Origin of the sequence: Reyranella sp. (assembly GCF_030651995.1) — a bacterium.
Lineage (GTDB): Bacteria > Pseudomonadota > Alphaproteobacteria > Reyranellales > Reyranellaceae > Reyranella.
Genome location: NZ_JAUSBN010000066.1, coordinates 56,141 through 110,509, shown reverse-complemented (window position 1 = coordinate 110,509; position 54,369 = coordinate 56,141). Strand labels below are relative to the sequence as shown.

Genomic DNA, 54,369 nt, shown 5'->3' with positions numbered 1-54,369 from the left:
CCAGCACGGTGCGGATGGCGATGTCGCGGTTCTTGGCCCAGTGCTTCTCCGGGCGGTCGCTGTCGGCGGGGCGATAGAGCGAGAACTCGACAGTGCAGCTTCCGGGGTCGTTGCGATCGGGGAAGGCGCGCCAGATTTCGATATGGTCGACCTGCCAGATGACGATGGTGTTGGGAAAGAGCTGGTAGATCGCGATGATGTGCGGGCGCAGGTTGCGTTCGTCGTCGGGCTGCTCGCGCAGCGCCTCGATCGAGGTGCGCGGCACGCACATGCGGCCGTGGCGGCCCGCGCCGTCGAAGGTGCCGCAGTTGCCGATGAAGTAAGGCGCGATGGTTTTCCGGTGCAGGTGCGGGATGTGATAGCCCTCGAGGAACGTGTCGATGGCGAACTTCCAGTTGATGCGTGGCGTGATGCGGTCGACCGAGTAGAGCGGGTAGGTCTCGGGCCGCAGCGCCGCGAAGTCCGGCACGAACGAGCCCAGCACCGCATCCACGTCGATCCCGGCGCTCTCCCCTTCCTGCACCGGAGTCGCGCGCACAAAGATCATGCCGTGCTTCTCGCCGGCCGGCAGCCGAACGAGCCCGTGCGACCCCAGATCGAGACCGGCGAAGCCGGCCTTGTCGGTGACCCCCAACAGCTTGCCGTGGGTGTCGTAGGTCCAGGCGTGATAGGGGCAGACGAAGGCGCGGGCATTGCCGCAGCCCTCGGCGACGGGTGCGCCGCGATGGCGGCAGATGTTGGCGAAGGCACGGACCTCACTGTCGGGCCCGCGCACCAGGAGCACGGGCATACCGGCCACGTCCTCGGTGATGTAGTCGCCGGGTTTGGAGAGACGCGACGACAGGCCCATGAACAGCGGCTGGCTGCGGAACAGCGCGTCGCGCTCGCGGGCGGCGCGTTCGCGGCAGGAATAGGCGTCGACGCGGTTGCGGAACAGCGCGTCGGCGAGATCGGTGGTGCGGCCGTCGATATGGCCGAGCAGCCGCCTCCCGACGGCCAGTTGTTCTTTCCGGTCCATGGCCGAAGTGTCAGCCCTTCACGGGGGTCGCGCAACTCCAACCGTCGATCATTTCGAAAACGTCGGCCGGAGTCCTCCCGCTCTCGCGCAAGGCCCGGATGGTGAGGTCGCGGTCGCGCTTGGCGAAGCGGCGGCCGGTGGCGTCGGTCAGCAGCGGGTGATGGGCATATTGCGGCGCAACATAGCCCAGCAGCTTCTGCAGCAGGGCATGGACATGCGTCGACGGCAACAGATCGATCCCGCGTGTCACCAGGGTCACGCCCTGCAGGTGGTCGTCGACCGTGACCGAGAGATGATAGCTGGTCGGCGTGTCCTTGCGCGCGATCACGAAATCGCCCATCAGCCGCGGCTGGCCCTCGATCCGGCCCAGCGTCTCGTCGAAGAAGGAATAGGGCCCCGCCTGCTCCGCCGCGCGGCTGCAATCGAAGCGCATGCAGTGCTCCACGCCCGCGGCGATGCGGCGGCGGCGCTCCTCGTTGGAGAGGTGACGGCAGGTGCCAGGATAGAGCGGCCCGTCGGGGCCCATCGTCGTCGGGTGCGGCGCACTGGTGGAAGCCGCGATATCGGCGCGGGTGCAGAAGCAGGGATAGACCAGGCCGCGCGCGTCGAGCCGGTCCATCACCCGGCCGTAATCTGCGAAATGGTCGGACTGGCGGCGCACCTCGCCGTCCCACGCGAGGCCGAGCCACCGCAGGTCGGCCAGCATCGCGGTCTCGTACTCGCGGCGGCAGCGGCGGATATCGATATCCTCGATGCGCACCAGGAAGGTCCCGCCTGCGTCCCGCGCACGCCGCCAGGCGATGCGGGCCGAATAGGCGCTGCCGAGGTGAAGTTCGCCCGTCGGACTGGGGGCAAAACGCGTGACGACGGTCATGATCCGACGTTACAGCGCCCCCTCGCCGCGTGCTATGGCGGGAGCAGCATGGCCAAAGCGACATCTCCGGTCGTTCTCGACAAGAAGACCCTCAAGAAGGCGCTGCGTGAGCTGGCGGCCGCCGATCCCGACATCGCGCGTGCGCTGGCAGAGGCCGGCACGCCCGAACTGCGCGAGATGCCGACAGGCTATGGCGGGCTGATGCGCTCGATCGTGGGCCAGCAGGTCTCGGTTCATGCCGCCCGCAGCATCTGGCTGCGGCTCGAAGCGGCCGTGCCGTCGATGGAGCCGGCGGATTTCCTGGCGATGAGTGACGAGCAGCTGCGCGCCGTCGGCCTCTCGGGCGCCAAGATGAAGTACGGCCGCAGCCTCGCCACCGACATCGTCGAGGGCCGCATAACCTTCGACGCGCTTGACGAACTCGACGACGCGGCGGCCATCGCCATGCTCACCCAGGCCAAGGGCATCGGCCCGTGGACGGCGGAGATCTACCTGATGTTCGCGCACGGCCGGCCCGACATCATGCCGGGGCTCGACCTCGGCCTCGTCGTGGCTGCCCAGCATCTCAAGAAGCTGCACACCCGCCCCGACGCAAAGCGGCTTCTCAAAATTGCCGAGGCCTGGCGGCCCTGGCGCAGCGCCGCGGCCCTGGTGCTCTGGCATTATCGCCGCAACATGCCGGACTGGGGCGCAAAGGAGAAAAAGGCGACATGACCAGAAAGATCGACGGACCCAGCCACGGCCCCCATGCCGGCGGCAAGCCCGGCCATCTCGTGATCCTGCTGCACGGCTACGGCGCCGACGGCAACGACCTGATCGGCCTCGCGCCCGTGCTGGCGCCGCTGATGCCCGACGCGGTGTTCCACGCGCCCAACGCGCCTTACCCGTGCGAGGGCAATCCGATGGGCTTCCAGTGGTTCGGCATCTCGCGCCTCGATCCCGAGGTCGCGGCGGCGGGCGTGCGCTCGGCCGCGCCCTTCGCCGAGCAGTTCCTCGACGACACGATGGCGAAGTATGGGCTCGACGAATCGAAGACCGTCGTGATCGGCTTCAGCCAGGGCACCATGATGGCGCTGCATGTCGGGTTGCGCCGCGCTACGCCGCTGGCCGGCATCGTCGGCTTCTCCGGCATGCTGGCCGCGCCCGAGGCGCTGGCGACGGAGATCAGGTCGAAGCCGCCGGTGCTGCTGGTCCATGGCGACAGCGACGAGATGCTGCCGGCCGTCCTGACCCAGCGCGCCGCGCACACGCTGCAGGAGAACGGCGTCGAGGTCGGCGTGCACATCGCCAAGGGCGTCAGCCACGGGATCGACCAGACCGGCCTGTCGCACTGCGCGCGCTTCGTGCTCGACGCCTTCAAGCTGCCGGTGCCGAAGCAATGAGCGCGCCCATGACCCAGGGCACCTGCCGGCCGGGTTTCGAGAGGGTTGCCGAAGCCTTCGAGAAGAACCTCAAGGAGAAGGGCGAGATCGGCGCCTCGGTCTGCCTGACGGTGGGCGGCGAGACGGTCGTCGACCTGTGGGGCGGCGTCGCCGATGCCAAGACCCAGGCGCCGTGGGCACGCGACACGGTGAGCATCGTCTTCTCCTGCACCAAGGGTGCCACCGCGCTCTGCGCGCATGTGCTGGCGAGCCGCGGCACGCTCGACCTCGACGCGCCGGTCGCCGAACTGTGGCCGGAGTTCGCTCAAGCCGGCAAGGAGCGCGTGACGACGCGGATGATGCTCGATCATTCCTCGGCCGTGCCGGCGGTGCGTGCCAGGGTGAAGGACGACGGGCCCTATGACTGGGCCTACATGACCGAGCGGCTGGCGGCCGAGGTCCCGTTCTGGGAGCCCGGCACGCGTAACGGCTATCACGGCTTCACCTTCGGCTGGACGGTCGGCGAGATGGTGCGGCGCGCCAGCGGCAAGTCGCTCGGCACCTTCTTCCGCGAGGAGATCGCGGGGCCGCTGGGCCTCGATTTCTGGATCGGCCTGCCGGAAGAGATCGAGCCCCGGGTCGCGCCTATCGTGGCCCATGTCTACAAGGCCGCCGACGCAGTGACGCCCTTCATGCGCGACCTCGCCACCAACAAGGAATCGGTCGCCGCCCTCTTCTATTTCAACAACGGCGCCTGGCGCTCGGGCGGCGCCAACACGCGCGCCGGCCATGCCGCCGAGATCGGCGCGGCCAACGGCATCACCAACGCGCGCGGCTTGGCCGGCATGTACGGCCCGCTGGCGAACGGCGGCGGCGACCTGGTCGATGCCACGACGCTGGCCCGCATGGGCGAGGTCTCGATGGCGACGCACGACGACGCCACCCTGCGCATCCCGACGCGCTTTGCGCTGGGATTCATGAAATCCATGGACAACCGCAAGCGCAGCCTCGCCGCGAAACTGTGGGGCGAGGATTGCGACAGCGTGATCCTGGGCAGCGCGGCCTTCGGCCATGTCGGCGCCGGCGGCTCGCTGGGATTCGCCGACCCGGTCGCCGGCCTGTCGTTCGGCTACACGATGAACCGCATGGGCCCGGGCCTGCTGATGAACGAACGCGGCCAGGCCCTGGTCGACGCGGCGTATCTCAGCCTCGGGTACAAGAACAAGGACGGCGGCGTTTGGGTGAAGTGACGTCCACGACTCAGGCCAATCGCCTCACCCTGAGGAGCGGCCGCAGGCCGCGTCTCGAAGGGTGGGAACCCGCACCGCGTCCGTTGCCCATCCTTCGAGACGGCGCTTCGCGCCTCCTCAGGATGAGGATCGTTTGGAATTATCGCCCGGCATGATCCCCGTCTTCCGTCCGCTCAAGGATCCGGCCGTCGCCACGATCTGGTCCGGCCTCGCCGCCTCGACCATCGGCGAGGACCTGTTTCGCGTGGCCGTCGTGTGGATCGCGGCCGAGCAGATCGGCAATGCCGCGGGCTACGTGAACGCCACGCAGTACGCCGCCATGCTGGTGGTCGGCCTGCTGGGCGCCTCCGCGTTCGACCGCTGGCGGGCCGACCGCGCCATGATCGGCGCCAAGTATGCCAGCGCCGTGCTGGCCATCCTGCCGGTGATCGGCTTCTACATCTGGGGTGTCTCCATCCCGCTGCTGATCGTATCGGTCATGGGCCTCGCGGCCATGCGCATGGTTTTCACGCCCGCGCTGCAGTCGGCGGTGCCGGTGCTGGTGACCGACCGCGACGCGATGCAGGCGATCAACGGCCTGTTCGACGCGACGTGGCGGCTCGCCCGGCTGATCGGGCCGATGATGGCGGCGGTCCTGAACACACTGCTGCCGGTGATCCACTTCCTGTCGATCACGGCGGTGGGCTTCGTGCTGTCGGGGCTGGCGGTGTGGGCGGTGCGCGACCGGCTGGTGGATCCGACCACCAAGCCGCGGCCCGGCCGAGGCGGCTGGCGCGGCGCCTGGGACGCCCTGCTCGACGGCGCGCGGCTGATGCTGCGCCAGCGGACGATGGGCGCGCTGCTGATGGTCAACGCCTTCGCCAACGGGCCGTGGAGCGTGGCGCTGCAGCTCTGCATCGCGCTGATGGTGGTCGAGCACGACCCGCACCTGTTCGGCCTGCACGGACTGGCCTCGCTCGGCATGATCGTCGGCGCGTGCGGCGTCGGCGACGTGGCCGGCAACCTGGTGGCCGGCAGCGTCCGCTTCCGCCGCCCGCTGTCCACCATGTTCCTGGGCTACGTCGCGATGGGCAGCGGCTTTGCTCTGATCGCACTGGCCGCCTGGGGCATCGACAATCCCTATAAGCTGCCGGCGATGATGCTGGCGGCGCTGATCGCGGGCGTCGGCGGACCCTTCTTCTTCATCCCGATGATCACCCGCATGCAGACCGTCTTCCACGGCGCCGAAATCGCCCGCGTCTTCCGCCTGCGCCTCGCGGTCATGGCGGGCTCCATGCTGCTGTTCAATGTGGCGGCCACGCCGCTATTCGACCTGATCGGCCCGACCCACACCGAGTTCTGGTTCGGCCTGCTCCTGCTGGCCCTCGGCATCGCCGGCTGGATCCACTACCGCCGCGTCGAGGACCGCGAGGCCGCGGGTGCCGCGACGTCAGTCGAGCAACGGCACGTGCCGTGAGCAGTTGCGCGGCAGGGCGCCAGTGAGACGCGGATCGGGAAACACCTCGACCTGGAAGGCAAAGGGCACGAAGCCCGACCGCCGGTAGAAGTCGAGCGCCGCCGGATGGTCGAGCGTACAGGTGTGCACCCAGAACCGCTTGATGGGACGCGACCAGGCCCGCGCGATCGCCTCATTCATCAGCGCGCGCCCGACGCCCGTCCCCACCAGGCCCGGCGCCACCCCAAAGAACGCCAGCTCGCATTCCCCCGGCTGGCTGAAATCCAGTTCGAGGATCCCGGCATCGCGCCCGTCCCGGCGCAGCGCGAAGAACTCCACCTGCGGATTGTCGAGGATCGCCTGCAGCTTCTCGTCCGCCATGACCAGCCGCGAGAACCACAGCCAATCCGTCCCCACCGCGCGATAGAGGGTGCGATAGGCCTCGATCGACCGCTCCAGCGGCTCGAGTGTGACACCGGCCGGAAACGGCTGCGCCGGTCGTTCAGGTGGCCGCCCGAACATCTGGAGGCTCGTCACGACGGCGGCGAGGTGCCCCCGCGGAACAGGAGAGTAGCCAGACGGCAGGACAGGATTGATGGAGCTCATGGAGTTTGATTAGCCGATCCCGACCATTGCTGCGAGGGATGACATGCTTGCCCTGATAAACTTAGCAAAGCGAACTCTGCAGTGAGAATTGCTCCCGTGGAGCAAGCAAAAGCCTACAGTCGTACTCTTGAAAAAGGAATTGCGATGCCGGTTTCAATACAGCAGGAGCATGTTGCCTTTTACCACGAGCTCGGTCTCGCCATTACGCAATGGGCACATGTCGAGCGTACGTTGTGCGACATAGCTACTTTCTGCTTTGCGCGAGATCCGGCGAACTTCACTCTGGATCAGTACTCAGATCACTATGACACATTCTTTGCCATCGAGAATTTCCGAAGCAAAGTCTCCTACACGGATACTGTTTTCCAACGCCGGTTCTCCGCAACAGGACATGCCGCAGATTGGAAGGCGATACTGACTTCGATGGCTAAGCGGTCCAGAATACGAAATGCGCTCGCTCATAATCCAGCTCTGGGAATCTATGGAGCACCCGAAGGTCGGCGCTATTGCATCGTGCCGCGCAGCATCGAGCCTAGCAGGTCTCGATATCCAGAAGGTGCGCTCTTTCTCCAGGACATAGTCAGACATCGGCTCAAATTCTTCGCGCTGAACATTCGGTTGGAGCGCTTCTATCAGCGTCTTCGCGGAATGGAGTCGCTACATGATGCGGCATCTGAACAACCGCGAGATCCTCCACCTATTCAGGAAATCGTCGATGGAATATTTAATGTAAGTTAGCTGGTTCTTGAGATGTAGTGCAGCGGATATAGCTCGCGCGAATACTCGCCAAAGACCTTTGCCGCGGAGATCAGCGTTGCTTCGCTGATGTGAAACTCTCTGGCAAAGATCTTCTGCAAGCTGGGAGAGACTTCACCGAAAAATGCCGACATGTGGCCTGGCGCCGCCTGCGCGGCCTCGGGATGAGTCAGGCAATGAGCAAGCGCCTGGCCGTCCAGCTTTACCCTGTACGGTGCATTTATAGTCGTCAGGATGCTCGCAATAGGTGACATGCTTTTGCTCAATGATCTCACGATAGGGTACGTGAGGGCGCTGGACAACGCACGCAATGAGCCTCCCGATTCAGCCCTTGCGGGAAACGCCGTGTATCGATAACCTCTCATAGATACACGGCGTTACCCAGAAGGAGACCTCCCGTGGCCAAGCCTTTCCCGACCGACAATCCGTTCCTTCGCGGCTACTTCGCGCCCGTCAACACCGAGGCCGATGCCGGGCATCTCCAGATCACCGGCGAGATGCCCAGGGAACTCTGCGGCACGCTCTACCGCAACGGGCCGAACCCGCAGTTCGCGCCGCGCGGGCCGTATCACTGGTTCGGCGGCGACGGCATGATCCACGCCTTCCACATCGAGAACGGCAACGTCTCGTACAAGAACCGCTGGGTGCGGACGCCCAAGTGGAAGATCGAGAACGAGGAGGGCGAAGGCCTCTCCGGCACGTTCGGCAATCCGCGCTACACCGACCCGCGCGTCTTCGCGCTGAACTCGACCATCGCCAACACCAACATCGTCTGGCACGGCGGCAAGCTGCTGGCGCTGGAGGAGGCGCACGCCCCCTTCTCGCTCGACCCGAAGAGCCTGATGCCGGTCGGCCCGAAGGACGGCGGCTACGAGACGTTCGGCGACAAGCTCATCGGGCCCTTCACCGCGCATCCGAAATTCGATCCCGAGACCGGGGAGATGATCTTCTTCGGCTATTCGGCGACGGGTCGCTTCACCAAGGAAATCAGCATCCAGACCGTGACCGAGGACGGCACCGTCACGCGCGCCGAGATGCTCGACGGGCCCTTCCCCTCGATGATCCACGACTTCGCCGTGACGAAGAACTGGATCGTCGTGCCGGTCTTCCCGCTCACCTCGTCGATGGAACGCGCCATGGGCGGGCTGCCGCCCTTCGCCTGGGAGCCGGACAAGGGCACGCACATCGCCTTCATCCCGCGCAAGGGCACGGTGGCCGACGTCAAGTGGGTGACGGCGCCCCCTTCCTACGTGTTCCACCCGATGAACCATTTCGAGACGGCGGACGGCAAGGTCGTGATCGACGTCATGAAGTACGACGTGGCGCCGCTCTTCCCGCTGCCCGACGGCTCGCCCTCGACCAAGGAGCCGCCGGCGGCGCGCCTGTTCCGCTGGACTTTCGACCTCTCCGACCACTCCAATACCTTCCGCGAGGAGCAGCTCGACGACCGCAGCGGCGAATTTCCCCGCTTCGACGAACGCTTCTGCATGAGCGACTACCGCCACGGCTGGATCGTGTCGGGCAACATCGCCCAGACCGGACTCCGCCGCGGCGAGGGCATCACCCACTACGACCTGAAGACGGGCAGCAACGCGACCTGGAAGTCGGGCGAGGACGACCGGTTCGGCGAGCCGGTGTTCGTGCCGCGCCACGACAAGGCCGCCGAGGGCGACGGCTGGGTGCTGGCGACCATCTTCCGTTCGGCCGAGGGCCGCAGCGACCTCGCAGTCTTCGAGGCGACCGACATCGCCAAAGGCCCGGTGGCGCTCGCCCATCTCAGCAGCCGGGTGCCTGCGGGCTTCCACGGCAACTGGCGCCCCGGTACGCTGTGAGGATGATCACCGTCCATCACCTGAACAATTCCCGCTCGCAGCGCATCCTCTGGATGCTCGAGGAGCTCGGCGTGCCCTACGAGGTGAAGCGCTACCAGCGCAAACCTTCGATGCAGGCGCCCGACGAGCTGCGCAAAGTGCATCCGCTGGGTAAGGCGCCGGTGATCACCGACGGGACTGCGGTGCTGGCCGAGTCGGGCGCCATCCTGGAGTACCTGTCCGAGACCTATGGCGGGGGCCGCTTCACCCCGGCCCCCGGCACGCCGGAGCGGCTCAACTACACCTATTTCATGCACTACGCGGAGGGCTCGCTGATGCCGCCCCTGTTGATGAAGCTGGTGTTCGGTCTCCTGCCCGCGCGCGTGCCCTTCTTCATGCGGCCGGTGGCGCGCGCCATTGCGGGCGGCGCCGACAGGACGCTGCTGATGCCGCAGATCGCCAACCATTTCATGTTCCTGGAAGGCGAGCTCATGCGCCGCGAGTGGTTCGCCGGCGCGGAGTTCACGGCGGCCGACATCCAGATGAGCTTCCCGCTGGAAGCCGCCACGGCACGCTCGCCGCTGATCAACAAGATGCCGAAGCTCAAGGGCTTCCTCGACCGGATCCATGCCCGTCCCGCCTACAAGCGGGCGCTGGAAAAGGGTGGGCCCTACGAGCTGGCGAAGTAGCGAAAAAGACCGGGGTCGTGCTAGGCCCCTAACCGAACGACGAACAGACGAATCCAAGGAGCGAAACGATGGCCCTTCCCGCCCTGCTGCGCGACAACCTCTCGATCCCGGTGGTCGGCGCGCCGCTGTTCATCGTGTCCAACCCCGACCTCGTCATCGAGCAGTGCAAGGCCGGCGTCGTCGGCTCTTTCCCGGCACTGAACGCGCGGCCGAAGGAGCTGCTCGAGGAATGGCTGAAGCGCATCACCGGCGAGCTGGGCGAGTACAAGGCCAAGCATCCGGACAAGAAGGTGGCGCCCTTCGCGGTCAACCAGATCGTGCACTCGTCGAACGACCGCCTGCAGCACGACATCGACATGTGCGAGAAGTACAAGGTGCCGATCCAGATCACCTCGCTGCGCGCGCCCGACGACGTCGTCGTCTCGGCGCATCGCTACGGCTGCCTGGTGTTCCATGACGTGACCAACGTGACCCATGCCAAGCGCGCGCTGAAGGCCGGCGTCGACGGCCTCATCCTGGTCTGCGCCGGCGCCGGCGGTCATGCCGGCCGGCTCTCGCCCTTCGCGCTGGTGCCGGAAGTGCGCCAGTTCTACGACGGCACGATCCTGCTCTCGGGCTCGATCTCCAACGGCGCCTCGGTGCTGGCCGCGCAGGCGCTGGGCGCCGACCTCGCCTATCTCGGCACGCGCTTCACCGCGAGCAAGGAAGGCAACGCCACCGACGCCAACAAGCAGTGCATCATCGAGTCGACCGGCGAGGAGATCGTCTACACCAACCTCTTCACCGGCGTGCACGGCAACTACATGAAGCGCAGCATCGCGGCCGCCGGCCTCGATCCCGACGCGCTGCCGGAAGCCGACAAGAGCAAGATGAACTTCGGTTCGGGCGGCAACATGAAGGTCAAGGCCTGGCGCGACATCTGGGGCGCCGGACAGGGCGTCGGCCAGATCCATGACGCGCCGCCCGCCGCCGAGATCGTGGCGCGTCTCAAGGCCGAGTACGACGCCGCGCGCGCAGCGCTCTTCGCCGGCGAGACCGTGCCGACGCGGCTCCAGCAGGCCGCCGAGTAAACCGGCCGGCGGCTTCGCGGATGAGCGCGTCCCTGCTCCGCCTCGCCCTGCTGTCCCTGCTCGTCGCCCCCGGCGCCGCCGCAGCGCAGTCCGGCATCGACGCGCGCTTCAACGATCTGCAGCGCTCGATCTCCGCTCTCTCGAGCCAGATCGAGCAGCTCAAGGTCCAGGAGCGCCAACTCGAGCAGCAGCTCACGAAGATGCAGACGAGCTTCGAGCAGCGGATCGAACGGCTGGAGAAACGACCGGCCCCCAAGCCCACGCCGAGGACGGGCCGGTAGACGCACTGAGAGCGCGGCCTCGCACGCTCTCGTCAACCCCTTCGATCACCCGTGAGATTGGCGGGCTTCATCATGAGAAACGCCGCCAGCGCCACCACCATCAGCAGTCCGACCACGAGGAAGGCGAGGCCCCAGGCCATCGGCGACATGCCTCCGGCGAGATCGAGCGTCCAGCCCACCACCAACGGCCCGACGAAGCCGCCCGCATAGCCCAGGGTCGAATGCACCGCGAGCGTGGCGCCGCGCCGCGCGGGCTCGGCGTTGCCGGCCGCGCCCGCCGTGACCGACGAGGAATCGAGCCACACCACGACGCCGTAGGTGATCACCAGGAACACCGCCAGCCAGTAGCTGGTCGAGCCGGCGAAGCCCACGATCGCGGCGAAGCCGATCGACAGGATCATCGCCGTGGCGACGAGGCGGCGGCGGCCGAAGCGGATCGAGGCCTCGTTGCCCAGAACGCTGGCGAAGGTGCCCAGCAGCGCCATCACCGTGACCACCAGCGCCGGCGACAGCGTGCCTTCGGTGACGCCGGTGCTGCCCGCGACGAAGGCGAGGAAGGCCACGCCCCAGCCGCGCAGCGCGCTCATCTCCAGCGTATGGACGCAGTAGACGACCGAATAGGCGAAGGCCGAGGTATTGCGGACGACCGGCCTGAAATCGAACAGCGCCCCCTGCGCCTTCGTGCGCGGTGCCGGCGGCTTCGAGGACACGGACAATGCCACCATCGTCCAGGCGATCGCGGCGGTGACGGCGGAGAAGACGAAGGTCTCGCGCCAGCCGATCTGGTCGGCCAGCACGTCGCCCAGCAGGTAGGAGACCGCGCCGGAGATGCCGATGCTGGCCGCATGGCCGGTGACGGCGCGCGACATGAGCTTGGAATCGACCTGGTCGGCCAGCAGCTTGAGGCCGGTCATATAGGTGCCCGCCCAGCCGATGCCGGCCAGCGCGCGCGTGGCCATGGCCGACCAGAAGCCTTCGGCGAACAGGCCGAACATCAGGTGGCCCGCGACGGTGCAGGCGACGCCGAACAGATAGACCCGCTTGCCGTCAATCTTGTCGGTGAGCGTGACCAGCACCGGCACCGCCACCATGTAGGCGCCGAAGAAGATCGCGGTGATCCAGCCCGCCTCGCTGTTCGACAGGCTCCAGCGCTGCATCATCTGCGGCAGCAGCGCGGGCCAGAATCCCGCCCCGATCTGCACGAAGATCTGCGCCGCGCAGACGATCGCGACCAGGCGGGCGCCGGACTTCATCTTTCCCGTCTCCGTCACGTCTTGTTGGTTCCCGACCGTATGCCCACGAAGCCAAGTGTGGCAGCAATGGCGGCAAACCCCAGAAAAATCGCATAGGCCGTGGACGGGGACCACAGGAACGCCAGCGGTCCCGCTGCCGCGCCGGACACGCCGATCACGAACAGGGTGCCGCGGATGCTGCCGAGGTGTTTGAGGCCGAAGGACTCGGCGAGCCCGGCCGAATAGACGATCTGCAACGTGCCGATCATGGCGCCCAGCGTCACCGCATAGGCAATCCCGCCCCCGAGCGCCGGACTGGTCCACAGGCAGATGACGGAAAAGGCGAGGAAACCGAGGCCAAGAAGCCCGACCGGCCGGGCCCCGAGGCGGTCCACGAGCGCGCCGCTGCCCAACGTGGCGATCGCCTGGGCCGACGTCATCGCGCCCAGCAGATGGATCGCGCTGTCACGCGCGAGGCCCGCCTCACCCATGGCGCGAACATGGTCGAGCATGAGGGCAGTGCCGACACCGTTGGAGAGCACGGTGATGAAACTGAAGTACCAGAACGCGACCGTCCGTACGCTCTCGGCCAGAGTGAAGCCGGTTGCCGGCATGGCTCCGCCGGTACGCATCCGACCGAAATCACGGGCGTTGCCGGTCTCTTCGGGTCTGTTGCGATAGAATGCCAGACCGACGGGCAGCATGATCGCAAGCACGCCGGCGGCCAGCACCAGATAGGCCGTTCGCCAGCCGTCGCTCTGGATGATGGGTTCGACCAGCGGCGGAATGACAAGGCCGCCCAGCGCCAGCCCCATCATCGCCAGCGCCGTGATGCGCCCGCGAAAGCGGTCGAACCAGAGATTGACCATCTGCATGGTGACAAGGCTCAATCCCGCAATGGCCGAAGCGCGCAGGAAGAGGAAGCCGAGGCCGAGCGACCAGGTATCGCCGGTCAGGCTCATGACGCCGCAAGCGGCCGCGACCGCGGCGACCACCGGCAAGATCAGGCGCCGCGGACCGAAGCGGTCAACCAGCCGGCCGATCAAGGGCGCCGTGAGGATGCCCAGGAAGGTCCCCAGGCTGTAGAGCATCAGAACGTGCGCGCGGTCGAGTCCGAGGTCCGAGGCGATCGGATCGATGAAGGCAGAGACACCGACGGTCTGGCCGGGCGTGGTGGCGAAGACGCCAATCAGGGAAGCCAGTGCGACGAACATGCCGCGCCATGCCGAAGCTGTCCGGTCAGTCGGCATGGCTCGTGTGCACTGCAGGCACCGGGATCATCCAGAGGGCCGCGAAGGCCGTGAGGCAGAGGGCGGAGGAGATGATCAGCACCCCGGCGCCGAGCCAGTCGATCAGGAGGGCGAACGCGAAGGGCGCTCCGGCCGACAGAAAGCGCGACGGGGCGCCGAGAAGCCCCAAGCGATAGCCGTAGCTCTTGGGGCCATAGAGCGCGAGGGGCACCGTGCCGCGCGCGATGGTGATCACGCCGTTGCCCATCCCATGCAGCACCGCGAAGATGCTGGCCGCGAAGCCGCCGCCCAACCCGAGCAGAAGGACAGTGCCTACGGGATGCGTCGTGGTGGCGAGGCGGCCCGAGGTCAGGGGATGCAGGTGTCGCAGCGGCCCGGCCTCGAGCATGCGCGCCGCCACCTGGGCCGGCCCGATCAGGGCACCGGCCGCAATGGCCTGCGTGGGCGTGGCGCCGGCCGCTTCCATGATGCGCGGGAAGTGCGCCGCCATCCCCGACGAGACGATCCACGCGCCCGAAAAGGCGATGGCCAGCAGCACCATCGTGCGATCGAACGGCACCGGTTCGTCGACCGCCTTCAGGGTGGCGGCGAGATCGGTCGGGCGCGGCAGCAGCAGGGAATTGCAGGGAAGGCCGATCACGACATGCGCGGCGGCCCACAACAGGCAGGTCTCGCGCCAGCCGATCCCGGCGGCCCCCCAGGCGGTGAGCGGCCAGGCAACGGTGCTGGCGAAGCCCGCCAGCAGGGTGATGCCGGTGATCGCGCCACGCGCATCCTTGCCGTAGAGCCGTCCCAGCGCGCCGAACGCGGCGTCGTACAGGCCAAGTCCCATGCCGATGCCCAGCAGGGTCCAGGCGGCGGCGAAGGGCAGGAACGAATGAGCCTGCGACAGCAGCACCAGCGCCGCCGCGAACAGGAGGCTCGACGCCGACAGCACCCCGTTGCCACCGGCCCGATCGATCATCCGCCCGACCTTCGGACCGATCATCGCGGAGATGATCAGGGCCGCGGAGAAGGTGCCGAAAAACAGGTTGGTCGAGATGCCGATGTCGCGCGCCATCTCGTCCGCCAGCACCGCTGGCAGATAGTAGGTCGAGCCCCAGGCCAGGGTCTGCGCCGTCCCCAGTACGATGATCGTAGAAAGCCGGCGGCGATCCATCAGGAGGCTTTGGGACCGGCGCAGCAGCCGGAGGCCGCGGGCGCCGGCTTGGCAGGCGGACAGCAACCCGCCGCCGTCGCAGGCGCGGCCGATACGGGCGCGCCGTTGCAGACACCAGTCTCGGGCAGCAGCAGCTCGACGCGGCGGGCGGCGTCATGGTCGCCCGCCAGCTCGGCGGCGATCGAGCGGACCTGCTCGTAGCCCGTCATCATCAGGAAGGTCGGCGCGCGTCCGTACGACTTCATGCCGGCGAAGTAGAAGCCCGCCTCGGGCTGCGCCAGCTCGCGCGCGCCATGCGGGCGCACGGAGCCGCAGCTGTGTTCGTTGGGATCGATCAGCGGCGCCAGCGCCGGCGGGCATTCCAGCGCCGGATAGAGCGAGAGCCGGATCTCGCGCAGAAAGTCGAGGTCGGGCCGGAAGCCGGTCGAGACCACCAACTCGTCGACCGCGACGTGGCGGCCGGGGCAGCCCGCGCCCGAGACCACGATCCCGTCACCCTCGCGCGCGATGCGATTGACCCGGAAGCCGCTCTCGATCGTGACGCGGCCGCTCGCCACGAGGGCGGCGAAGGCGGTGCCCAGCGCGCCGCGCGCCGAGAGCTGGTCGGCCGCGCCGCCGCCGAACGACTTCTCCGGAGTCTCGCCGCGCAGCAGCCAGACGATCTGCGTGGCGGGCTCCTGCTCCTTCAGTTTCGCGAGGTCGAGCAAGGTGCCGACGGCGGAATGGCCACCGCCCAGCACGGCCACGCAGCGGCCGGCATAGCTTGGCCGGTCTCGGCCCAGCACGTCGGGCATGCCGTAGGCGATGCGGTCATGCGTCTCGCGCTCACCCAGCGCTGGCAGGCCGTTGGCGCCCGCCGGATTGGGCGAAAACCAGGTGCCTGTGGCGTCGATGACGGCGTCGGCGCGCAGCACCTCCGGTCCCTTGCCGTTCTGGTAACGAATCTCGAAGGGCGCGACGTCGCGGCCGCGCGTCTTCACCTTGTCGAAGCCGACGCGACCGATCGCCGTCACCAGGCTCTGGGTCCGGATGTGGTCCTTGAGCGGCGTGCGGGTGGCAAGTGGCTCGAGATACTGCTCGGCCAGCTCGGCGCCGGTCGGATAGTGGTCCGGCTGCGGCCGGTTCCAGCCCGCTTGGGTCAGCAGCCGTTCGGCAGCCTTGTCGATATTGTATTCCCAGGGCGAGAACATGCGGACATGGCTCCACTGGCGCACCGCATGGCCGACCGTCGGGCCGGCCTCGATCACGACGGGCTCCAGCCCGCGTTCGAGAAGATGCGCCGCGGCTGCGAGGCCCACGGGACCGGCGCCGATCACGGCGACTTTCTTCTTCGGAGGGGTGATTGAATCAGGCACGTTAACTCTCCTATCCTTCTAGAATATTGGAAAGATCAGACGCAACAAAATCGTCATCTAGGCGACGCACGTCCTCTCCGCGGCTGGGTGCACGCCATCGGCACAGCATTCCTCGGCCAGGTAGGCGAGCAGATCGTGCATCAGCTCATAGTTGGCGTGGCAGACCAGGGTCGCGCCTTCCCGCACCTGCGTGACGAGGCCGACGATCACCAGTGACTTGATGTGATGCGACAGGGTCGAGGCCGCGACGTCGAGCTTGGTCTGCAGGCGGCCAACCGCCATCCCCTCGGCACCGGCGCGCACCAAGGCACGATAGATCTTCAACCGGGTCGGATTGCCCAGCGCTTCGAGACGGGCAGCGGCATCGTCGAGCTTCATGAGTGAAACATAGGGTGTAGTTGGCACGAGTCAACCGTATTTCCAGAAATATAGAAATACCATTGTCTCCCGGAGGCATCTCATCCTGTCGTCGCGGGTGTCGGGTCGCCCCGGTGCGGATCGATGTCTTCGAGGAAGCGCCCCAGTGTCGCCAGGCTCGTCTCGTATCCGTTGCGGCGGGCATGATCGGCGAACCGGTGCGGGTCGACGTGGATTTCGTGGATGACGTGGCCCGCGTGGCGTTCTTCGGCAGTACGCCTTCGGTACAGCTCTGCCCATGCATGGTGAGTGGCCGGGGCCTCGCGGACGAGTTCCCGAAGGACGTCGTAGTCGTGCGAGGCCACGAGCGGAACGCGGAAAACGACTGTCGTCATGGAGACTCCATGAGGTCAAGGGATGGCGATGATCGGCATGACAGCCGATCGCCGGGCAGGCGTCGTTGATCCAGATCATCCTTCTGGGGGGAAGGTCCTCGACAGGCCGCTAGACCACCACGCTTGCCAGCGCCGCGAGCCCTTCGGGCGGGCTTGCCTGCCAGGGGAGCATGTAGAGTCGTCGGGCGAGTCCCTGCTGGACCCTCGCGATCTGCGCGCGCTCGCCGCGCAGACGCCTGACGAGCAATGGATCGTGCGTGCCGCTTCCCAACAGGCTTCGATTGATGACCCAGGCATAGGGCTCGATGTGCGCACGACGCAGATCATCCTGCAGCGCGGCGGCCTCCGATACCGGTGTGGTCTCCGGGAGCGAGACCAGGATGATGCGCGAGTAGTCGGGATCCTGCAGCCTCATCAGCGGCGTCACGACCCGGCCCTGGGCGTGGGTGCCGATGTTCCGTGTCATTTCGCGATGGTAGGCGCCGGCGGCATCCATCAGCAGCAGCGTGTGGCCGGTCGGCGCGGTATCGAGCACGACGAAGGCGCTGCGGGCCTCCATCACGATGCGCGAGAAGGCATGGAAGACTGCGACTTCCTCCGTGCAGGGCGAAGCGAGGTCCTCGCGCAGCAAGGCCAGGCCCGCCTCGTCGAGATCCGCGGCGCGGGAAGCCATGACCTTGGCGATGTAGCGCTGGGTTTCCTCGCGGGGATCGATACGATCGACCCGGAGGCCGTCCATCGTCGCACCGAGCGTCGACGCGACATGGGCGGCTGGGTCGGTGGTGCTGAGGTGAACGCCGTGTCCACGCTTCACCAGGCCCACCGCCAGCGCGGCAGCGATGGTGGTCTTTCCGACGCCGCCCTTGCCCATGACCATGATCAGCCCACGGCCCGCCGATGCGAGTTCGTCGACCAGCCGGCCCAGCCCGGGAATTGCGGGCGCCGCCGGTGTGTCGTCCGCGACGGCATCGACGGGACGCTCCGGCTCGCCGCCCAGCACCTGTCGAAGCGCATCCAGTCCGACCATGTCGAAAGACCGCAGCGGTATCCGGTCCTGCGGCAGCGTGCGAAGGGATTCCGGCAGGTCGTCGAGGACCTGACGCCCGAGCGCCTCAATCGATCGCGCGACCGCATCACCGGGGTCCGTCGCCGCAAAGACTCCGTTGATCGCGAGGTACTGGTTGGCGAGCCCCAGCGCCCGAAGCTCGGCGCTGGTCCGCGCCGCCTCGCGCATGGCGCCGCGATCGGGCCGACTGACCAGCACGATGGTCGTGCTCTGCGCGTCGCCCAGGGTGGCGAGCGCGGCCTGGAATCGCTCTTCCTGCATCTTGAGGCCGGAATGCGGGCCGAGGCACGAGGCACCGCGGTCGTTTCCCTTCAGGAACCCGGTCCAGGCCCGGGGCAGGCTGAGCAGGCGCAGCGTGTGGCCGGTGGGCGCGGTGTCGAACACGACGTGATCGAACGCCTCGGCGCGGGTCGCCAGCAGGCCGACGAACTCGTCGAAGGCGGCGATCTCCGTCGTGCAGGCGCCGGACAGCTGTTCGCGTACCGCGGCACGTTCGGCCTCGGTGGCCACCGCACCGAGCTGTTCCAGAACGCGCAGCCGATAGGCTTCCGCCGCGGCTTCCGGATCGATGTTCATCGCCGACAGGCCGGGCACGCCGGGTACCGGCTGCGGCGCGTTCGACAGCGTCGTGGCGAACATCTCATCGAGGTTCGACGCCGGGTCGGTGCTGATCAGCAGAACCGATCTGCCGCGATCGGCGAGCGCGAGGGCCGTGGCGCAGGCCAGCGTCGTTTTCCCGACACCGCCCTTGCCGGTGAAGAACAGGTGGCGCGTGGGCGCCGCGAGGAGTCCGAGCGGGATACTGGATGGCATGTCTTCACTCCGGGCACGGGCGGCCTGTGGGGCGTGAAGGTGGCAGGATGCCAACCGTCTCGCCTTGCGCCAGCGCAAGGCAGCGCCGGTTCGACCGGCTCAGGCCGCGCGCCCGACGGTCCGGACTTCGCCCCAGCGGGACGGCAGCAGGAAGGTGATGATCCAGCAGGCCAGCAGCATCGCCGCCGAGCCGCCGAGGCAGAAGCCGATGCCGCCCCACTGGTAGAAGAGTCCGGAGAGGAGTGTCCCGGCGAGGCGACCGCAGGCATTGGCGGCGTAATAGAACCCCACGTCCTCGGCCGCCTTCTCCGACCCGGCATAGGCCAGGATCAGGTAAGAATGCAGTGACGAGTTGACGGCGAACGGCAATGCAAAGAGCGCCAGTCCCACCACGACGACGAGATCGGGTCGCAGGTCGAGCGGACTGTTCAGGACGAACGCGATCGCCAGCGGCACGGCAAGCAGGAGGCCCGCCCACAGGCGCGCGCCCGGTACTTCACGGCTGAGCCCGTCGGCGCTGCGCGGCACCAGCGCCGGGGCGACGGCCTGCACCCCGCCATAGGCGATCGTCCAGGCGGCGAGGAACGCACCCACCTCCACGAAGCGCCAGCCCGAGGCGTAGAGGAACACCGGCAGGCCGACGACGAACCACACGTCGCGCGCCCCGAACATGAAGACGCGCGCGGCCGCCAGAAGATTGACGCCCGCCGACTTGGCGAACAGTTCGCGCATCGTCTTCGAGGCCTTCGCCTTGCCGAGGTCGCGCGGCAGCAGCAGCAGCCCGGCGAGGAGAACGAGGAGCAGCGCGCCCGCCATCAGCCAGAGTGCCGCGCGGAACCCGACCGCCTCGAGCAGCAGGCCGCCTACGAAGAAGCCCAGGCCCTTCATGGCGTTCTTCGAGCCGGTGAACCAGGCCACCCACTTGAAGAGACGACCCGCGCCCTCGCCCGCCGTCGCCTTGATGGCCGACTTGGAGGCGGTCTTGGTGAAGTCCTTGGCGAGCCCGGCCAGGCCCTGCGCCACGACGACCCAGGCAACGGAGAGGATGGAGCTCCACGCCGGATCGAGCGCCGACAGCAGGAACAGGCTCGCAATCTGCAGCAGCTGGCCGGTCATCATCATGCGCGGGATGCCGAAGCGCGTGGCCAGCCAGCCGCCGGCGAGATTGGCGACGATGCCGGCGAACTCATAGAGCAGGAACAGGAAGGCGAGCGTGAACGGCGAGTAGCCGAGCCCGAAGAAGTGCAGCAGCACGAGCATGCGCAGCGCGCCGTCGACCAGGGTGAAGCCCCAGTACGACGCGGTGACGATCAGATAGTCGCGCGCCTTCGTTCCCATCACGCGTCCGCGTCGATCACCATCCGGGCGAGATCGACCATGCGGCAAACATAGCCGACCTCGTTGTCGTACCAGGCATAGACCTTGAGCAGCGTGCCGTCCGTCACCATGGTGCTGAGGGCATCGACGATCGAGCTGCGCGTGTCGTTGCAATAGTCGGCCGACACGAGGGGCCGCGTCTCGTAGCCCAGGATGCCGGCCAGCGGCCCCCTGGCCGCCTCCTGAAAGAGCGCGTTGACCTCGGCTTCCGTGGTCGAGCGCTTCAGTTCGAACACACAGTCGGTGAGGCTGGCGTTGAGGACCGGCGCGCGGACGGCGTGGCCGTTAAGCTTCCCTTTGAGTTCGGGATAGATGACCGTGATCGCCGTGGCGCTGCCGGTCGTCGTTGGTTGCAGCGACAACATCGCCGAGCGCGCCCGGCGCAGGTCCTTGTGCGGGGCGTCGACGACGACGTTGGTGTTGGTCGGGGCATGAATCGTCGTGATCTGGCCATGCCGGATGCCGATCGACTCGTGCACGACCTTGACCACGGGTGCGAGGCAGTTGGTGGTGCAGGAGGCCGCCGTCAGGAGATGATGACGGCCGGGCTCGTAGAGATGGTCGTTTACGCCGACCACGATGTTGAGCGCCCGCTCGTCCTTGACCGGCGCCGCGACGATCACCTTCTTCACGCCGCGATCGAAGTAGGCCTGCAGCTGCTCCGGCTTCAGGAACTTGCCGGTGCATTCGAGCACCACCTCGCAGCCGAGGTCGCCCCAGGCGACATCTCCCGGCGACGCGGCGGCGCTGAAGCCCAGATAGGTGCCGCCGACCGCCATGCCACGCTCGCCGTCGAGTTCGAAGGAGGTGTGCCAGCGGCCGTGCATGCTGTCGAACTCGAGAAGATGCGCCGTCGCCGCCGCACCTCCCTTGATTTCGTTCAGGTGTACGATCTCGAGGCGATTGTCGCGCCGCGGATCGTCGACCGGACGCGGCACGCCGCCGAACGCGGCTCGCAGGGCGAGGCGCCCCATCCGCCCCATGCCGTTGATTCCGACTTTCATTGCCTGTCCTGCCTGCTTACGCCGGTGCGTGGGCGGAAACGCCGATCTCGTCGAGACGCTTCTTCAGCGCCATCCGGTCGAGCGACGCATAGGGAAGGTTGACGAAGATCTCGAGGCGCCGGCGAATCATGCCGTAGAGTTCGTTGATCATGGTGGCGCGCTCCACCTCCGATCCCATGAACTTGGCGGGATCGGGCAGCGGCCAGGCGCCCGTGACCGGCCGCTCGCCGAAGTCGGGGCACTGCTGGCCCTGCAGGACGTCACAGAGCGTGATGACGAAATCCATGCGCGGGGCGTTCGGTCCGGTGAACTCGTCCCACGACTTGCAGCGCAGTCGCTCGACGTCGTGACCGAGGGCGCGAAGCTTGGCGAGCACCTCCGGCATCGGCTGTCCCGCCGGATCGGAACCCGCGGAGTAGGCGTTGAACTTGCCCTTCCCCACCTGCTCGAGGATCGCCTCGGCCATGATCGAACGGGCGGAATTGTGCGTGCACAGGAACAGGACGTTGAAGGCGGGAGTCATGTGAACCTCGGGTTGATCCTCGGGGAGGAGTCGCGCCAGGTCGCCACAGAGGTCCGGTCGTCCGCCACAGCACGTCTCCGTCAGGAAGTTGAAGAGCGCGCGCAAACCGGCGAATCGGACCGCGTAGATGATGTTGCGGCCCTGCCGGGTGGACTGGACGAGGCCGGACTGTTCGAGAGCGGCCAGATGGAACGACAGCGTCGAGGGCAGCTGCCCCAAGGCGCTGGCGATTTCGCCGGCTGCCATGCCGGAAGCGCCCTTGGTCGCCAGAATCCGCATCAGGTTGAGGCGGGTTTCCTGGGAAAGGGCACTGAATCCGGCAGCAGCGTCCGACGCTTCCATTGTTCTCGAATAATCCAAAAATGTGACATACGTATTACTCGGCTGGCTGTCATGAGTCGATGGCCCAGCCTCGACAGATCGATCCGGAGACGACCCGCATGTCCCTTTTTGAGCGTTACCTGACCCTGTGGGTCGCCCTGTGCATCGTCGTCGGAATCGCGCTGGGGCATTTTTTCCCAGCCCTCTTCCATGCCGTCGGGGCGGCGGAGGTGGCGCACGTCAACCTGCCGGTGGCGGCGCTGATCTGGCTGATGATCATCCCGATGCTGATCAAGGTCGACTTCGCCGCCATCGCCGAGGTGCGGCGGCACTGGCGCGGCATCGGGGTGACGCTGTTCATCAACTGGGCGGTGAAGCCCTTCTCGATGGCCGCCCTCGGCTGGCTGTTCATCGGTTGGCTGTTCAGGCCGTGGCTGCCGGCCGACCAGGTCGACAGCTACATCGCCGGCCTCATCCTGCTGGCGGCCGCGCCCTGTACCGCGATGGTGTTCGTGTGGAGCAATCTCTGCGACGGCGAGCCCGACTTCACGCTCACGCAGGTGGCGTTGAACGACGCGATCATGCTCTTCGCCTTCGCCCCCATCGTGGGGTTGCTGCTCGGCCTCTCGGCGATCGTCGTGCCGTGGCAGACGCTGCTGTTCTCGGTCGCCCTCTACATCCTCGTGCCGGTGGTGCTGGCGCAACTCGTGCGCCGGGCGGCCCTTGCACGCGGCGGCCCGCAAGCTCTTGCCGCTCTGCTGGCGCGCTTGCAGCCGCTGTCGCTGGTCGCCCTGCTGGCGACGCTCGTCCTGCTGTTCGGCTTCCAGGGCGAGCAGATCATCGCGCAGCCGCTGATCATCGCGCTCCTTGCCGTGCCGATCCTGATCCAGGTCTACTTCAACTCGGGCCTTGCCTATCTGCTGAACCGGTCGGCCGGCGAGCAGCATTGCGTGGCCGCCCCCTCGGCGCTGATCGGCGCCAGCAACTTCTTCGAACTGGCGGTCGCGGCGGCCATCGGCATCTTCGGCTTCTCGTCGGGCGCCGCACTGGCCACCGTGGTCGGTGTCCTCATCGAAGTGCCGGTCATGCTTTCGGTGGTGAAGATCGTGAATGCGAGCAAGGGCTGGTACGAACGCGGCCAGGCCGTCTCCCGCGGCGGCGGCTCTCCGTCCTGACAAACCACTGGGTTGCCGGCCGACTTTGCCTCTTCCCGTCGTGGCGATAGCATGGTTCTGTTCATGACCATCGTAGGAAAGTCTTTCGCCGGCATGCTTCGTGGTTTCTGCTTTTCCTAGGTGCTTACGCCCCGCGACCCTTGCGATCGCCCTGCTTCTGCTGATGGGTCTTCTGCCTGCACAGGCGCAGAACGCGCAGACGCCAGGCGGCGTCTTCCGGTACAAATGGTCGGGGCCCATTCCCCCGGGTGCCATCACGACGACGGATGTCCAGAACGCCCTTGTCTGGACGCGCCACTACGGTGCCATGGTCGACGGCGATTCAGGTCCTTACACCCGGCGGACCATCTCGGGATGGCAGGCATCGAAGGGCCTTCAGGCTACTGGTACGCTGACCGCCTCACAGACAATGGATCTGGTCACGGAAGGCCTGAAAGCTCGGGACTCCCATGGCTGGGCCTTGCTGGTCGACGACGCCATTGGCTTCTCGGTCGGCATCCCGACGAAGTTTTCCACCCCGCGGCCGCCCACCCGGTCCCAGGGCGATTGGTGGTACGAGGCGTCAGGCGCCTTCGGCCACACCGTAACGGTCATCCCCCGCAAGGCGGCCTGCGCGTCGATGGACGACATGTTCAAGGGCCTGCTGTCCAGTTCGGCACCCGATCGGGAGGTCACCTACCAGGCCCGCAGGGACGACTGGTTCGTGATCGCCGGACGGCGCGGCGAGCACCGCTTCTACACGCGCGCCCAGTGCCGCGATCAGGCGATCGTCAGAGTCATCGTGAGTGTTCATGCCTCGCAAGCCGAGGCTCTTGGCTTCATGTTCGTCGCCGTTGCCAACAGCCTTTCCCTGAAGCCGACCCTCAATGGCCAGGCACAGCCATCTCCCCGGATCGTCTTCCCGCCGGCTCCTCCCGGCTACGCCGCGGCGTCGACCGGACCGTCCCCACCGCCGCCGTTGACGCCGCAGATACCGGAGCCTGAGCCGGCACCCCCACGCGCGCCGACCGTCGCGGTCGACAAGGCCGGCAAGACCGCCACCATCCGACTGACTCTCTTCGATGGGACCGAATTGAAGCCCCGCGAAGTCTTCGAGCGCGCTTCCGAGACGGTGTACGTCGTGCGCACCGGGCAGAAGCAAGGCTCGGCCGTGGCCATCAGCGACCGGGAGGTGGTGACGAACTGCCATGTGCTGGACTCGAACGTGCGCGCGACACTCGAGCGCGACGGACGAAAGCAGAACGCCTCGCTTACGTCGGCTAACCCAAAGGCGGATCGCTGCATCCTCACCAGCGACTCTCCCCTTCCCAAATGGGTCCGGGTTCGTCCCTATGCGGACATCAAGGTCGGGGAAAGAGCCTTTTCCATCGGCGCGCCCCAGGGTCTGGAACTGACCATTGCCGAAGGCATTGTCTCGGCCAAGCGCGTGATCGACGGCGAACGCCTGCTGCAGACCTCCGCCCCCATCTCGCGCGGATCCTCCGGCGGCGGCCTGTTCGATGCCCAAGGCCAACTCATGGGCGTTACGACCTGGATGCGCAAGGATGCGCAGAACCTGAACTTTGCCATTGCCGCCGAGGAATTCGCCAAATAGGCGATACCTTTGGCAGGCCGTTGAAAAAGTCGGAGTCTGGGCGAATAAACGAAACAAACGAAATAAACGAAATAAACGAAATAAACGAAATAGATGAGGCGGGAGGGGCGGCGCCTGATTCAGGTGGTTCCGACATAATTCCGCCTCAGTCGGAACGACCCTGGCGCCCCTGCAACGCCGCGGCGGTCTTCTCCTCGTTTTCGACATAGCCCCGGATCGCATCGTCTCCGGTCAGCGCGCGATCGGGTTCGCGTCCGTCGCCGTGCGCGATGAGCTGCAGGCAGAACCAGCCGAGTCCGGCCTTGGCGGGAACGATGCGCTCCTCGTAGGCCTCGGCACGGTCTGTGTCGCCATTCAAAAGCCGATTCGGCAGGTCGGTGTCGACGCACATCGGCCGGCCGAGCCCGATCATGTCGCACGCCCCCTCTTCCAGCGCCGCCTCCATCGCGGCGAGCGTGCGGAAGCCACCGGTGAGCATGACCGGCACCGTCGCCGCCTGCTTGATCAACCGTGCATAGTCGAGGAAATAGGCCTCCCGGCGCACCGTGCTTTCCTTCGCACCGCTGCCCATCATCGCCGGCTTCTCGTAGTTGCCGCCGGAGATCTCGATCAGGTCGACCGAGGCCTCGCCCAGCCACTTCACGACCATCAGGCACTCCTCGTTGGAGAAGCCGCCCTGCTGGAAGTCCGACGAGTTGAGCTTCACGGAGATGCAGAAATCCGGCGCCGTCGCCGTTCGCACCGCGCGCACCACCTCGAGCAGCAGCGAGGCGCGCGACGCGATATCGCCGCCCCAGCGATCTTCGCGCCTGTTGACCAGCGGCGTCAGGAACTGGCTTAGCAGGTAGCCGTGCGCGGCATGGACCTGCACGCCGGTGAAGCCCGCCTCGCGAGCGATGCGGGCGGCTTCGGCAAAGCGGCGCGGCACGTCGGCCACCTCGTCGGCCGTCATGGCGCGCGGGTGGGCGAAGGCGCTCTCGGGCAACGCCAGCGGCACCGCCGAGGGGGCCACGGGTTGCTCGCAGACGCGGCGCGGCGCCTGGCGACCGGGATGGTTGATCTGCATCCAGAGCTGCGTGCCGTTGGCGGTGCCGGCCTGCGCATAGGCACGCAACGCGTCGAGCCCGCCATTGCCATCGATCACCACATTGCCCGGGCGTTCGAGATAGCGCCGGTCGATCTGCACGTTGCCGGTGACGACCACGGCCGCCCCTCCCGCCGCCCATCGTCCGTAGAGCCGGACATGGCGCTCGGTGGCGCGGTTCAGCGCATCGGCCAGCCCCTCGGTGAGCGGCGCCTTGCCGATGCGGTTCTTGAGGACGATGCCGTTGGGCAGGGTGAGCGGCTGGGCGAGATGGAGCGGATTGGGAGAGGACATGGTGCGACTTTGCCAAACCCGCACGTCGCTCGCGAGCCTGTTGCAGCGCGAATGGACAAGTTTCTTCGGATCGTTGGTGAAGCGTAAGATGTCACTGGCTGCGCCCAACCGGCGCGATCCTTGATCGAAATCAAGGCGTAGACCCGACCCGGGTCATATCAGGTCTTTTTACAACGTACGGTCAACATGACGGCCAAAGCCGCGCTCGGCTCCCTATGGAAGTGGCGATGGCGGCTCCTGGCCGGCCTTGGCGTGATCGCCGTGCTGGCGACTTTCGGTCCGACGCTGTTGTTCGGTCCCGTGATCGCGGTCGAAGCGGTCGCCCGTCGCGACATCGTCCAGACCGTGGTCGCGGTCGGACATGTCGAATCCCGGTATCGCGTCGACATCGGGGCGCAGTTGACCGGCGTGGTCGCCAGCGTTCCCGTCGAGGAAGGCCAGGCCGTCAAGGAGGGAGACCTGCTGATCCTCCTGGACGACAAGGATCTTCACGCGGTCGTCGATCAGGCAGAAGGCGCGCTGTCCTCCGCGCAATCCCGCTTCCGGCAGATCGAGCAAAGCACCCTGCCGACTGCGCAGGAGGCCCTCGGCCAGGCGGAAGCCAACCTGCTCAACGCCCAGAAGACCTTCGACCGCACAAAACAGCTCCAGGAGGGGCATTTCGCCACAACCTCCCAGCTCGACACCGATCAGCGCGATCTCGACGTCGCGAAAACCCGCGTCCGCGCGGCCCGGCTGGTGGTCGCGATCAACCAGCCCGGCGGCACGGAATACCAGTTCGCCCAGAACGAGGTGGCGCGGGCCGAAGCGAACCTTCGGTCTGCCCAGGCGCGGCTGTCCTATGCGCGGATACTGGCCCCCCGCGACGGCACGCTGATCTTCCGTGACGTGGAGCGCGGCGACCTGGTCCAGCCCGGACGCATATTGATGAACCTGTCGCCGGCCGGTGAAATTCAGCTGGTGGTGCAGATCGACGAGAAGAACCTCGGCCTGATTGCGCTGGCGAACAAGGCGCTGGCATCCGCAGAGGCCTATCCCGACAAGACCTTTCCCGCCGAGGTCGTCTACGTCAGCCCCGCCGTGAACCTGCAGCGCGGGTCGATGGAGGTGAAGCTGCGCGTGGCGCCGGCCGACGCCCCCGCCTACCTGCGCGAGGACATGACCGTCTCGGTCGATATCGAGGTGGCGCGCAAGAAGGACGCCGTGGTCCTGCCGCTGCGTTACGTGCGCGACCTCGAAGGAGCGGCGCCCTGGGTGCTCAAGCTCGACGGCGGCCGTGCGCGACGTCAGGCCGTGAAGATCGGCCTGCGCGGCGGCAGGGTGATCGAGATCGCCGAAGGCCTTTCGGCAGGAGACCGCGTGGTCGGGCCGGATGCCACCGTTGCCGACGGCCAGCGGATACGGGCGGCCGCGCGTGAATAGATGGCTGCCGTTCGAATGGATCGCGGCGCTCCGCTTCCTGCGCGAGGGCCGCATGCAGACCCTGTTCATCATATCGGGCGTTTCGGTGGGCATTGCCGTGATCGTCTTCATGTCGGCGTTGCTGACCGGCCTGCAGGCCAATCTCACCAAGCGCGTCCTGAGCGCCCAGGCGCACATCACGCTGCAGCCGCGCGACGAGGTCGCCCGGCCGTTGAGACTGGGCGGCAAGGACCTCGAACTGGCGATCGTGCAAATGCCCCTGCAGCGCGTCCGATCGATCGACCAATGGCAGGCGCTCATGCGGGTGCTGCAGGACGACCCTGCCGTCGTCGCCGTGTCGCCGGTCGCCGCCGGATCGGCGCTGGCCGTGCGCGGCGACGCGACCCGCGCCGTCAGCATCGTCGGCATCGAGCCCGACAGCTACTTCCGCATCGTCCGGCTGCCGGACAACATCGTGGCCGGGACGGTGCGTCTCAGCAGCCGGGACATCGTCATCGGCACCGAACTCGCCCGCTATCTCGGCATCGGCGTGGGCGATCGCCTGACGCTCACGGCGGGCGCACGGACCAGCGGCGCGCTCACCGTCACCGGCATCTTCGATCTCGGGAATCGGCAAGTGAACGAACGCTACGTCTACGTTCCCCTGCGCACCGCCCAGAGCCTGCTCGACCTGATCGGCGGCGTGACCAGCATCGAACTCACGATCGCCGACGTCTATGCCGCCGAGACCGTCGCCCGCCGCCTCCAGCCGATGACCGGCGCCGCCGCGTACAGCTGGATCGCCACCAACGCGCAATTCTTCTCGGCGGTGCAGGCACAGAGCCTGTCGAGCGGCGTGATCCGCCTGTTCGTGGCGCTCTCGGTGGCGCTCGGCATCGCCAGTGTCCTCGTCGTGTCGGTCATCCAGCGCTCCAAGGACATCGGTATCCTGCGGGCGATGGGCACGTCGCGCGGCCAGACGCTGCGGATCTTCCTCATCCAGGGTGCGCTGATCGGCCTGATCGGTGCCGTCGTCGGCTCGGCTCTGGGCGCCGGCGGTTTGCTCGTCTTCCACGACCATGTGCGCCAGGCCGACGGGAGTGAACTGATTCCCCTTGTCCTCGAACGCTCGCTGTTCGTCGCCGCCGCCCTTCTCGCGACGCTGACCGGCGTGCTGGCGGCAATGGCGCCGGCGCTGCGCGCGTCCCGCCTCGACCCGGTGGTGGCGATTCGTGGCTGACGACGTCCTGCGCCTGGAGAAGGTGCGAAAGTCCTACAATGTCGGCCGTCCAAACGAGACCGAGATCCTGCATGGCATCGACCTGACGCTGGGTCGCGGCGAGTTCGCGGCCCTGATCGGACCCTCCGGCTCGGGCAAGAGCACGCTGCTGAACATCATGGGCCTGCTCGACCGGCCGACCTCGGGAAACCTGTTCATCGAGGGACACGAGACCGGCTCGCTCGACGACCGTGACCTCACCCGGTTGCGCGGCCGCAGCATCGGCTTCGTCTTCCAGCATCATCTCCTGATCACGGCCTTCACAGCCCTGGAGAACGTGATGATGCCCCTGCTGGTGGAACGCGGTTTCCCCGACGCGACCATGAAGAAGCGCGCCCTCGACCTGCTCGTCGCTCTCGGGCTGGAGCAATGGCAGAATCATCCCGCCAACGCCCTGTCGGGCGGCCAGCAGCAGCGCGTTGCCGTGGCGCGGGCGCTGGCCATGGAGCCGGCGCTGGTGCTGGCCGACGAGCCGACCGGAAACCTCGACACCAAGTCCGCCGAAGGGGTCTTCGAGATGATGCGGGAGGTCAACCGAAAGAGCGGCACCAGCTTCCTAATCGTCACCCACAGCCTGGAGATCGCGCGCGGCTGCGATCGCACCATCGAACTGGTCGACGGCCAGATCGTACCGGCCGGCGCGGTTCCCGCGGCCGACTAGAAAATCAGACGACCGTGCCGAACAGTCGGCCGATGCCGGCGGTCAGCGCCATGGCGAGCGCGCCCCAGAAGGTGACGCGGACCGTGGCGCGCCAGATGTCGGCACCGCCCGCGCGCGCGCCGATGGCACCCAGAAGGGCAAGGAAGACCAGCGAGGCCGCGCTGACCGCGACCACCAGCCGCTCCGCCGGCGCCAGCACGACCATCAGCAGCGGCATGGCCGCACCGACCGCAAAGGTTGCGGCCGAGGTCAAGGCGGCCTGCAGCGGGCGGGCCGTGGTGGTGTCCGATATTCCGAGTTCGTCGCGCGCGTGGGCCGCCAGCGCGCCCTTCGCCATCAACTGCTTGGCCACCCGGCCCGCCAGTTCCGGCTCGACTCCGCGCCCGACGTAGATCTCGGTCAACTCGTCGCGTTCGAACTCGGGACTGGCCGCCAGCTCGGCGCCCTCGCGCACGAGGTCGGCCTTCTCCGTATCGGCCTGGGAACTCACAGAGACGTATTCTCCAGCGGCCATCGACATGGCCCCGGCCACCAGACCGGCTACGCCCGCGATCAGCACGTCGCCGGGCGCGGTCGCGGCCGCCGCCACGCCCACGATCAGGCTTGCCGTCGAGACGATGCCGTCGTTGGCGCCGAGCACGGCGGCCCGCAGCCAGCCGATCCGTTGGACGAGATGGTTCTCGCGATGCAGGCGGAGCCTGGTCACGTGCTTTGCCGCAGATCGCTCTGGAGGATGAGCGGAATGATGCCGACGGACATGGTGCTGTTTCCTCAGGGAGCGGTGGCCACTCCGCCGAGGTGTCTAGGCGAATGCCACGGCGAACTCAGGCCCCCCGCAGTGCGTACAGCGGCCGACCCGAAGCGCCCCGCCGATCTGTTCGACCAGTGCCTGCACGATCTTCATGCCGAGCCCCTTGGACGCGACCGGATCGAAGCCTTCGGGCAGCGGCGGGCCCTCGTTGCAAACCGACAGAAGATGCCCGCCCTCTGGCGGCTCCTCCAGCCGAACCGTGATGATGCCTCCGCCATGCTTGGCGGCATTGGTGATCAGTTCGTTCACGATCAGGCTGAGCGGCACGGCGGTCCTGGCCGGCAGGCTCGCATCGGCACCCTCGACGACGATCGTCTGCTTGCGGCGTTCATCCGACGCCAATATCGACCTGTATTCGCCGCATAGCTCCTGAAGGAACGGCTTGAACGCCACGGACACTTGGCCGTCGAGCGCATGCAGGCGTCGGTGGACCCGGGCGAGAGTGGCGACGCGCTTGGCGGCCGTCGAGAGATGCTCGGCGGCTTCGGCGTTGGGCTCCGACCGGCTCTGCAGCGACAGCAGGCTCACGATCATCTGCAGGCCGTTGAGCAAACGGTGATCGGCCTCCATGCTCAGGACCTCGCGATTGTGGATCAGTTCGTCCTTCTGGCGCATCAAGGCTTCCTCGCTGGCAAGCGTCTCGCGCAAGCGGGTTTCCGTGCCGCGACGTTCGTCGATCTCGCGCTCGTAGCTTGCAACCGAGCGGGGCGCTTCCTTGCGGAGTCCCAGGTTGGTCGTGAAAACTTTCGAAAGCCGGGATTGTTCGAATGCCATGAGGCCGACCTCCCCCGATGTGCTCCGGACGTCCGAAGCCGGGTGACTGTAGCATGACTGCACATGGTGCCGGTTGATCTTGGTCAACCACGGCCCGCATTCGGCCATTGGCAGTTGCGGGGGTCCAGCAACGAGGCAGCGGATCCCGCCTCTGGACACCTCAATGCTTGCGCCTATTGCAACGTGGAGTCGAGACACAATGTCGGATATCAGACACTTATCCGAGTGCGACATGAGACGCATTCCCCGCGAAGGCCGCCCCGGAAGCGACGACTCGACATTGCCGGCCGGCAAGCGCAAGTTGCATCATGGCCCCGGTGCCATTGGGTGGTGCAATGCAATCGTTCATTCACCGCAAGAATCTCGAGAACTACCGAAAGCAGCTCGCCATTACGCAAGACGAGGCGACGCGCGCACAGCTCGAGGTGCTGCTGGCCGAAGAAGAAGCGAAAGAGCCAGCGGCGTCCCGGAGGCGGGACGAGGAGTGACGCGGGCTCCTTTTTTGCGACGCGCGCACATGACCAGAGAAGCACATCGAGAGATGACCAAGAGATGACACGGCGACAGCCGAAAATGACTCCCGCCAACAGGTTGCTGGCGCTGCTACCGGCCACGGATCGCGGACGCCTGGAGCGGCATCTCGAACGCATTCCCCTCACCTACCGGCAGTCGCTCTACCGCGCGCGCCAACCGCTCGACTTCGTCTACTTCATCGAGACCGGGGTCGGGTCGCTCGTCAACACCATGAGGAATGGCGCCGCCGCCGAGGTCGGCACGATCGGAAACGAGGGCATCGTCGGCCTGCCGCTGCTGCTGGGCGACGACCGCGCCCCCACCAGCGTCTATGTCCAGGTGCCGGGCCAGGGCCTGCGTATGACGGCCACGCTGTTCAGCGCCGAACTGGCGCGCAGCGCCTCGATGCGAACGGTGATGCTGCGCTACGCGCATGCGCTGTTCAACCAGGTCGCACAGTCGGCGGCGTGCAATCATTTTCACTCCCTGGAGCAGCGCTGCTGCCGCTGGATGCTGATGACGCACGACCGCATGAAGACCGACGAGTTCCTGCTGACCCAGGAGTTCCTGGCCATGATGCTGGGCGTCCAGCGCACCGGCGTCTCGGCGGCGGCGGGAAAGCTGCAGCGTCGCGGGCTGATCCGTTACAGCCGCGGCATCGTCAACATCCTCGACCGGCGCGGCCTGCGCGAGCGGTCGTGCGAGTGCTATGGCGTTTCCAAGCGCGAATTCGATCGCCTGCTGGGCAGTCCGCCCGCTCACGCGGCCCAGGCGCGCGAGGTCAAGCCCCGCGGACGGCGCATCGTCCGTGTTTGACGCGAGCCTGCTGCTCATCGCGGCCCGCCACCCGCTCCGCCGGTTCTGGCAGAGCGCGCGCCACTTCTGGCAAGGCCCGACGGCCCGGCTCGCCTGGGGCCTGGTCGCCGCGCTGGTGGTGATCACGGTGCTGCAACTGCTGGTCCAGTACCGTCTCAACATCTGGAATCGCGACTTCTTCAATGCCCTCGAGTTCCGCGACGGCGCCGAAATCTGGCACCAGACCCAACTTCTCGCGCTTTTCGCCGCGCTGAGCATCGGCCTCGCCGTGACCGCCGTGTGGGGCCGCATGACCTTTCAGCGCTCGTGGCGGGCCTGGGTCAGCCGGCACCTGATCGACGCCTGGCTGGGCGGTGGCCACTACCTTCACATCGAACTGGGAAACGGCGAGCATCAGAATGCGGAGTACCGGATCACCGAGGATGCGCGGCTGGCGACCGATGCGCCGATCGACCTCGTCGTCGGTCTGCTCGCGTCGGTGCTGACGGCCGGGACGTTCGTGGTCGTGTTGTGGCATGTCGGCGGCGCGCTGGACGCGACGGTCCTGGGGGTGAGCTTCACCATCCCCGGGTATCTGGTCGTTGCCGCCGTGGCGTATGCGATCCTGACCACGGGCACGCTGATGATCATCGGCCGCCACATGATCGGGGTCATCGAGTCCAAGAACCAGGCCGAGGCGGAACTGAAGTATGCCGTAGCCCACCTGCGCGAACGAGCGACCGGGCGCATGTCTCCGAGCGATGTCCAGGGAGCGGCATCGGAGGTCGGCTCGGCATTGAACGACGTGCTGCGGGAGTGGCATCACCTGGCCTGGCAGTACATGCGCACCACCTACATCTCCCATGGCAACACCCTGCTGGCGCCACTGGTCGGCCTGATCCTGTGCGTCCCCCACTATGTGAAGGGCACGATGCTGCTCGGGGACGTGACCCAGGCGGCGGCGGCCTTCGTCGCCGTCCAGGGTGCCTTCAACTGGCTGATCGACAACTTCCCGCGTCTCGCCGAGTGCCTTTCATCGGCCAATCGGGTCGGCAACCTGCTCCTGGCCTTCGATCAGCTCGAGGCGTCGGAGACGGCACCGGCCGCACCCGGCGACCGTCATAGGAAAGCTCCCTCGCTTCGCGAGTAGCAACACGCTAAGAGCGTGTCACATGATCCGCCGCCTCTACGACTGGGTGATCCGCCTCGCCCAACACAAGAACGCCATCCCCGCCATGGGCGTGGTCTCCTTCATGGAGAGTTCGTTCTTCCCCATCCCTCCGGACGTGATGCTGGTGCCGATGGTGCTGGCCAACCGGGCCAAGGCGTTCAGGATCGCCCTGGTCTGCACCGTCTGCTCCGTGCTGGGCGGGCTGTTCGGCTACGCGATCGGCTACTTCTTCTTCGAGACGCTCGGCGCCTGGGTGGTGAAGACCTACGGGCTGCAGGCCGGCCTCGCCACCTTCCGCGCCGGTTTCGAGGAGTACGGGACCTGGATCATCCTGATCAAGGGCCTGACGCCGATCCCCTACAAGCTGGTGACGATTGCTTCAGGGGTCGCGCATTTCGACCTGTTCACGTTCGTGTGGGCGTCCATCTTGACGCGTGGCCTGCGCTTCTTCCTCGTGGCAGCCTTGCTCTGGAAGTTCGGCGAGCCGATCCGGGCCTTCATCGAGAAGCGCCTCACCCTGCTCACCTGGATTTTCCTGTTCGCCTTGATCGGGGGCTTCGTCGTCGTCCGGTTCCTCTTCTAGGATCGTTCCATGGCTGCCACGCAGCGACTTCCCCTCCCCAGCCAGCTCGGCCTCATCGCGCTGCTCGGCAGCGGTGTCATGATCAGCGGCGCCTTCTTCTTCCAGTATGTGATGGGCTTCCCGCCCTGCGAGATGTGCCACTGGCAGCGCTGGCCGCACATCGTGGCCATGGTCGCGGGCCTCGCCGCCTTCGCCGCGTCGAGCCGCCCCCGGCTCGCCACGACCTTCGTGGTCATCGCCATTGCCGCCATCGCCGTCAGTTCGGCGATCGGGATCTTCCATGCCGGCGTCGAGTATCGCTGGTGGGCGGGCCCGCAATCCTGCACCGGCACGGTGCCGACGGGCCTCTCGCCGGAGGAGCTGAAGAAGTACCTGTTCGGCGCCAGGATGGTCCGCTGCGACGCGATCGTGTGGTCCCTGTTCGGCATCTCGATGGCCGGCTGGAACGCGATCCTGTCGGCGATCCTGGCGACCGGCCTCGCCTCTTCCCTCTCACGGATGGCCAGAACATGAAGACCGCCGACAACCGCAATCCCGGCGATCCCGACGCCCGTGAGGTGGTCGAGCGCACGATCCGCGTCGACCAGGCCGGCGAATTCGGCGCCGTGCGCATCTACCAGGGCCAGCTGGCGGCGTTGCGCTGGACCGGTCGCTCCAACAGCGAGACCGGCCGTCGCATCCAGCACATGGCGGCCCAGGAGCGCGAACACAACAAGGTGTTCGACCGCCTGCTGGTCGAGCGCCGCGTGCGGCCGACCGTCCTGTCGCCGCTGTGGAACGTGGCGGGCTTCGCCCTGGGTGCCGCTACCGCGCTGATGGGCGACAAGGCGGCGATGGCCTGCACCGTCGCCGTCGAGGAGACGATCGAAGAGCACTACGCCCACCAGGCCGCGGCGCTGGGCGACGACGAGGCGGAGCTGCGCACGACGGTCGAGAAGTTCCGCGACGAGGAGATCGAGCATCGCGACACCGCACTGGCCGCCGGCGCCGAGCAGGCCCCCGCCTACGAGGCGCTGTCGGCGGTGATCAAGACGGGCTCTCGCCTCGCCATCTGGCTATCGACACGGATTTAAACACCGCGAAAAGAGGTCCCTCGACTGCGCGCCTTCGGCGCTCCGCTCGGGACGACGGTTAAATGCAACCCGTCGTCCTGACCGGAGCCTCGCGCAGCGAGGCGGAGTGGAAGGACCTCTCTTCGTCGGTGTTGGCGACGACGGAGCGGATCAGTTTTGATCGAGTTCGCTGTCCCAATAGAGGAAGTCGCGCCAGCTCTCGTGCAGGTAGCCCGGCGGGAACGCCCGCCCGTGTTCCTGCAGCACCTGGGTCGAGGGCTCGACGGGCGCACAGCGCAGCATCAACCCGCTCTCCTTGAGCAGCATGTTGCCCTTCCGCAGGTTGCAGGGGCTGCAGGCGGTGACGACGTTCTGCCAGCTCGTACGGCCGCCGCGCGACTTCGGGATCACATGGTCGAAAGTGAGTTCGCTGGTGGCGAAGTCGCCGTTGCAATACTGGCAGGTGAAGCGGTCGCGCAGGAACACGTTGAAGCGCGTAAAGGCCGGCCGCCGAGCCGCCGGCACGTATTCCTTGAGCGCGATGACGCTGGGCAGCCGCATCTCGAAGGTCGGGCTGTGGATCGTGCGGTCGTATTCAGAGACGACGCTCACCCGGTCCAGGAACACCGCCTTCACGGCATCCTGCCAAGACCAGACGGACAGGGGAAAATACGACAGGGGCCGAAAATCGGCGTTGAGCACCAGCGCGTGGCAGGACTCAAGGCCGGGCGCCACGGTTAGGCCCGCCGCCGCCGCAGGATGGGACTACTCGGAAAATCGATGCGGTCCAACATGCCGGCCATAGTGGCCGGACTCCCGGTGAAACACAATATCCGGGAGCCATCGTCACCGACATGTCATTGAGGATAGGGTCCTAGCGGCTCAGACGCTCCCGGGCGCCGGCCTCGGAACCAAGGGTGGCGGCGGCGGTCGCCAGCGCCACCACCGAAAGCACCATGACGGCGGCATAACCGCCGGTCAGGTCGTGCAGCACGCCGCCGATCCAGGCCCCCAGGAAGCCCCCCAGCCCCATGCCGATGGCGATCAGCCCGTAGATGCGGCCGAAATGCGCGCCGCGATAGCGCAGGGTGGCCAGGGTCGAGATCATCGGCCCGCGCGAGCCCATGCTGCCGCCGAACAGCAGCACGAAGGTCCACAGCCAGAAATCGTCGTCCGGCCCGCGCACCAGCGCCAGCGCCCCGACCCCGGCGATCGAGCAGGCATAGGCCAGGATCGCCGCCAGCCGGCGGCCGCCACGGTCGGCCAGCCACGAGAAGCCGATCATGCCGAGCGGCGTCAGGAAGCCCGCGACCGCCATCGCGCGTGCCGCGTAGGGGCCGTCCATGCCGCGCTCGAGCAGATAGACCATGGTCTGCGGCATCAGCGCGAAGATGCCGATCGAGGTCAGCGCGAACGACGAGGTCAGCGCCCAGAACGGCCAGTCGCGCAACGCCTCGCCCACCGTGACGCCGGGCGCCGCCGTCTCGCGCAGCTTGGCGAGGCCCGGCGCGCCGCGCTCGATCTTCTTCCACGGCAGCACCAGCAGCAGCGGGATGAAGATCGCGCCCACGCCGGAGAAGACGAGATAGGCGTGGCGCCAGCCGTCCGTCTCGATGAGATATTGCGCCGCCGGAAAAGTCGCCATCGCGCCGACACCGGAGGCCGACCAGCAGACGGCGAGCGGCACGCCGAGGCGATTGGCCGGAAACCAGCGGGCGATCAGCGACGAGGACAGGATTCCGGAGAGCGATGCCGCGCCGAACCCCATCATCAGCCCCATCGACAGATAGAGGTGCCAGAGATGGCTGGCCTGCGAGGCGACCGCGGTGCTGGCCGCCGCCGCGACCGCGCCGACCACGGTGAGGGCGCGCAGGCCGAAACGGTCGAGGATCCAGCCGGTGATCGGCGCGGCAGTGCCGCCGACCAGCAGCGCGAAACTGTAGATCAACGTGACCGAGCCTCGATTGGCGTCGAAGGCGTGCTGCAGCGCCGGCACAAAGACGAGGAAGGTGTCGCTGATCGAGCGACTGGCCACGCCGAGCGCAAAACACAGCGCCACGAGCGCCCACGGCAGAGCCGATCCCATCACCCCCAACCTCGACGAGCGCGGCATCCGATGCAAGCCTAGAGACGGCCCGGCAGGCTTGCATTCTCCGCATGCGCGCGGCAGCTTCGGCGCCCGGTTTTCACGCTGCGAGGGCCACGGTGGACGACACTCTCATCATCAAGGCCGGCTTCAACGGCCCGCGCCTCTCGGGCAATGGCGGCTATGTCGCGGGCCTGCTGGCCGAGCGCTACACCCGCACCTTCGGCGGTGGCGCTGGCGGCAGTGGGGGCGCCGTCGAGATCACGCTTCGCGCGCCGATCCCCATCGAGACCCCGATGAACCTCGTGCGCGAGGACGTGGCCCTGACGATGCGCGATGGCGATACGCTGATCTGCGAGGCGCGCGCCGGAAAGGTCGACCATCTCGATCCGCCGAAGCCGCCGTCGGACTGGAACGAGGTGATGCATCAGGACGCGGTCGGCGGCTGCGGCGACGGCAGCGACTTCCAATGGTGCCTCGTCTGCGGTCGCAGCCGCGGCGTCGGCGATGGCTTGCGCGTATTCGGCAGCCACTCGGGCAGCGGTACGTCTCTCTCCTGCTACGTGCCGCACGCCAACCACGCCGACGGCGACGGCCGCATCAGGCCGGAGTTCCTGTGGGGCACGCTCGACTGTCCCGGCGCCTGGGCCGCCCAGGATCCCGACGACATCCGCCCCGCCCTCACCGGCCGCATGACCGCGAAGGTGTTCGACCGCCCCAGGGTCGGCGAACGCTGTGCCGTCGTCGGCTGGCGCATCGGCGCCGAGGGCCGCAAGCTCTATTCAGGGACCGCGCTCTATACGGAGTCCGGCCGCCTCTGCGCGATCGGACACTGCACGTGGATCGTATTGAAGGAATAGAGGGACAATGTCCCCGCTCCTCATCCTTCTGATTGCCGCCGTCGTGGCCTTCGTCCTGCTGCTGAAGTTCGGCCCAGACCCACGACGAAACGCGACCGACTTCTTCATTGCCGGGCTCGCCGCAGTGAACATTGCAGGTGTCCTCGGCCTCGCATGGTTCGTGGTCGAGATGCTCATACATGACGGCGTGATGGTCCTGGAGATGCTGAGCTGTGTCGTTGCGATGTCGCTCCTGGCGGTGACCACCGCCGGCGCCCTCCTGCTCAAGCGTCGTGGCAGGAAGAAGACCGCGATCATCCTGTCGGGAGTCACGGCCCTGCCGGCGATCTTCGTCTACGGGTTTCTGGTCTACCTCGACGCCAATCCGATCGACTGGCGCTGACGCGGTCAGCGCTCGCGCACGAAGATCACGGCCGCTTCGTCGGCATAGGCCTGGCGCCAGCCCGGCAGGCGGGCCATCAGGCGGTTGGCCGGCTGGTCGGGCGGCATGAAGGTCCAGTCGATGCGGTTGCGTTCGAGCAGCTGCTCCAGCGGCTCGCCGCCGCGCAGGCCGATCGTGTCGGCGTAGCGCCGGATGAAATCGCGGCCATAGAGCTCGCCGCGGCCGTCGATGAAGGTCGGCACGCCGGCATGGATGAGATAGCCGCCGAACACATAGTGGTTGAGCACGCGGCCGCCGATCCCCGCCTGCTTCACATAGGCCATCGCAGTCGAGGGCATGGTCGAGAGCGGTGGCACAATGCCGCCGTAGCGCACGAGGCCGAGCGCGATCAGAGCGCAGCAGCCGACCCCCACGACGGCGGCGGCGCGCCCGGCCGGCAGCGCCAGCGCGGCAGCCTGGCCGGGGAGCGAACCGTCGCGGCCGGCGGAGGAATCGGGCCGCAGCGCCGGCCACTGACGCGCCAGCAGCGGCGCCAGCGCCAGCGGCGCGAGCATGGCCAGCAGCTCGGCATTGAAGGCGTAGCGCAGATAGAGGTGCAGCAGGCCGAGCACGATCAGGAGCCGCAGCAGCGGCAGCTTCAGACCGCGCGACAGGGCGGCATAGAGAGCGATCAGAAGCACCAGCTCCTGCAGCGGCGCCTTCTGGAAGTCGGGTGACTTCCATTCCGCGATGAAGGCCAGCGTGTCGTCGAGGGCGAAGATGCGCAACGTCACCCAGATCGATTCGGGACCGTAGGGCGTGATGCAGGCCGCGACGAACGAGGCGATGCCGAACTTCGCCCAGCCGGACAGCAAGGTCTTGCGCTCCGCGGCATCGCGCGCGCCGACCACCGCCTCGACCGCGAAGGCGACGCCCAGCAGCAGGCCCATGATGAAGCTGCCATGCAGGTTGGCCCACAGCAGCATGACGAGCAGCAGCAGCGGCGCGGGCGGACGGCGCTCCTCGACGGCGCGCACGAGGCCCGCCATCCAGACCAGCATGAACGGAAAGGCGAGCACCGCCGGCCGCGCAAGGAAGTGCGGCAGGGTCATCGCGATGGCGGCCAGCACGAACACCGCGGCCGGCAAGGGTCGCAGATCGCGCAGCAGGAGCCGCAGCATCATCGCGAAGGAGACGGCGAGCGCGCCCGCGGCCAGCACGGTGACACCGCCCCAGCCGCCGAGCTTGAACGCGACCGACATCAGGAGCTGCGACAGCCACTCCTTGGCGATCCACGGCTGGCCCGCGAAGGAGAAGGAGAACGGATCGGCCGTCGGCACCGCGCCCTTGGCCAGCATCCAGTTGCCGACCGCGATGTGCCAGTGGGTATCGGGATCGGCCAGCAACGGCAGTCCGCTGCCGTTGGCAAGACAGATGAAGAGGAGCAGCCCCAGCACCAGCGGCCAGGACAGCGACCATGCCGAGCGCGGTTGCGCGACGCGCGCGGCCTCATCCTCGGGAAAATCAGGGGAAACCGTGAGGCCGGAAGAGACGGCCATGCAGGGGTGGCTCCGAAATCAGGGGAACAAGCACCCCTAATCAATTGATATACATTACAATTTCTTCGGACACCACTAATAGATTGCAGTGCGCGGACGACGGCGGGATCGTGCCTCCGGCGAATGCACGAAAGGAAAGACGATGCAGGCGGCGCCCCTTCTCAAGGATCTCGTGCTCGTGGGCGGCGGCCATTCGCATGTTCATGTGGTGAAGAGCTTCGGCATGATGCCGATGCCGGGGGTGCGGCTCACCCTGATCGGGCGGGACATCGAGACGCCCTATTCCGGCATGATCCCGGGCTTCGTGGCCGGCACCTATTCCTTCGACGAGTGCCATATCGACCTCGCGCGACTCTGCGCTTGGACCGGCGCGCGATTGATCCACGCCGAAGCGATCGGGCTCGATCGCGCGAACCGGCGGGTGCTGCTGAAGGATCGGCCGCCGGTCTCCTACGATCTCGTGTCGCTCGACGTCGGCTCCTCGCCCAGCATGGGCGCGATCGCCGGCGCGGCCGAGCATGCGACGCCGGTGAAGCCCATCGCCGAGCTCGGCCGCCGCTGGCTGGGCTTCCTCGAACGCGTGAAGGACTGGCAGGGCGCGTTGCGCATCGCCGTGATCGGCGGCGGCGCGGGCGGTGTCGAGCTGGCGCTGGCCATCGACCATCGGCTGCGTCAGGTCGCGCGCAACGCCGAGGTCTCCGTCACGCTGGCCACCAAGGGCGAGATCCTGTCGGGCCAGGCGGTCGGCGCGCGACGGCGGATGCGCGCCATCTTCGCGCGTCGCGGCGTGCGGCTGCTGGAGAACGCCGCCACGACCCGCATCGACGCCGATGCGGTTCATCTCGAAACCGGCGAGCGCCTGCCGGTCGACGACGTCTTCGTCGTGACGCAGGCCAGCGCCGCGGCCTGGTTCGCCGGTACCGGCCTGCCGCTCGACGAGCGCGGCTTTTTCGCGGTCGAGCCGACCCTGGCCTCGAGCGGCGATCCGCTGGTGTTCGCGGCCGGCGACTGTGCCAGCGTGACCGCCCATCCGCGTCCCAAGGCCGGCGTCTTCGCCGTGCGCCACGGGCCGCCGCTCGCGGCCAACCTGCGCCGTGCCCTGCTGGGGCAGACGCCGGAACCCTTCACGCCGCAGCGACGCTATCTCTCGATCCTCGGCACCGGCGACGGCAACGCCGTGGCGACGCGCGGCTCGTGGGCCTTCGAGGGCTCGTGGGTGTGGCGCTGGAAGGACCATATCGACCGCAAGTGGATGCGCATGTATCGCGAGCCGCCGGCGACGCCGATGAACCCGGCCGCACGCGCCGCCCCGCCTGATCCGGCGCTGGCCGATGCCGAGGCGAAACGCCTGCTGACCGATATCGGCATGCGCTGCGGCGGTTGCGGCGCCAAGGTGGGCGCCGGCGTGCTCGATCGCGTGCTCGCGCGGCTCGGCCCCTCGCCAGGCTCCAACGTCACGATCGGCCTCGATGCGCCCGACGATGCGGCGATGATCGAGGTGCCGCCGGGCCAGGCGCTGGTGCAATCGGTCGATTTCTTCCGCACCTTCATCGACGATCCCTTCGCCTTCGGCGAAGTCGCCGCCGTGCATGCCCTGGGCGACATCTGGGCGATGGGGGCGAAGCCGCACAGCGCGCTCGCGCTGGCGGTCGTGCCGGCGGCGGCCGAACGGCTGATGGAGGAAGACCTCTTCCAGATGCTGTCGGGCGCGCGGCGCATCCTCGACGGCGCGGGCTGCGCGCTGATCGGCGGCCATTCCGGCGAAGGGCCCGAGGCGGCGCTGGGCTTCTCGGTGAACGGCCTCGTCGTCGCCTCGCAAGCCTTGCGCAAGGGCGGACTGAAACCAGGCGACAAACTGGTGCTGACGAAGCCGCTCGGCACCGGCGTGATCTTCGCCGCTGCGATGCGCGGCATGGCGAAGGCGAGCTGGATCGACAGCGCGCTCGCCTCGATGCGGACGCCGTCGGGCGATGCTGCACGTGCGTTGTTGCCGGCGGGCGCGCATGCCTGCACCGACGTGACGGGCTTCGGCCTCGCCGGCCATCTCGCCGAGATGATACGCGCCAGCGGCAATGTCATGGTCGAGCTGCATCTCGACTCGCTGCCGGTGCTTCCCGGCGCGCTTGAACTGTTCGCGCAAGGCTTCGCAAGTTCGTTGCAACCAGCGAATCTGCGCGCGCGCCATCTCATCGATGGACTGGACCACGCATCGCATCACGCGAAGATTCCGCTGCTGTTCGATCCGCAAACTGCGGGTGGATTGCTCGCTTCACTGCCCGCCGATGCATCGCTCAGCGACCACATGACTCACATCGGCACGATAAAATCACGCGAAGAATGCGTGACAGGAATAAGAATCGTGATCTAGATGCAATCAGGAGCGGTGCGATCTGTGCCGTTCCTTGACATGAACAGGGAGATTTCAGATGGCTGCGAAGAAGAAGGTTGCGAAGAAGAAGGCGGTGAAGAAGGCCGTTGCGAAGGCGAAGACCAAGACCGCCGCCAAGAAGGTTGTGAAGAAGGCCGCCAAGAAGGCAGCTTCCAGCCGCAAGCGTCGCTAGACTGGTGCGAGGGCCCGGCAACGGGCCCTCCAGCATCGGGAGGCGACGACGGCGACATGGCACACGCGAAGGCAAGCATCGGCACGACCAACTACGCAACCGCCATCACGACCGGCCACGCCGGACACCACAAGCTCACGGCCGACGAAGGCCCTGAACTGGGCGGCACGGACGCCGGCCCCGCCCCCTACGATCTCCTCACCTCGGCGCTGGGCGCCTGCACGGTCATCACGCTCCGCATGTATGCCGAGCGCAAGCAGTGGCCGGTCACGGCAGTCCATGCCGACATCCACTTCAGCCGCGATGGCGACAAGCAGCGCATCGACCGGGTCCTCACGATCGAGGGCGAAGTCGACGACGAGCAGAAAAAACGCATGGCCGACATCGCGGAGCGCACGCCGGTGACTCTGACCCTGAAGAACGGCCTGGAAATCAGGACGTCGCTGGCGTGATTCTCGTCGTCTCGACCGAAGCCTTGCGCAGCAGGGCGTAGTGGAGAGACCTTTTCTCCACGATTTGCCTGCCAATTTGCCGATAGAAGATCTCTCCACTGCGCGCCTTCGGCGCTTCGGTCGAGATGATGGAATCTACTTCCCCCGCGCCTTCCACGCCTCGAAGTCGCGCCTGGCTTCCTCGCCGGCGACGGGGAACAGCCCCTTGAGCGACCGCCCGCGCGCTACCTCGGCTTCGGCGAATTCCTCATAGGCATAGGTGTCGAGCGCCTCCTGGGCCACGGCCTCGACGATGTCGGGCGGGATCACGAGCACCGCGTCGCGGTCGCCGACGATCACGTCGCCGGGATAGATGGCGACGCCACCGCAGGCGATGGGCAGGTTGAGGTCGACCGGCCGATGCGCGATCGGGCTCGGCGGCGAGGATGGGCGGCGGTGATAAGCCGGCAATCCCGTCTTGTGCACGCCGTCGGTGTCGCGGAAGCCACCGTCGGTGACGATGCCGGCCGCGCCGCGCGCCTTCAGCCGGCCGACATACAGATCGCCCGCCGACGCCGCCCGCGAATCGCCGCGCGAGTCGATCATCAGCACATGACCCGGCGGGCACTCCTCCATCGCCTGCGGCTGCACCATCGAGCGGTTGGTCGAGGTCGGTCCGTCCTTGTCCTCGCGCGAGGGAATGAAGCGCATCGTGAAGGCGATACCCACCATGCGCGGCTGCTCGGGCCGGATCGGCCACACGTCGTATAGGGTCATGCTGCGCAGGCCGCGCTTGTTAAGCACGCCGGTCAAAGTCGAGGTGCCGACCCTGGCCAGCGCCTCTCGCAGATCGGACGACAGGACGGTCATGACGTTTCTCTCCCTCGCTTTCCGCCAGACGTTAGCCGATAATTCCCGGCATGCGCGTTGAAATCCTCTGTACCGGCGACGAGATCCTCACCGGCAAGACCATCAACACCAACTACAGCCACATGGCCCGCCGCCTCGTCGAAATCGGGCTGGGCGTGCACTGGGGCACCACTGTCGGCGACGACCGCGAGAGTCTGCTGAAGGCCTTCCATCAGGCCAGCGAGCGCGCCGACGCGGTGATCGTCAACGGCGGGCTGGGGCCCACTGTCGACGACCTCTCGCAGGAGATCGCGGCCCAGGCCTGCGGCGTCGAGCTGGTGCGGAGCGACTACTGGATGACACGGATGGAGGAATCCTACGCTCGGCGCGGCCGGGTCATGCCGCCCAACAACGTGAAGCAGGCGATGCTGCCGGCCAATGCCGAGTTCATCGACAATCCGATCGGTACCGCCTGCGGCTTCGCCGTCACCATCGGCAAGGCGCGCTTCTTCTTCACGCCCGGCGTGCCGCGCGAGATGCGCCGCATGCTGGACGAGCAGGTGCTGCCGCGCCTCCTGGCGATGAGCGGTCTCACGGGCGTCACCCGGCTGAAGCGCTTCCACACGTTCGGCATCGGCGAGTCGCGCGCCGACCAGATGCTGGGCGACATGGACGTGTTCAAGGACGAGGGCGGCATCAAGCTCGGCTTCCAGGCGCATTACCCGCAGCTCGAGACCAAGCTCGCGCTCCGCGCCGACGACGAGACGGCCCTGGCCGCCCTGCTCGCCCCGGCCGAGGCCGAGGTGCGCAAGCGGCTGGGCAACTTCATCGTCGCCGAGGACGACCAGACCATCGAAGGCGTGATCCTGGGCAGGCTGCTGGCGAGCGGATCGACCCTCGCCATCGCCGAGACGGTGACCGGGGGCCATCTCGCCGCGCGCATCGCCCCGCTGCCCGGCGCCGAACGGGCGTTCCGGCGCGGCACCATCGCGCGCGTTCCTTCCGAGCTCGGCGCCACGGCGGTCGCGCCCGATCAGGCCGCCATCGTCGCCAAGGCGCTGCGCGCCTCGAGCGGCGCCAGCCACGCGCTGGTCGTGCTGCTCGAACTCGACGAAGGCACCGACCGGCCGGACATGGGCGGCAACATCTGCATCGGGCTCGCCGACGCGAACGGCGCGGTCACGCGACAGGCTCGCCTGGTCGGCGGCCGCGACTGGGTACGCATCGGCGCGACGGAGCTAGGCCTCGACTGCCTGCGCCGTCACCTGCTCGGCCTGCCGGTGGATGAACGCATCGATTTCGAGCGGCGTTGACCGGGCCGCCTTACTGAACGGATAGGAGCAACGCATGGCCGTCGTCGAAACCGAGAAGCACGGGCAGATCTTCGTCGTACGGATGAACAGGCCCGATCGTCTGAACGCCCTCAATCACGAGATGCGCACCGAACTGTCGGCGGCGTGGAACACGTTCCGCACCGCCAAGGATCTCGAGGTCGCGATCTTCACCGGCGCCGGCCGCGGCTTCTGCGCCGGCGAGGACATGAAGGAATCGCTGAAGGACGGCGCGCCGGGCGGCCGCCGCCCGGAGATCGAGGACCCGTTCATGTCGGGCAAGCTCGAGAAGCCGGTGATCGCCGCGATCAACGGCTTCGCCATGGGCGGCGGCTTCATGCTGGTCGAGCGCACCGACCTGCGCGTTGCCGTGCGCGAGGCGGTATTCGAGGTCTCCGAGGCCAAGCGCTGGCTGCTCGGCGGCTACAATCACGGCCACATCGCCAACCTGCCCTATCCGGTGGCGATGGAGATGGCGCTCGGCTTCCGCTTCACCGCGCAGCGCTTCTACGAGATCGGCTTCGTCAACCGCCTGGTCGATTCCGCCGAGCTCATGCCGACGGCGATGTCGATGGCCGAACATCTGCTGACCCTGCCGCCGGCCTCGCGGGTGAACACGGTGCACATGATGCGCCAGATGCGCCCCGCCCCCGGCCCCGACCTGCAGAAGCTGGCGGCCGCTCTGCACGAGCACGGCGCGAAGAGCGACCTGATGGAATCCCGTGCCGCCTTCGCCGAGAAGCGCAAACCCAACTTCAAGGGCTGGAACGACCCGGAAGACCGGTATCGGCTGCCGACTCTCGAGAGCGTGAAGAAGACGTAGCCTAGTACGCCTGCCCCACGCATCGAGCGGCGACGGTCTCGATGATCGCGCCGCGGGTGTCGGCGTAATAGATGTAGGTCCCGGTCTCCAGTCCGCGCTTGATGCCGATGATGATCGTATCGCTCGGCACGATGTTGTTCAGCAGGACGAGATAGCGGTCCGCCAGCTGGACCGAGGCGCGCACCGGGGCGGCGCCATTGTAGATTACGGTCGGCTCGCCACCGCGGTTGACGATGGCGAACTTGGCACCGTCGTCGGCGACGCAGACCGACTGGCCGTCGACGTTCAGCGCCGGTACGGGCGCCATCACCGTCGCCTGGCCCGCCGTCCGGCCGGGCAGCGGCGCAGAGGGCGGCAGGCCCCAAGGCGCAAGCTGGCTCGGCTGGTTGAGCGGCGGCACCGGCTTGGGTTTCGGCGTGGCTTGCGGCTTCGTCTCGACCGCCGGCTTCGGCTCGGACGGCCGCGCAGTCTCGGCCGCCATGACCTGCAGACCCGGCCCCTTCACCGCGCGCGTGGCAAGATAGCCGCCGACCCCGATGAAGGTCATCAGCACGATGGCGACGACCATGATCGAACGCCGCCGCGCCATCGCGGCGGCGTGCGGCAGGTAGGCCGTCGGCTGCGCGGGCCTGGGCGGGAGCAACGGTCTGAACGGACGCCTTCTTGCCGGCGGACCAGCGGCGGGTCTCGTGACGGCTTTGGAGGTGGTCTTGCCGAACAGTTTCTCCGCGATCGTCGCTTTCGGGGCCGCCTTCGCCGCCCACGCGGCCGCGGCGGCCTGTTCGCGCCGGGTCCGCTCGGCATCGAGCGCCGCCTGCACCCTTGAATCGTACCGCGCGCGCGCGTCCGGATCGGAGAGCGTCTGGTAGGCGTCGGTGATCTGGCGGAAATTGAACGCAGCGAGTTCGGGATTTCCGGCCGCCACGTCGGGATGATAACGCTTGGCCAGTGCCACGTAGGCGGCACGGATCGTTGCCGCGTCAGCCGTTCTCGGCACGCCCAGCACCAGGTAATGATCGACGTCGATCCTCATCGCCCCGTCAGTCTACCGGATTCCGCCGCCGGCGGCCCGGATTTCGCGCATTGAATGTTTTTGCGGGGGACGGGCAGCCTTCCCCGGCATATCCTCCCGAAAACGGAGGAAACACCAATGGCCTATCAGTCGATCGAAGTGCGCAAACTGACGCCGTCCATCGGAGCGGAGATATTCGGTGTCGATCTCGGAAAGCCGCTCGGCAACCAGCAGTTCCAGGAGGTGCACGATGCGCTGATGGAGAACCTGGTGATCTTCTTCCGCGACCAGAAGATGTCGATGGAACAGCACAAGGAGTTCGGCCGGCGTTTCGGGCCGCTGCATGTCCATCCCAACGCTCCCATCACCTTCCCCGAGCATCCCGAGATCCTGGTGATCAAGGCCGATGAGAATTCGAAGCATGTCGCGGGCGAGGAATGGCACACCGACGTGTCGTGCGACCTCGAGCCGCCGATGGGCTCGATCCTCCATCTCACCGAGGTGCCGCCGGAGGGCGGCGGCGACACGCTGTTCGCCAACATGTACCGCGCCTACGACACGCTCTCCGAGCCGATGAAGCGGATGCTGCAGGGGCTGACCGCGCTGCACGACAGCTCCAAGGCGCACTACTATCGCGTCAAGGCCACGGATCGCAACGACATCAAGTTCCCCAACGCCGAGCACCCGATCGTGCGAACGCACCCGGTGACCGGCAGGCAGAGCCTCTACGTCAATCGCGGCTTCACCCTGCGCATCCCGCAGCTCAAGCGCCCCGAGAGCGACGCGCTGCTCGAAATGCTCTACCGCCACATCGAGACGCCGGAATTCCAGTGCCGCTTCAAGTGGCAGCCAAACTCGGTGGCCTTCTGGGACAATCGCTGCGTCCAGCACCACGCGATGTTCGACTACTTCCCGCACCGCCGGTACGGCCACCGCGTAACGGTCTGCGGCGACAGGCCTTTCCTGCGCGTGAACTGACGTGGGGCGGGGCGGCCTTTACAGCCGCCCGGCCTTCGACCTATATCCCTGACACCATGCTGCGTTTCGCGACCAAAACGACCACGACTACCAAAACGACCACCTTCGGTGGGCCGGCGAGGACGTGCGCGTAAAGTCGAACGTGACATAGGACAACCTCACAGGCCCCGCCGGTTTCGGACGGGGCTTTGTCTTTCCAGGCGTCCGTCTCTCCGGCTTCAACGAAGGAGACAGACATGGGTTCTAGACCTCTCACAGTGGCGATCGTCGGCGCGACCGGCGCCGTCGGCATCGAGTTCCTGCGCTGCCTGGCCGAGCGCCGCTTCCCGGTGAAGGAGCTGCGCCTGCTCGCCTCCGCCCGCTCGGCAGGCCGCGAGCTGTCGTTCGACGGAAAGGCCCTCGTGGTCCAGGAACTGACGGAGAAGAGCTTCGAAGGCGTCGACATTGCCCTGTTCTCGGCCGGTGGCGGAATCTCGAAGCGCTACGCCCCCATCGCCGTCGCGGCCGGCGCCATCGTGGTCGACAATTCCTCGGCCTTCCGGATGGATCCCGAGGTTCCGCTGGTGATTCCCGAGATCAATGCCGGCGCGATCGCCAACCACAGGGGCATCGTCGCCAATCCCAACTGCGCGGCGATCATCGCCATTACGCCGCTGTGGCCGATCCACCAGCACAATCGCATCAGGCGCATGAACATCGCCACCTACCAGGCCGCGTCGGGCGCCGGTGCGGCGGCAATGGACGAGCTGGCCGATTCGACCCGCGCCTATCTCGACGGCCGCGCCTTCAAGCCGAAGGTGCTGCCGCATCCCTACGCCTTCAACCTGTTCAGCCACAACACCGCGATCGATCCTGCGACCGGCTACAACGACGAAGAGACCAAGGTCATGCGCGAGACCCGCAAGATCTACGGCGACGAGGAGCTTCGGCTGTCAGCGACCTGCGTGCGCGTCCCGGTTCTGAGGGCCCACGCCGCCGCCGTCACCTTCGAGTGCGAACGGCCGATCGACGAGGCGCGCGTGAGGGCGCTGCTTGCCAGCGCACCGGGCGTGCGCATCGTCGATGATCGCGAACGCAACCTGTTCCCGATGCCGCGCGATGCCAGCCAGCAGGACGACATCCTGGTTGGCCGTATTCGCCAGGACCTGGGCGATCCGACGGGCCACTCGATCTCGTTGTTCGTGGCCGGCGACCAGCTCCTGAAAGGGGCCGCACTGAACGCCGTGCAGATCGCCGAACACCTGCTCGCGGCCTAGTACGGCGTCGTCTCGACCGCGGCCTGCTTCCGCGAGGCTGCGGTCGAGACGACGGACCGACCTACTTCTTCTTCGTGGGGCGGCTGGCGTGGCTGGCCTCGCCCATGCTCTTGACCAGCTCGTAGATGCGCCGGCGCACGGGCTCGTCCTGGATCCTGTAGTAGGCCCGCACGAGCTGCAGCGTCTCGCGCTTGATCAGCGGGTCCTTCTCGGTCGCGAAGGGGGTTCCCGCCTCGCCGAAACCAGTGCCTCTTTTCACCTTGGCTGCCATCGGGCGGCCCGAGAGGGCGTTCCCCGGCATCTCGTCGAAGAAGTATGAAACCGGAACGTCGAGGGCCCTGGAGAATTCGTAGAGCCGGCTCGAACCCACCCGATTCGCGCCCCGTTCGTACTTCTGGACCTGCTGGAAGGTGAGGCCGACGGCCTCCCCCAGCTTGGTCTGGCTCATGCCCAGCAGCGTGCGCCGCTGACGCATACGAACACCGACATGCGCATCAACGGGATGTGATTTGGCCATCTATCTCTCTTCCATAGTGTTCACGAGCCCGTGAGCCGGACCGGCGGGCGCCCGGCAAAACTCCTGCCCCGGCTTTTCGTACGCTTGGGAACGCTTTGCGGACCACGCGAAGCGAGTTTCGCTGACTCAGGCGAACTGCAACCCGACGTTGCCCCGTTCCGGACAATACGTCCAATATCGTTGTCGGCTCGCACTGATACCATTATGGTATCAACCCATGGACCTCAGAACGCTTCGCTATTTCAGCGCCGTGGTGCGCGAGGGTCATTTCGGGCGCGCCGCGGTTTCGCTGGGCATCGCCCAACCTCCCCTCACCCGTCAGATCCAGAAACTGGAACGCGAACTGGGGGTCGTTCTGCTCCACAGGAGCCAGAAGAAATTCGAGGTCACGGAGGCCGGACTGCTGCTCTACGAGCGCGCTCGGCGCCTTCTGGATGGTGCCGAACAGGCCGAAGCCGACGTCCGGCGCCTGGGAACCGGAGAGACCGGCAGGCTCGTCATCGGCTTCGTGCGCTCCACCCCCTTCACGATCCTCCCGGGCATCGTCGTCCGGTTTCGCGCCGCCTTTCCCGACGTCGAACTCGACCTGCGTGAGATGAGCAACCCGAATCAGGTGAAATGCCTCGAGAACGGCATCATCGATGTCGGCCTGCTGCGTCCGCCGATCAGCAGTCGGTCCCTGCAGATGGTGACGCTGATCCGCGAACCGTTCCTCGCACTCGTCCCGGCGGGCCATCCCCTCGCCCGGCGCCGGACGACCACGATCCGGCAGCTCGCCGCAGAACCGTTCGTGATGTACTCCCGCGCCGGCTCGCCGCTGATTCACGCCCGCGTGATGGAGATGTGCCGGCGGGCCGGGTTCGAGCCTCGCATTGCGCAGTATGCCGACCAGATCCATACCGTCGCGAGCTTCGTCGGGGCGGGCCTGGGGGTCGCCCTCTCGCCCTCGACGGTCACCAGTTACAACATGTCGGGGCTACGCTGCCTTGCCGTCGCCGACAAACCCGCACCGCTGCCGGTGGTGGCCGTATGGCGTACCGGAAACGCCTCCGTCCTGGTGCGCAACTTCAATCGCATCGCCCGGGAGGCCGCCTCGGCGTGGCGGCCTCCGGAACAGCCGGGCTGAGGCAAGGCTCCGTCAGTCGGCCTTCTTCGACAGCATCTTGAAGTCCGTGTCGAAGACGAGGTCGTGCTTCTGGTTGCCGCACATCGCATCATCGACCTCGAACTTGCCGGCCGGATGCGCCGTTGCCTTGTCGTCGTCGAACTCCATCTCCCCGCCCGTGCAGCCCGCCGCCTTGACGGCTGCCTCGAGCTTCGCCCGCTCCTGGTCTGTGACGGGGCGGTCGTTGGCGGCCGCCGGGAACGCGAGGCAGGCAGAGAGGAAAAGGACGGCGGGCACGGTGAAAGTCGAGCGCATCTGAGAACCCTCGGACTGGATTGCAGAACCAATGCAATGCATTTCCAGGCCAGGAGTTCCACGCCCCCCCACCGGTGGTGAGATCATAATCGGAACGGCCGCCACTCATAGAAATCGAGCGGAGGCCCGCCACGCGCCGCAACAACGAAGACCGGCAGCAGTTGAATCGCCCGTACGTGAGGGGATCTGGAAATGGCTGCACGACCGAGCTGGGAGGGGCATCTGCGCCTTTCCCTGGTGACCTGTCCTGTCTCCCTGTGGTCGGCGACGACCACGGCGGAGACGCTCCGGTTCAACCTCATCAATCCGAAGACCAACAACCGCATCCGCATGAAGACAGTCGACGCCGGCACCGGAGAGGAGCTGTCGCGCGGCGACCTGGTGAAGGGCTTTGCGGTGATCCGCGAGGCGATGAAGCGAAAAGGCATGGTGGCGATCGGCCGGCTCGTCATGAGCACGCGCGAGAGGGTCTGCGCCATCGAGATCGAGGAGGACGGTCTGGTGCTGACGACGCTGCGCACCGCCGAAGAGGTGCGCACCCTCGACGAGATCGGCCATCCCGACCTGCCCAGGCCCGACGCTCAGATGCTCGAGATCGCCGAGAAGATCGTGGCGCAGCAGTCGGGCCGGTTCGACCCGTCCGACTTCACCGACCGCTACGAGGACGCGCTGCGCGCCCTCATCGAGGAGAAGAAGAAGGGCAAGCCGGTGAAGAGCAAGCCGGTGCGGGAGGAGGCCGATTCCGGCGTCGTCGACCTGATGGCCGCCCTGAAGAAAAGCCTCCAGGGCGATGGCCCGGGACGCGAGCGCGCGGAACGCTTCACCGCCGCCGCTCGCGCCAACAGGAAGAAGCCCTCGCCGCGAGGGCGCAAAGCGGCCTGATCAGGCCGGCACGGCGCCGTTCAGGACGAACAGGACGCGGGCGATCCGGTCGGTGCGGTTGGCCCAGGCATGGTTGGTGCCACGCTGGATCAGCACGTCGCCCACCGTCATCAGGGTCTCGCCGACATCCATCAGCGCCCAGATCTCGCCCTCGATGACGATGGCGTAGTCCACGCTGTGGGTCTTGTGGAAGCCGGGATGACGGGCGGCCCTGTCGTGCGCCTGCGCCGCGCCATACTGGCGGAAAACCTCGGTCTGGTTGCCGTAGTTGCGCTCCCGGTCGGGCGGGAACTCGACGATACGCACGACATTGCCGGCCGCCGGCGGCTCGAGCCGGAACGGCCGCGCCGTCGGGTCGTCCTGCCCCGCGTCGTTCGACGCGGGAATTGCGTCGAGCAGCCACAGATTGGTCAATCCGACATTGGGCGAGTGCGACGGCGAGAACGGATGCGGCGCGGGCCCATCCTCCAGAAACACCGAGCGTCCCTCGCTGTCGTGGCCCGTCACGATCCGGCGAACCGGCTTGACCATGCGTCGTCTCCCAAAGGTTTCGACGCACTATGCCTCACCGCGCGGCAGCTTTCACCGCCGCGCGTTCGCAGGCCAGATTTATTGCCTGACCTTGCCGCCGGACACGCGCAGCAGCACGGGATCGGCGCGCCACGCCGCCGGAAACAGGCGCTTCAGCCCTTCGATCTTGGGCAGGTCGTGGCGAAGGATGTAGGGACTATTGGGATTCAGCGTCGCGTAGTCCTGATGGTAGGCTTCGGCGGCATAGAAGGGCGTGGCGTCGTTGAGCTGCGTCACGATCTTCTTCGGGAAGACGCGGGCCTGGTCGAGCTGGACGATATAGGCTTCGGCGATCCGGCGCTGCTCTGGATCGATGAAGAACAAGGCCGAGCGGTATTGCGTGCCGACATCGGGCCCCTGGCGATTGAGCTGCGTCGGATTGTGGGTCACCGAGAAGAAGATCTGCAGGATCTGGCCGTAGCTGACGACCCCTGGATCGAACGTCACTTCGACCGCCTCGGCATGGCCGGTGCGGCCCGACGTCACCATCCCGTAGACCGCCTTGTCCTTGGGACCGCCGGCATACCCTGAAACCGCGCGGGTTACGCCCTTCACATGCTGGTAGACGGCCTGCACGCCCCAGAAGCAGCCGCCGGCCAGCACCGCGGTCTCCGTCGCGGCCCCGGGCGTGCGCTCGTCGAGCGCCGGCGCGGGCACCACGACCATCGCTTCCTGCGCCCCGGCCGGCAAGACGCCGTACAGCGCCGCGCCCGCCAGCGCCAATCCCGAAAGGCGGAGCGCCGCGCGGCGGCCTCGATCGAAGCGGATACCGGTCATGGGTCCCTCCTGATGTTGCTGACCTGACGCTAGGTGGCCGCGACGGCGAAGGTCATGGCCACGCCGTTCATGCAGTAGCGCAGGCCGGTCGGCTTCGGCCCGTCGTCGAAGACATGCCCGAGATGGCCGCCGCACTGGGCGCAGTGCACCGAGGTGCGCTTCATGAAGAACGTGGTGTCGGTCTCGGTGCCGACCGCCTTGTCGAGCGGCGCCCAGAAGCTCGGCCAGCCGGTCCGGCTGTCGAACTTGGTGGCCGACGAAAACAGGGCGAGCTGGCAGCCGGCGCAGGAAAAGATGCCCTTGCGGTGCTCGTCGTTGAGCGGGCTCGAATAAGGCCGCTCGGTCCCGTTGCCCCTCAGCACCGCGTATTGCGGCGGCGTCAGGAGCTTCTTCCATTCAGCATCCGTGCGGGTCACCTTGAAGGCCGCTTCGGCAGCGGCCGGCCGCGCGCGCCAGGGCATGGCCGCGAGCAGCGCCCCGGCGGCGATTCCGACGCCGGCTCCCAGCTTCAGGACGTTCCTTCTGTTCGGCAGGACGGAATTGGACATGACGGGCCTCCTCTCAACGTACCGTGAGGGCTTGCGGCATGTAGGCCCGGCCGTCTCCATATCCAAGCCAAGATATCGAGAGGCCGGCGTTACCGTCCCTCTCCCCTGTGTTCGTGCGGAAGACCGAGAACGTTACATCCGCCGGGCGACCGGCCGTGGGGTGGCGCCCCTACGACTTCGGTTCCAGTCGCGCGCGATGCTGCTTGCGCTGGGCATGCTGGTCCGTACGTCCCGCTGAACGAACGAGCGCACGAGTGCCATTCCGCTGTCCTGACCATGCAACGTTCCGTTCGCTCGATGTCAAACTGACGAATGCTGTCATTCAAAGGAGACGGTTAGCGCAGTTGACTTCTTGCTG

58 protein-coding genes (1 of these 58 running past the window's edge) are annotated in these 54,369 nt (G+C 67.1%); 31 read left to right on the top strand and 27 right to left on the bottom strand.

What is annotated here, in order from left to right; all coding sequences use genetic code 11:
* Positions 1–1,018 carry the 5' portion of an aromatic ring-hydroxylating dioxygenase subunit alpha gene (locus Q7V45_RS20390; protein ID WP_304855462.1) on the bottom strand. The gene continues 140 nt to the left of window position 1, outside the view, so 1,018 of the gene's 1,158 nt are visible here — the first part of the coding sequence; it begins with the start codon at positions 1,016–1,018; the stop codon falls past the left edge of the window.
* A 10-nt stretch (positions 1,019–1,028) separates the two neighbouring features.
* Positions 1,029–1,892: a tRNA glutamyl-Q(34) synthetase GluQRS gene (gene gluQRS, locus Q7V45_RS20385; protein WP_370692634.1), complete on the bottom strand. Its 864-nt coding sequence runs from the start codon at positions 1,890–1,892 to the stop codon at positions 1,029–1,031.
* 48 nt (positions 1,893–1,940) lie between these two features.
* Here gluQRS and Q7V45_RS20380 point away from each other — a divergent pair, with 48 nt between their 5' ends.
* From Q7V45_RS20380 to Q7V45_RS20365, 4 genes are all read left to right on the top strand, one after another.
* Positions 1,941–2,606: a DNA-3-methyladenine glycosylase gene (locus Q7V45_RS20380; RefSeq protein ID WP_304855459.1), complete on the top strand. Its 666-nt coding sequence runs from the start codon at positions 1,941–1,943 to the stop codon at positions 2,604–2,606.
* A complete protein-coding gene (locus Q7V45_RS20375) occupies positions 2,603–3,274 on the top strand; it encodes an alpha/beta hydrolase (protein WP_304855457.1) in 672 nt (223 codons plus the stop codon). Before Q7V45_RS20380 ends, Q7V45_RS20375 begins: the two co-directional genes overlap by 4 nt.
* A gap of 8 nt (positions 3,275–3,282) precedes the next feature.
* A complete protein-coding gene (locus Q7V45_RS20370) occupies positions 3,283–4,503 on the top strand; it encodes a serine hydrolase domain-containing protein (RefSeq protein ID WP_304855454.1) in 1,221 nt (406 codons plus the stop codon).
* 133 nt (positions 4,504–4,636) lie between these two features.
* Positions 4,637–5,959, top strand: coding sequence for an MFS transporter (locus Q7V45_RS20365; RefSeq protein WP_304855451.1), 1,323 nt, complete (start codon positions 4,637–4,639; stop codon positions 5,957–5,959).
* Here Q7V45_RS20365 and Q7V45_RS20360 read toward each other — a convergent pair.
* Positions 5,933–6,544 carry a GNAT family N-acetyltransferase gene (locus Q7V45_RS20360; RefSeq protein ID WP_304855448.1) on the bottom strand — a complete coding sequence of 204 codons (612 nt, stop codon included), beginning with the start codon at positions 6,542–6,544 and terminating at the stop codon, positions 5,933–5,935. The genes Q7V45_RS20365 and Q7V45_RS20360 overlap by 27 nt on opposite strands.
* A 96-nt stretch (positions 6,545–6,640) precedes the next feature.
* On the opposite strand from Q7V45_RS20360, the gene Q7V45_RS20355 reads away from it, so the two are divergent.
* Positions 6,641–7,282: a hypothetical protein gene (locus Q7V45_RS20355; RefSeq protein WP_304855445.1), complete on the top strand. Its 642-nt coding sequence runs from the start codon at positions 6,641–6,643 to the stop codon at positions 7,280–7,282.
* Here the strand turns inward: Q7V45_RS20355 and Q7V45_RS20350 are convergent.
* Positions 7,279–7,554, bottom strand: coding sequence for a hypothetical protein (locus tag Q7V45_RS20350; protein WP_304855444.1), 276 nt, complete (start codon positions 7,552–7,554; stop codon positions 7,279–7,281). The two genes, Q7V45_RS20355 and Q7V45_RS20350, sit on opposite strands and share 4 nt — an antisense overlap.
* 144 nt (positions 7,555–7,698) lie before the next feature.
* On the opposite strand from Q7V45_RS20350, the gene Q7V45_RS20345 reads away from it, so the two are divergent.
* From Q7V45_RS20345 to Q7V45_RS20330, 4 genes are all read left to right on the top strand, one after another.
* Entirely contained in the window at positions 7,699–9,132 is a 1,434-nt protein-coding gene (locus Q7V45_RS20345; protein ID WP_304855443.1) for a carotenoid oxygenase family protein, read from the top strand.
* Between the two features lie 2 nt (positions 9,133–9,134).
* Positions 9,135–9,800: a glutathione S-transferase family protein gene (locus Q7V45_RS20340; RefSeq protein ID WP_304855442.1), complete on the top strand. Its 666-nt coding sequence runs from the start codon at positions 9,135–9,137 to the stop codon at positions 9,798–9,800.
* 68 nt (positions 9,801–9,868) lie between these two features.
* A complete protein-coding gene (locus Q7V45_RS20335; protein WP_304855440.1) occupies positions 9,869–10,870 on the top strand; it encodes a nitronate monooxygenase family protein in 1,002 nt (333 codons plus the stop codon).
* Positions 10,871–10,890: 20 nt separating this feature from the next.
* A complete protein-coding gene (locus tag Q7V45_RS20330) occupies positions 10,891–11,151 on the top strand; it encodes a hypothetical protein (RefSeq protein ID WP_304855439.1) in 261 nt (86 codons plus the stop codon).
* A 32-nt stretch (positions 11,152–11,183) separates the two neighbouring features.
* Here Q7V45_RS20330 and Q7V45_RS20325 read toward each other — a convergent pair whose 3' ends face one another.
* The 10 genes from Q7V45_RS20325 to Q7V45_RS20280 all read right to left on the bottom strand — a co-directional run bounded on the left by Q7V45_RS20325 (position 11,184) and on the right by Q7V45_RS20280 (position 22,024).
* On the bottom strand, positions 11,184–12,404 hold the full coding sequence (locus Q7V45_RS20325; RefSeq protein ID WP_304855437.1) for a nitrate/nitrite transporter: 1,221 nt from the start codon (positions 12,402–12,404) through the stop codon (positions 11,184–11,186).
* Positions 12,405–12,418: 14 nt separating this feature from the next.
* Positions 12,419–13,597, bottom strand: coding sequence for an MFS transporter (locus Q7V45_RS20320; RefSeq protein ID WP_304855436.1), 1,179 nt, complete (start codon positions 13,595–13,597; stop codon positions 12,419–12,421).
* A gap of 25 nt (positions 13,598–13,622) precedes the next feature.
* Complete coding sequence (locus Q7V45_RS20315) at positions 13,623–14,792, bottom strand: MFS transporter (RefSeq protein WP_304855435.1); 1,170 nt, start codon at positions 14,790–14,792, stop codon at positions 13,623–13,625.
* Complete coding sequence (locus Q7V45_RS20310; RefSeq protein WP_304855434.1) at positions 14,792–16,147, bottom strand: FAD-dependent oxidoreductase; 1,356 nt, start codon at positions 16,145–16,147, stop codon at positions 14,792–14,794. Before Q7V45_RS20310 ends, Q7V45_RS20315 begins: the two co-directional genes overlap by 1 nt.
* A 57-nt stretch (positions 16,148–16,204) precedes the next feature.
* Entirely contained in the window at positions 16,205–16,525 is a 321-nt protein-coding gene (locus Q7V45_RS20305; protein WP_304855433.1) for a helix-turn-helix transcriptional regulator, read from the bottom strand.
* An 80-nt stretch (positions 16,526–16,605) separates the two neighbouring features.
* Positions 16,606–16,899 carry a hypothetical protein gene (locus tag Q7V45_RS20300; protein WP_304855431.1) on the bottom strand — a complete coding sequence of 98 codons (294 nt, stop codon included), beginning with the start codon at positions 16,897–16,899 and terminating at the stop codon, positions 16,606–16,608.
* Positions 16,900–17,008: 109 nt separating this feature from the next.
* Positions 17,009–18,778: an arsenical pump-driving ATPase gene (gene arsA, locus Q7V45_RS20295; RefSeq protein ID WP_304855430.1), complete on the bottom strand. Its 1,770-nt coding sequence runs from the start codon at positions 18,776–18,778 to the stop codon at positions 17,009–17,011.
* A 99-nt stretch (positions 18,779–18,877) separates the two neighbouring features.
* Complete coding sequence (arsJ, locus tag Q7V45_RS20290; protein ID WP_304855428.1) at positions 18,878–20,116, bottom strand: organoarsenical effux MFS transporter ArsJ; 1,239 nt, start codon at positions 20,114–20,116, stop codon at positions 18,878–18,880.
* Positions 20,116–21,159 carry an ArsJ-associated glyceraldehyde-3-phosphate dehydrogenase gene (locus tag Q7V45_RS20285; protein WP_304855426.1) on the bottom strand — a complete coding sequence of 348 codons (1,044 nt, stop codon included), beginning with the start codon at positions 21,157–21,159 and terminating at the stop codon, positions 20,116–20,118. The genes arsJ and Q7V45_RS20285 overlap by 1 nt, the downstream gene beginning before the upstream one ends.
* A 16-nt stretch (positions 21,160–21,175) precedes the next feature.
* Entirely contained in the window at positions 21,176–22,024 is an 849-nt protein-coding gene (locus Q7V45_RS20280) for a metalloregulator ArsR/SmtB family transcription factor (protein ID WP_304855424.1), read from the bottom strand.
* 98 nt (positions 22,025–22,122) lie between these two features.
* On the opposite strand from Q7V45_RS20280, the gene arsB reads away from it, so the two are divergent.
* Positions 22,123–23,178: an ACR3 family arsenite efflux transporter gene (arsB, locus tag Q7V45_RS20275; RefSeq protein WP_304855423.1), complete on the top strand. Its 1,056-nt coding sequence runs from the start codon at positions 22,123–22,125 to the stop codon at positions 23,176–23,178.
* Positions 23,179–23,341: 163 nt separating this feature from the next.
* Positions 23,342–24,772, top strand: a complete 1,431-nt coding sequence (locus Q7V45_RS20270) for a serine protease (RefSeq protein WP_304855422.1) — start codon at positions 23,342–23,344, stop codon at positions 24,770–24,772.
* A 145-nt stretch (positions 24,773–24,917) separates the two neighbouring features.
* On the opposite strand, the gene Q7V45_RS20265 is transcribed toward Q7V45_RS20270, so the two are convergent.
* Positions 24,918–26,150, bottom strand: a complete 1,233-nt coding sequence (locus Q7V45_RS20265) for an NADH:flavin oxidoreductase/NADH oxidase family protein (protein WP_304855421.1) — start codon at positions 26,148–26,150, stop codon at positions 24,918–24,920.
* 252 nt (positions 26,151–26,402) lie between these two features.
* On the opposite strand from Q7V45_RS20265, the gene Q7V45_RS20260 reads away from it, so the two are divergent.
* The 3 genes from Q7V45_RS20260 to Q7V45_RS20250 are packed head-to-tail and all read left to right on the top strand — an operon-like array spanning position 26,403 to position 29,491.
* Entirely contained in the window at positions 26,403–27,572 is a 1,170-nt protein-coding gene (locus Q7V45_RS20260) for an efflux RND transporter periplasmic adaptor subunit (RefSeq protein ID WP_304855420.1), read from the top strand.
* Positions 27,565–28,791: an ABC transporter permease gene (locus Q7V45_RS20255; protein ID WP_304855418.1), complete on the top strand. Its 1,227-nt coding sequence runs from the start codon at positions 27,565–27,567 to the stop codon at positions 28,789–28,791. Before Q7V45_RS20260 ends, Q7V45_RS20255 begins: the two co-directional genes overlap by 8 nt.
* Positions 28,784–29,491, top strand: a complete 708-nt coding sequence (locus tag Q7V45_RS20250) for an ABC transporter ATP-binding protein (protein WP_304855416.1) — start codon at positions 28,784–28,786, stop codon at positions 29,489–29,491. The genes Q7V45_RS20255 and Q7V45_RS20250 overlap by 8 nt, the downstream gene beginning before the upstream one ends.
* A gap of 4 nt (positions 29,492–29,495) precedes the next feature.
* Here the strand turns inward: Q7V45_RS20250 and Q7V45_RS20245 are convergent, their stop codons facing one another.
* Both Q7V45_RS20245 and Q7V45_RS20240 read right to left on the bottom strand, forming a co-directional pair.
* Positions 29,496–30,197, bottom strand: coding sequence for a VIT family protein (locus tag Q7V45_RS20245; protein WP_304855415.1), 702 nt, complete (start codon positions 30,195–30,197; stop codon positions 29,496–29,498).
* A gap of 96 nt (positions 30,198–30,293) precedes the next feature.
* Positions 30,294–31,076: a sensor histidine kinase gene (locus Q7V45_RS20240; protein WP_304855412.1), complete on the bottom strand. Its 783-nt coding sequence runs from the start codon at positions 31,074–31,076 to the stop codon at positions 30,294–30,296.
* 335 nt (positions 31,077–31,411) lie between these two features.
* Between Q7V45_RS20240 and Q7V45_RS20235 the strand changes: the two genes are divergently transcribed.
* The 6 genes from Q7V45_RS20235 to Q7V45_RS20210 all read left to right on the top strand — a co-directional run bounded on the left by Q7V45_RS20235 (position 31,412) and on the right by Q7V45_RS20210 (position 35,211).
* Complete coding sequence (locus tag Q7V45_RS20235) at positions 31,412–31,564, top strand: hypothetical protein (protein WP_304855410.1); 153 nt, start codon at positions 31,412–31,414, stop codon at positions 31,562–31,564.
* An 85-nt stretch (positions 31,565–31,649) separates the two neighbouring features.
* Entirely contained in the window at positions 31,650–32,405 is a 756-nt protein-coding gene (locus Q7V45_RS20230) for a Crp/Fnr family transcriptional regulator (protein ID WP_304855408.1), read from the top strand.
* Positions 32,398–33,534, top strand: coding sequence for an SbmA/BacA-like family transporter (locus tag Q7V45_RS20225; RefSeq protein WP_304855405.1), 1,137 nt, complete (start codon positions 32,398–32,400; stop codon positions 33,532–33,534). Before Q7V45_RS20230 ends, Q7V45_RS20225 begins: the two co-directional genes overlap by 8 nt.
* Positions 33,535–33,556: 22 nt before the next feature.
* Positions 33,557–34,138, top strand: coding sequence for a YqaA family protein (locus Q7V45_RS20220; protein ID WP_304855402.1), 582 nt, complete (start codon positions 33,557–33,559; stop codon positions 34,136–34,138).
* Between the two features lie 9 nt (positions 34,139–34,147).
* Positions 34,148–34,651, top strand: a complete 504-nt coding sequence (locus Q7V45_RS20215) for a disulfide bond formation protein B (protein WP_304855399.1) — start codon at positions 34,148–34,150, stop codon at positions 34,649–34,651.
* Positions 34,648–35,211: a demethoxyubiquinone hydroxylase family protein gene (locus tag Q7V45_RS20210; protein WP_304855398.1), complete on the top strand. Its 564-nt coding sequence runs from the start codon at positions 34,648–34,650 to the stop codon at positions 35,209–35,211. The genes Q7V45_RS20215 and Q7V45_RS20210 overlap by 4 nt, the downstream gene beginning before the upstream one ends.
* A 150-nt stretch (positions 35,212–35,361) precedes the next feature.
* Here the strand turns inward: Q7V45_RS20210 and Q7V45_RS20205 are convergent, their stop codons facing one another.
* A complete protein-coding gene (locus tag Q7V45_RS20205) occupies positions 35,362–35,925 on the bottom strand; it encodes an HNH endonuclease (RefSeq protein WP_370692633.1) in 564 nt (187 codons plus the stop codon).
* 139 nt (positions 35,926–36,064) lie between these two features.
* On the bottom strand, positions 36,065–37,276 hold the full coding sequence (locus tag Q7V45_RS20200) for an MFS transporter (protein ID WP_304855396.1): 1,212 nt from the start codon (positions 37,274–37,276) through the stop codon (positions 36,065–36,067).
* 119 nt (positions 37,277–37,395) lie between these two features.
* Here Q7V45_RS20200 and Q7V45_RS20195 point away from each other — a divergent pair, with 119 nt between their 5' ends.
* Entirely contained in the window at positions 37,396–38,136 is a 741-nt protein-coding gene (locus tag Q7V45_RS20195) for a hypothetical protein (protein WP_304855395.1), read from the top strand.
* Positions 38,137–38,143: 7 nt separating this feature from the next.
* Positions 38,144–38,518 (top strand): hypothetical protein, encoded by a 375-nt coding sequence (locus Q7V45_RS20190; protein WP_304855393.1) that lies wholly within the window; start codon positions 38,144–38,146, stop codon positions 38,516–38,518.
* 5 nt (positions 38,519–38,523) lie between these two features.
* On the opposite strand, the gene Q7V45_RS20185 is transcribed toward Q7V45_RS20190, so the two are convergent.
* A complete protein-coding gene (locus Q7V45_RS20185; protein WP_304855390.1) occupies positions 38,524–40,056 on the bottom strand; it encodes a hypothetical protein in 1,533 nt (510 codons plus the stop codon).
* 142 nt (positions 40,057–40,198) lie between these two features.
* Here Q7V45_RS20185 and selD point away from each other — a divergent pair, with 142 nt between their 5' ends.
* From selD to Q7V45_RS20170, 3 genes are read left to right on the top strand one after another with little or no spacing between them, the layout of a single operon-like run.
* Entirely contained in the window at positions 40,199–42,424 is a 2,226-nt protein-coding gene (gene selD, locus Q7V45_RS20180) for a selenide, water dikinase SelD (protein WP_304855388.1), read from the top strand.
* A 58-nt stretch (positions 42,425–42,482) separates the two neighbouring features.
* On the top strand, positions 42,483–42,617 hold the full coding sequence (locus Q7V45_RS20175) for a hypothetical protein (protein ID WP_304855386.1): 135 nt from the start codon (positions 42,483–42,485) through the stop codon (positions 42,615–42,617).
* Positions 42,618–42,673: 56 nt separating this feature from the next.
* Positions 42,674–43,069, top strand: coding sequence for an OsmC family protein (locus tag Q7V45_RS20170; RefSeq protein ID WP_304855383.1), 396 nt, complete (start codon positions 42,674–42,676; stop codon positions 43,067–43,069).
* A 135-nt stretch (positions 43,070–43,204) separates the two neighbouring features.
* On the opposite strand, the gene Q7V45_RS20165 is transcribed toward Q7V45_RS20170, so the two are convergent.
* On the bottom strand, positions 43,205–43,918 hold the full coding sequence (locus Q7V45_RS20165) for a ribonuclease activity regulator RraA (protein WP_304855380.1): 714 nt from the start codon (positions 43,916–43,918) through the stop codon (positions 43,205–43,207).
* Between the two features lie 50 nt (positions 43,919–43,968).
* On the opposite strand from Q7V45_RS20165, the gene Q7V45_RS20160 reads away from it, so the two are divergent.
* Together Q7V45_RS20160 and Q7V45_RS20155 are read left to right on the top strand one after the other, a co-directional pair.
* Positions 43,969–45,210: a CinA family nicotinamide mononucleotide deamidase-related protein gene (locus tag Q7V45_RS20160; protein ID WP_304855377.1), complete on the top strand. Its 1,242-nt coding sequence runs from the start codon at positions 43,969–43,971 to the stop codon at positions 45,208–45,210.
* 34 nt (positions 45,211–45,244) lie between these two features.
* The gene (locus Q7V45_RS20155; protein ID WP_304855372.1) at positions 45,245–46,051 is read left to right on the top strand and encodes an enoyl-CoA hydratase/isomerase family protein; all 807 of its coding nucleotides are present in this window, start codon (positions 45,245–45,247) and stop codon (positions 46,049–46,051) included.
* A gap of 1 nt (position 46,052) precedes the next feature.
* Here the strand turns inward: Q7V45_RS20155 and Q7V45_RS20150 are convergent, their stop codons facing one another.
* On the bottom strand, positions 46,053–47,084 hold the full coding sequence (locus Q7V45_RS20150; protein ID WP_304855368.1) for a DnaJ domain-containing protein: 1,032 nt from the start codon (positions 47,082–47,084) through the stop codon (positions 46,053–46,055).
* 117 nt (positions 47,085–47,201) lie between these two features.
* Here Q7V45_RS20150 and Q7V45_RS20145 point away from each other — a divergent pair, with 117 nt between their 5' ends.
* Both Q7V45_RS20145 and Q7V45_RS20140 read left to right on the top strand, forming a co-directional pair.
* Positions 47,202–48,041, top strand: coding sequence for a TauD/TfdA family dioxygenase (locus Q7V45_RS20145; protein ID WP_304855365.1), 840 nt, complete (start codon positions 47,202–47,204; stop codon positions 48,039–48,041).
* A 236-nt stretch (positions 48,042–48,277) separates the two neighbouring features.
* A complete protein-coding gene (locus Q7V45_RS20140) occupies positions 48,278–49,297 on the top strand; it encodes an aspartate-semialdehyde dehydrogenase (RefSeq protein WP_304855362.1) in 1,020 nt (339 codons plus the stop codon).
* Between the two features lie 61 nt (positions 49,298–49,358).
* On the opposite strand, the gene Q7V45_RS20135 is transcribed toward Q7V45_RS20140, so the two are convergent.
* Positions 49,359–49,814, bottom strand: a complete 456-nt coding sequence (locus tag Q7V45_RS20135; RefSeq protein WP_304855358.1) for a helix-turn-helix domain-containing protein — start codon at positions 49,812–49,814, stop codon at positions 49,359–49,361.
* Positions 49,815–50,031: 217 nt separating this feature from the next.
* Here Q7V45_RS20135 and Q7V45_RS20130 point away from each other — a divergent pair, with 217 nt between their 5' ends.
* The gene (locus tag Q7V45_RS20130) at positions 50,032–50,940 is read left to right on the top strand and encodes a LysR family transcriptional regulator (RefSeq protein WP_304855356.1); all 909 of its coding nucleotides are present in this window, start codon (positions 50,032–50,034) and stop codon (positions 50,938–50,940) included.
* A 12-nt stretch (positions 50,941–50,952) separates the two neighbouring features.
* On the opposite strand, the gene Q7V45_RS20125 is transcribed toward Q7V45_RS20130, so the two are convergent.
* Complete coding sequence (locus Q7V45_RS20125; RefSeq protein WP_304855353.1) at positions 50,953–51,234, bottom strand: hypothetical protein; 282 nt, start codon at positions 51,232–51,234, stop codon at positions 50,953–50,955.
* 192 nt (positions 51,235–51,426) lie between these two features.
* On the opposite strand from Q7V45_RS20125, the gene Q7V45_RS20120 reads away from it, so the two are divergent.
* On the top strand, positions 51,427–52,116 hold the full coding sequence (locus Q7V45_RS20120; protein WP_304855351.1) for a Ku protein: 690 nt from the start codon (positions 51,427–51,429) through the stop codon (positions 52,114–52,116).
* Here Q7V45_RS20120 and Q7V45_RS20115 read toward each other — a convergent pair whose 3' ends face one another.
* The 3 genes from Q7V45_RS20115 to msrB form a co-directional block, all read right to left on the bottom strand.
* The gene (locus Q7V45_RS20115) at positions 52,117–52,647 is read right to left on the bottom strand and encodes a cupin domain-containing protein (protein ID WP_304855349.1); all 531 of its coding nucleotides are present in this window, start codon (positions 52,645–52,647) and stop codon (positions 52,117–52,119) included.
* Between the two features lie 78 nt (positions 52,648–52,725).
* A complete protein-coding gene (gene msrA / locus Q7V45_RS20110; protein WP_304855346.1) occupies positions 52,726–53,463 on the bottom strand; it encodes a peptide-methionine (S)-S-oxide reductase MsrA in 738 nt (245 codons plus the stop codon).
* 29 nt (positions 53,464–53,492) lie between these two features.
* On the bottom strand, positions 53,493–53,996 hold the full coding sequence (msrB, locus tag Q7V45_RS20105; protein WP_370692635.1) for a peptide-methionine (R)-S-oxide reductase MsrB: 504 nt from the start codon (positions 53,994–53,996) through the stop codon (positions 53,493–53,495).
* Between the last annotated feature and the right edge of the window lie 373 nt (positions 53,997–54,369).

What these genes read in the sequence shown, in the direction of transcription:
- gluQRS (WP_370692634.1), bottom strand. Translation starts at nt 1,892, where the DNA reads ATGACCGTCGTCACGCGTTTTGCCCCCAGTCCGACGGGCGAACTTCAC.
- Q7V45_RS20380 (WP_304855459.1), top strand. Translation starts at nt 1,941, where the DNA reads ATGGCCAAAGCGACATCTCCGGTCGTTCTCGACAAGAAGACCCTCAAG.
- Q7V45_RS20375 (WP_304855457.1), top strand. Translation starts at nt 2,603, where the DNA reads ATGACCAGAAAGATCGACGGACCCAGCCACGGCCCCCATGCCGGCGGC.
- Q7V45_RS20370 (WP_304855454.1), top strand. Translation starts at nt 3,283, where the DNA reads ATGACCCAGGGCACCTGCCGGCCGGGTTTCGAGAGGGTTGCCGAAGCC.
- Q7V45_RS20360 (WP_304855448.1), bottom strand. Translation starts at nt 6,544, where the DNA reads ATGAGCTCCATCAATCCTGTCCTGCCGTCTGGCTACTCTCCTGTTCCG.
- Q7V45_RS20350 (WP_304855444.1), bottom strand. Translation starts at nt 7,554, where the DNA reads ATGTCACCTATTGCGAGCATCCTGACGACTATAAATGCACCGTACAGG.
- Q7V45_RS20340 (WP_304855442.1), top strand. Translation starts at nt 9,135, where the DNA reads ATGATCACCGTCCATCACCTGAACAATTCCCGCTCGCAGCGCATCCTC.
- Q7V45_RS20335 (WP_304855440.1), top strand. Translation starts at nt 9,869, where the DNA reads ATGGCCCTTCCCGCCCTGCTGCGCGACAACCTCTCGATCCCGGTGGTC.
- Q7V45_RS20330 (WP_304855439.1), top strand. Translation starts at nt 10,891, where the DNA reads ATGAGCGCGTCCCTGCTCCGCCTCGCCCTGCTGTCCCTGCTCGTCGCC.
- Q7V45_RS20325 (WP_304855437.1), bottom strand. Translation starts at nt 12,404, where the DNA reads ATGAAGTCCGGCGCCCGCCTGGTCGCGATCGTCTGCGCGGCGCAGATC.
- Q7V45_RS20320 (WP_304855436.1), bottom strand. Translation starts at nt 13,597, where the DNA reads ATGTTCGTCGCACTGGCTTCCCTGATTGGCGTCTTCGCCACCACGCCC.
- Q7V45_RS20315 (WP_304855435.1), bottom strand. Translation starts at nt 14,792, where the DNA reads ATGGATCGCCGCCGGCTTTCTACGATCATCGTACTGGGGACGGCGCAG.
- Q7V45_RS20305 (WP_304855433.1), bottom strand. Translation starts at nt 16,525, where the DNA reads ATGAAGCTCGACGATGCCGCTGCCCGTCTCGAAGCGCTGGGCAATCCG.
- Q7V45_RS20300 (WP_304855431.1), bottom strand. Translation starts at nt 16,899, where the DNA reads ATGACGACAGTCGTTTTCCGCGTTCCGCTCGTGGCCTCGCACGACTAC.
- arsA (WP_304855430.1), bottom strand. Translation starts at nt 18,778, where the DNA reads ATGCCATCCAGTATCCCGCTCGGACTCCTCGCGGCGCCCACGCGCCAC.
- arsJ (WP_304855428.1), bottom strand. Translation starts at nt 20,116, where the DNA reads ATGGGAACGAAGGCGCGCGACTATCTGATCGTCACCGCGTCGTACTGG.
- Q7V45_RS20285 (WP_304855426.1), bottom strand. Translation starts at nt 21,159, where the DNA reads ATGAAAGTCGGAATCAACGGCATGGGGCGGATGGGGCGCCTCGCCCTG.
- Q7V45_RS20280 (WP_304855424.1), bottom strand. Translation starts at nt 22,024, where the DNA reads ATGGAAGCGTCGGACGCTGCTGCCGGATTCAGTGCCCTTTCCCAGGAA.
- arsB (WP_304855423.1), top strand. Translation starts at nt 22,123, where the DNA reads ATGTCCCTTTTTGAGCGTTACCTGACCCTGTGGGTCGCCCTGTGCATC.
- Q7V45_RS20270 (WP_304855422.1), top strand. Translation starts at nt 23,342, where the DNA reads ATGGGTCTTCTGCCTGCACAGGCGCAGAACGCGCAGACGCCAGGCGGC.
- Q7V45_RS20265 (WP_304855421.1), bottom strand. Translation starts at nt 26,150, where the DNA reads ATGTCCTCTCCCAATCCGCTCCATCTCGCCCAGCCGCTCACCCTGCCC.
- Q7V45_RS20240 (WP_304855412.1), bottom strand. Translation starts at nt 31,076, where the DNA reads ATGGCATTCGAACAATCCCGGCTTTCGAAAGTTTTCACGACCAACCTG.
- Q7V45_RS20235 (WP_304855410.1), top strand. Translation starts at nt 31,412, where the DNA reads ATGCAATCGTTCATTCACCGCAAGAATCTCGAGAACTACCGAAAGCAG.
- Q7V45_RS20230 (WP_304855408.1), top strand. Translation starts at nt 31,650, where the DNA reads ATGACTCCCGCCAACAGGTTGCTGGCGCTGCTACCGGCCACGGATCGC.
- Q7V45_RS20220 (WP_304855402.1), top strand. Translation starts at nt 33,557, where the DNA reads ATGATCCGCCGCCTCTACGACTGGGTGATCCGCCTCGCCCAACACAAG.
- Q7V45_RS20215 (WP_304855399.1), top strand. Translation starts at nt 34,148, where the DNA reads ATGGCTGCCACGCAGCGACTTCCCCTCCCCAGCCAGCTCGGCCTCATC.
- Q7V45_RS20210 (WP_304855398.1), top strand. Translation starts at nt 34,648, where the DNA reads ATGAAGACCGCCGACAACCGCAATCCCGGCGATCCCGACGCCCGTGAG.
- Q7V45_RS20200 (WP_304855396.1), bottom strand. Translation starts at nt 37,276, where the DNA reads ATGGGATCGGCTCTGCCGTGGGCGCTCGTGGCGCTGTGTTTTGCGCTC.
- Q7V45_RS20190 (WP_304855393.1), top strand. Translation starts at nt 38,144, where the DNA reads ATGTCCCCGCTCCTCATCCTTCTGATTGCCGCCGTCGTGGCCTTCGTC.
- Q7V45_RS20185 (WP_304855390.1), bottom strand. Translation starts at nt 40,056, where the DNA reads ATGGCCGTCTCTTCCGGCCTCACGGTTTCCCCTGATTTTCCCGAGGAT.
- selD (WP_304855388.1), top strand. Translation starts at nt 40,199, where the DNA reads ATGCAGGCGGCGCCCCTTCTCAAGGATCTCGTGCTCGTGGGCGGCGGC.
- Q7V45_RS20175 (WP_304855386.1), top strand. Translation starts at nt 42,483, where the DNA reads ATGGCTGCGAAGAAGAAGGTTGCGAAGAAGAAGGCGGTGAAGAAGGCC.
- Q7V45_RS20170 (WP_304855383.1), top strand. Translation starts at nt 42,674, where the DNA reads ATGGCACACGCGAAGGCAAGCATCGGCACGACCAACTACGCAACCGCC.
- Q7V45_RS20165 (WP_304855380.1), bottom strand. Translation starts at nt 43,918, where the DNA reads ATGACCGTCCTGTCGTCCGATCTGCGAGAGGCGCTGGCCAGGGTCGGC.
- Q7V45_RS20160 (WP_304855377.1), top strand. Translation starts at nt 43,969, where the DNA reads ATGCGCGTTGAAATCCTCTGTACCGGCGACGAGATCCTCACCGGCAAG.
- Q7V45_RS20155 (WP_304855372.1), top strand. Translation starts at nt 45,245, where the DNA reads ATGGCCGTCGTCGAAACCGAGAAGCACGGGCAGATCTTCGTCGTACGG.
- Q7V45_RS20150 (WP_304855368.1), bottom strand. Translation starts at nt 47,084, where the DNA reads ATGAGGATCGACGTCGATCATTACCTGGTGCTGGGCGTGCCGAGAACG.
- Q7V45_RS20145 (WP_304855365.1), top strand. Translation starts at nt 47,202, where the DNA reads ATGGCCTATCAGTCGATCGAAGTGCGCAAACTGACGCCGTCCATCGGA.
- Q7V45_RS20140 (WP_304855362.1), top strand. Translation starts at nt 48,278, where the DNA reads ATGGGTTCTAGACCTCTCACAGTGGCGATCGTCGGCGCGACCGGCGCC.
- Q7V45_RS20135 (WP_304855358.1), bottom strand. Translation starts at nt 49,814, where the DNA reads ATGGCCAAATCACATCCCGTTGATGCGCATGTCGGTGTTCGTATGCGT.
- Q7V45_RS20130 (WP_304855356.1), top strand. Translation starts at nt 50,032, where the DNA reads ATGGACCTCAGAACGCTTCGCTATTTCAGCGCCGTGGTGCGCGAGGGT.
- Q7V45_RS20125 (WP_304855353.1), bottom strand. Translation starts at nt 51,234, where the DNA reads ATGCGCTCGACTTTCACCGTGCCCGCCGTCCTTTTCCTCTCTGCCTGC.
- Q7V45_RS20120 (WP_304855351.1), top strand. Translation starts at nt 51,427, where the DNA reads ATGGCTGCACGACCGAGCTGGGAGGGGCATCTGCGCCTTTCCCTGGTG.
- Q7V45_RS20115 (WP_304855349.1), bottom strand. Translation starts at nt 52,647, where the DNA reads ATGGTCAAGCCGGTTCGCCGGATCGTGACGGGCCACGACAGCGAGGGA.
- msrA (WP_304855346.1), bottom strand. Translation starts at nt 53,463, where the DNA reads ATGACCGGTATCCGCTTCGATCGAGGCCGCCGCGCGGCGCTCCGCCTT.